Annotated in this window: 57 protein-coding genes, 2 tRNA genes and 1 pseudogene (2 of these 60 cut by a window edge); 26 read left to right on the forward strand and 34 right to left on the reverse strand. The window is 66.2% G+C overall.

The genetic code is table 11. The features are described from left to right. On the forward strand, positions 1–669 hold the 3' portion of the coding sequence (locus ACZ7NC_RS15530; RefSeq protein WP_471488458.1) for a cobalt-precorrin-6A reductase. 93 nt of this gene lie to the left of the window's left edge; only the last 669 of its 762 coding nucleotides appear in the window; its start codon lies beyond the left edge, outside the window; the stop codon is at positions 667–669. 54 nt (positions 670–723) lie between these two features. On the opposite strand, the gene cobF is transcribed toward ACZ7NC_RS15530, so the two are convergent. Together cobF and ACZ7NC_RS15540 are read right to left on the reverse strand one after the other, a co-directional pair. After that, positions 724–1,497, reverse strand: coding sequence for a precorrin-6A synthase (deacetylating) (gene cobF / locus ACZ7NC_RS15535; protein ID WP_471488460.1), 774 nt, complete (start codon positions 1,495–1,497; stop codon positions 724–726). A gap of 66 nt (positions 1,498–1,563) precedes the next feature. After that, positions 1,564–2,094 (reverse strand): DUF309 domain-containing protein, encoded by a 531-nt coding sequence (locus ACZ7NC_RS15540; RefSeq protein ID WP_471488462.1) that lies wholly within the window; start codon positions 2,092–2,094, stop codon positions 1,564–1,566. Between the two features lie 112 nt (positions 2,095–2,206). Here ACZ7NC_RS15540 and ACZ7NC_RS15545 point away from each other — a divergent pair. The 4 genes from ACZ7NC_RS15545 to ACZ7NC_RS15560 all read left to right on the forward strand — a co-directional run bounded on the left by ACZ7NC_RS15545 (position 2,207) and on the right by ACZ7NC_RS15560 (position 5,094). Beyond that, a tRNA-Pro gene (locus tag ACZ7NC_RS15545) sits at positions 2,207–2,280 on the forward strand. Positions 2,281–2,492: 212 nt separating this feature from the next. Beyond that, positions 2,493–3,155: an NUDIX domain-containing protein gene (locus ACZ7NC_RS15550; protein WP_471488464.1), complete on the forward strand. Its 663-nt coding sequence runs from the start codon at positions 2,493–2,495 to the stop codon at positions 3,153–3,155. A 102-nt stretch (positions 3,156–3,257) separates the two neighbouring features. After that, a complete protein-coding gene (locus tag ACZ7NC_RS15555) occupies positions 3,258–4,244 on the forward strand; it encodes an aldo/keto reductase (RefSeq protein WP_471488465.1) in 987 nt (328 codons plus the stop codon). 46 nt (positions 4,245–4,290) lie between these two features. Next, positions 4,291–5,094, forward strand: coding sequence for a DUF427 domain-containing protein (locus tag ACZ7NC_RS15560; RefSeq protein ID WP_471488467.1), 804 nt, complete (start codon positions 4,291–4,293; stop codon positions 5,092–5,094). Here ACZ7NC_RS15560 and ACZ7NC_RS15565 read toward each other — a convergent pair. Genes ACZ7NC_RS15565 through iolC form a run of 6 tightly spaced genes read right to left on the reverse strand, consistent with a single transcriptional unit; the run spans position 5,084 to position 12,120 of the window. Then, positions 5,084–5,869 carry a GntR family transcriptional regulator gene (locus tag ACZ7NC_RS15565; RefSeq protein ID WP_471488468.1) on the reverse strand — a complete coding sequence of 262 codons (786 nt, stop codon included), beginning with the start codon at positions 5,867–5,869 and terminating at the stop codon, positions 5,084–5,086. The genes ACZ7NC_RS15560 and ACZ7NC_RS15565 overlap by 11 nt on opposite strands. Positions 5,870–5,892: 23 nt before the next feature. After that, the gene (locus tag ACZ7NC_RS15570) at positions 5,893–7,386 is read right to left on the reverse strand and encodes a CoA-acylating methylmalonate-semialdehyde dehydrogenase (protein ID WP_471488469.1); all 1,494 of its coding nucleotides are present in this window, start codon (positions 7,384–7,386) and stop codon (positions 5,893–5,895) included. A 52-nt stretch (positions 7,387–7,438) separates the two neighbouring features. After that, positions 7,439–9,316, reverse strand: coding sequence for a 3D-(3,5/4)-trihydroxycyclohexane-1,2-dione acylhydrolase (decyclizing) (gene iolD, locus ACZ7NC_RS15575; protein ID WP_471488471.1), 1,878 nt, complete (start codon positions 9,314–9,316; stop codon positions 7,439–7,441). 8 nt (positions 9,317–9,324) lie between these two features. Then, positions 9,325–10,212, reverse strand: a complete 888-nt coding sequence (gene iolB, locus ACZ7NC_RS15580) for a 5-deoxy-glucuronate isomerase (protein WP_471488473.1) — start codon at positions 10,210–10,212, stop codon at positions 9,325–9,327. A 26-nt stretch (positions 10,213–10,238) separates the two neighbouring features. Beyond that, entirely contained in the window at positions 10,239–11,126 is an 888-nt protein-coding gene (locus tag ACZ7NC_RS15585; RefSeq protein ID WP_471488475.1) for a Cgl0159 family (beta/alpha)8-fold protein, read from the reverse strand. A gap of 34 nt (positions 11,127–11,160) precedes the next feature. Continuing rightward, positions 11,161–12,120 carry a 5-dehydro-2-deoxygluconokinase gene (iolC, locus tag ACZ7NC_RS15590; protein ID WP_471488477.1) on the reverse strand — a complete coding sequence of 320 codons (960 nt, stop codon included), beginning with the start codon at positions 12,118–12,120 and terminating at the stop codon, positions 11,161–11,163. 303 nt (positions 12,121–12,423) lie between these two features. Here iolC and ACZ7NC_RS15595 point away from each other — a divergent pair, with 303 nt between their 5' ends. From ACZ7NC_RS15595 to ACZ7NC_RS15615, 5 genes are read left to right on the forward strand one after another with little or no spacing between them, the layout of a single operon-like run. Further along, positions 12,424–13,440: a sugar ABC transporter substrate-binding protein gene (locus ACZ7NC_RS15595; RefSeq protein WP_471488479.1), complete on the forward strand. Its 1,017-nt coding sequence runs from the start codon at positions 12,424–12,426 to the stop codon at positions 13,438–13,440. Beyond that, positions 13,440–14,519 (forward strand): ABC transporter permease, encoded by a 1,080-nt coding sequence (locus ACZ7NC_RS15600; protein ID WP_471488481.1) that lies wholly within the window; start codon positions 13,440–13,442, stop codon positions 14,517–14,519. Before ACZ7NC_RS15595 ends, ACZ7NC_RS15600 begins: the two co-directional genes overlap by 1 nt. Before the next feature lie 5 nt (positions 14,520–14,524). Next, positions 14,525–15,433, forward strand: a complete 909-nt coding sequence (locus ACZ7NC_RS15605; protein WP_471488482.1) for an ATP-binding cassette domain-containing protein — start codon at positions 14,525–14,527, stop codon at positions 15,431–15,433. Between the two features lies 1 nt (position 15,434). Then, complete coding sequence (locus ACZ7NC_RS15610; RefSeq protein WP_471488484.1) at positions 15,435–16,337, forward strand: sugar phosphate isomerase/epimerase family protein; 903 nt, start codon at positions 15,435–15,437, stop codon at positions 16,335–16,337. Between the two features lie 25 nt (positions 16,338–16,362). Further along, positions 16,363–17,385 (forward strand): Gfo/Idh/MocA family protein, encoded by a 1,023-nt coding sequence (locus ACZ7NC_RS15615; RefSeq protein WP_471488486.1) that lies wholly within the window; start codon positions 16,363–16,365, stop codon positions 17,383–17,385. A gap of 98 nt (positions 17,386–17,483) precedes the next feature. Here the strand turns inward: ACZ7NC_RS15615 and ACZ7NC_RS15620 are convergent, their stop codons facing one another. From ACZ7NC_RS15620 to ACZ7NC_RS15635, 4 genes are read right to left on the reverse strand one after another with little or no spacing between them, the layout of a single operon-like run. Continuing rightward, complete coding sequence (locus ACZ7NC_RS15620; protein WP_471488488.1) at positions 17,484–18,506, reverse strand: Gfo/Idh/MocA family protein; 1,023 nt, start codon at positions 18,504–18,506, stop codon at positions 17,484–17,486. Continuing rightward, complete coding sequence (locus ACZ7NC_RS15625) at positions 18,503–19,507, reverse strand: Gfo/Idh/MocA family protein (protein ID WP_471488490.1); 1,005 nt, start codon at positions 19,505–19,507, stop codon at positions 18,503–18,505. Before ACZ7NC_RS15625 ends, ACZ7NC_RS15620 begins: the two co-directional genes overlap by 4 nt. A 46-nt stretch (positions 19,508–19,553) precedes the next feature. Continuing rightward, a complete protein-coding gene (locus tag ACZ7NC_RS15630; RefSeq protein ID WP_471488492.1) occupies positions 19,554–20,330 on the reverse strand; it encodes an SDR family oxidoreductase in 777 nt (258 codons plus the stop codon). 15 nt (positions 20,331–20,345) lie between these two features. After that, positions 20,346–21,512: a phytanoyl-CoA dioxygenase family protein gene (locus tag ACZ7NC_RS15635; protein WP_471488494.1), complete on the reverse strand. Its 1,167-nt coding sequence runs from the start codon at positions 21,510–21,512 to the stop codon at positions 20,346–20,348. A 106-nt stretch (positions 21,513–21,618) separates the two neighbouring features. Between ACZ7NC_RS15635 and ACZ7NC_RS15640 the strand changes: the two genes are divergently transcribed. Both ACZ7NC_RS15640 and ACZ7NC_RS15645 read left to right on the forward strand, forming a co-directional pair. Further along, positions 21,619–22,647: a LacI family DNA-binding transcriptional regulator gene (locus ACZ7NC_RS15640; protein ID WP_471488496.1), complete on the forward strand. Its 1,029-nt coding sequence runs from the start codon at positions 21,619–21,621 to the stop codon at positions 22,645–22,647. Between the two features lie 66 nt (positions 22,648–22,713). Next, positions 22,714–23,325, forward strand: coding sequence for a TMEM175 family protein (locus tag ACZ7NC_RS15645; RefSeq protein ID WP_471488498.1), 612 nt, complete (start codon positions 22,714–22,716; stop codon positions 23,323–23,325). Between the two features lie 9 nt (positions 23,326–23,334). Here ACZ7NC_RS15645 and ACZ7NC_RS15650 read toward each other — a convergent pair whose 3' ends face one another. Further along, positions 23,335–24,495 (reverse strand): Gfo/Idh/MocA family protein, encoded by a 1,161-nt coding sequence (locus ACZ7NC_RS15650; protein WP_471488500.1) that lies wholly within the window; start codon positions 24,493–24,495, stop codon positions 23,335–23,337. Positions 24,496–24,618: 123 nt separating this feature from the next. Between ACZ7NC_RS15650 and ACZ7NC_RS15655 the strand changes: the two genes are divergently transcribed. Next, a complete protein-coding gene (locus ACZ7NC_RS15655; RefSeq protein ID WP_471488674.1) occupies positions 24,619–25,623 on the forward strand; it encodes a LacI family DNA-binding transcriptional regulator in 1,005 nt (334 codons plus the stop codon). A 4-nt stretch (positions 25,624–25,627) separates the two neighbouring features. On the opposite strand, the gene ACZ7NC_RS15660 is transcribed toward ACZ7NC_RS15655, so the two are convergent. After that, positions 25,628–25,972: a cupin domain-containing protein gene (locus ACZ7NC_RS15660; RefSeq protein WP_471488502.1), complete on the reverse strand. Its 345-nt coding sequence runs from the start codon at positions 25,970–25,972 to the stop codon at positions 25,628–25,630. Between the two features lie 167 nt (positions 25,973–26,139). Between ACZ7NC_RS15660 and ACZ7NC_RS15665 the strand changes: the two genes are divergently transcribed. The 6 genes and pseudogenes from ACZ7NC_RS15665 to ACZ7NC_RS15690 all read left to right on the forward strand — a co-directional run bounded on the left by ACZ7NC_RS15665 (position 26,140) and on the right by ACZ7NC_RS15690 (position 30,438). After that, complete coding sequence (locus tag ACZ7NC_RS15665; RefSeq protein ID WP_471488504.1) at positions 26,140–26,790, forward strand: GntR family transcriptional regulator; 651 nt, start codon at positions 26,140–26,142, stop codon at positions 26,788–26,790. Between the two features lie 49 nt (positions 26,791–26,839). Further along, the gene (locus ACZ7NC_RS15670) at positions 26,840–27,589 is read left to right on the forward strand and encodes a PIG-L deacetylase family protein (protein ID WP_471488506.1); all 750 of its coding nucleotides are present in this window, start codon (positions 26,840–26,842) and stop codon (positions 27,587–27,589) included. Continuing rightward, positions 27,586–28,290, forward strand: coding sequence for a 4-carboxy-4-hydroxy-2-oxoadipate aldolase/oxaloacetate decarboxylase (locus tag ACZ7NC_RS15675; protein ID WP_471488508.1), 705 nt, complete (start codon positions 27,586–27,588; stop codon positions 28,288–28,290). Before ACZ7NC_RS15670 ends, ACZ7NC_RS15675 begins: the two co-directional genes overlap by 4 nt. Before the next feature lie 23 nt (positions 28,291–28,313). After that, on the forward strand, positions 28,314–29,390 hold the full coding sequence (locus ACZ7NC_RS15680; RefSeq protein ID WP_471488676.1) for a 4-oxalomesaconate tautomerase: 1,077 nt from the start codon (positions 28,314–28,316) through the stop codon (positions 29,388–29,390). After that, positions 29,387–29,716: pseudogene (locus ACZ7NC_RS15685) on the forward strand (VOC family protein); the annotation flags it as partial. The gene ACZ7NC_RS15680 and the pseudogene ACZ7NC_RS15685, both read left to right, overlap by 4 nt. Before the next feature lie 422 nt (positions 29,717–30,138). Beyond that, positions 30,139–30,438 carry a hypothetical protein gene (locus ACZ7NC_RS15690; RefSeq protein ID WP_471488510.1) on the forward strand — a complete coding sequence of 100 codons (300 nt, stop codon included), beginning with the start codon at positions 30,139–30,141 and terminating at the stop codon, positions 30,436–30,438. On the opposite strand, the gene ACZ7NC_RS15695 is transcribed toward ACZ7NC_RS15690, so the two are convergent. Further along, positions 30,431–31,372, reverse strand: coding sequence for an alpha/beta hydrolase (locus ACZ7NC_RS15695; RefSeq protein ID WP_471488512.1), 942 nt, complete (start codon positions 31,370–31,372; stop codon positions 30,431–30,433). The genes ACZ7NC_RS15690 and ACZ7NC_RS15695 overlap by 8 nt on opposite strands. A gap of 167 nt (positions 31,373–31,539) precedes the next feature. Between ACZ7NC_RS15695 and ACZ7NC_RS15700 the strand changes: the two genes are divergently transcribed. After that, positions 31,540–31,613: transfer RNA gene (locus ACZ7NC_RS15700), tRNA-Pro, on the forward strand. A 100-nt stretch (positions 31,614–31,713) separates the two neighbouring features. Here the strand turns inward: ACZ7NC_RS15700 and ACZ7NC_RS15705 are convergent. Beyond that, positions 31,714–32,949 (reverse strand): PP2C family protein-serine/threonine phosphatase, encoded by a 1,236-nt coding sequence (locus tag ACZ7NC_RS15705; RefSeq protein WP_471488514.1) that lies wholly within the window; start codon positions 32,947–32,949, stop codon positions 31,714–31,716. A 297-nt stretch (positions 32,950–33,246) separates the two neighbouring features. Between ACZ7NC_RS15705 and ACZ7NC_RS15710 the strand changes: the two genes are divergently transcribed. Then, positions 33,247–33,540 (forward strand): hypothetical protein, encoded by a 294-nt coding sequence (locus ACZ7NC_RS15710; RefSeq protein ID WP_405593134.1) that lies wholly within the window; start codon positions 33,247–33,249, stop codon positions 33,538–33,540. Positions 33,541–33,631: 91 nt separating this feature from the next. Here ACZ7NC_RS15710 and ACZ7NC_RS15715 read toward each other — a convergent pair whose 3' ends face one another. The 7 genes from ACZ7NC_RS15715 to ACZ7NC_RS15745 all read right to left on the reverse strand — a co-directional run bounded on the left by ACZ7NC_RS15715 (position 33,632) and on the right by ACZ7NC_RS15745 (position 40,308). Next, entirely contained in the window at positions 33,632–34,831 is a 1,200-nt protein-coding gene (locus ACZ7NC_RS15715) for a tyrosine-type recombinase/integrase (RefSeq protein WP_471488516.1), read from the reverse strand. 88 nt (positions 34,832–34,919) lie between these two features. After that, positions 34,920–35,126 (reverse strand): helix-turn-helix domain-containing protein, encoded by a 207-nt coding sequence (locus ACZ7NC_RS15720; protein WP_405593138.1) that lies wholly within the window; start codon positions 35,124–35,126, stop codon positions 34,920–34,922. A 1,514-nt stretch (positions 35,127–36,640) separates the two neighbouring features. Continuing rightward, positions 36,641–37,393 carry a ParA family protein gene (locus ACZ7NC_RS15725; protein WP_471488518.1) on the reverse strand — a complete coding sequence of 251 codons (753 nt, stop codon included), beginning with the start codon at positions 37,391–37,393 and terminating at the stop codon, positions 36,641–36,643. A 257-nt stretch (positions 37,394–37,650) separates the two neighbouring features. Beyond that, positions 37,651–38,394, reverse strand: coding sequence for a protein kinase (locus ACZ7NC_RS15730; protein ID WP_471488520.1), 744 nt, complete (start codon positions 38,392–38,394; stop codon positions 37,651–37,653). Between the two features lie 67 nt (positions 38,395–38,461). Continuing rightward, positions 38,462–39,352: a radical SAM/SPASM domain-containing protein gene (locus tag ACZ7NC_RS15735; RefSeq protein WP_471488521.1), complete on the reverse strand. Its 891-nt coding sequence runs from the start codon at positions 39,350–39,352 to the stop codon at positions 38,462–38,464. 348 nt (positions 39,353–39,700) lie between these two features. After that, entirely contained in the window at positions 39,701–39,913 is a 213-nt protein-coding gene (locus ACZ7NC_RS15740; protein ID WP_471488523.1) for a DUF7848 domain-containing protein, read from the reverse strand. A gap of 23 nt (positions 39,914–39,936) precedes the next feature. Next, positions 39,937–40,308 (reverse strand): hypothetical protein, encoded by a 372-nt coding sequence (locus tag ACZ7NC_RS15745; RefSeq protein ID WP_471488525.1) that lies wholly within the window; start codon positions 40,306–40,308, stop codon positions 39,937–39,939. A 212-nt stretch (positions 40,309–40,520) separates the two neighbouring features. Here ACZ7NC_RS15745 and ACZ7NC_RS15750 point away from each other — a divergent pair, with 212 nt between their 5' ends. The 5 genes from ACZ7NC_RS15750 to ACZ7NC_RS15770 all read left to right on the forward strand — a co-directional run bounded on the left by ACZ7NC_RS15750 (position 40,521) and on the right by ACZ7NC_RS15770 (position 43,321). Next, entirely contained in the window at positions 40,521–40,928 is a 408-nt protein-coding gene (locus tag ACZ7NC_RS15750; protein ID WP_471488527.1) for a hypothetical protein, read from the forward strand. Then, a complete protein-coding gene (locus tag ACZ7NC_RS15755) occupies positions 40,900–41,424 on the forward strand; it encodes a DUF6879 family protein (protein ID WP_471488529.1) in 525 nt (174 codons plus the stop codon). Before ACZ7NC_RS15750 ends, ACZ7NC_RS15755 begins: the two co-directional genes overlap by 29 nt. Before the next feature lie 7 nt (positions 41,425–41,431). Beyond that, positions 41,432–42,286: a helix-turn-helix domain-containing protein gene (locus tag ACZ7NC_RS15760; RefSeq protein WP_471488531.1), complete on the forward strand. Its 855-nt coding sequence runs from the start codon at positions 41,432–41,434 to the stop codon at positions 42,284–42,286. 12 nt (positions 42,287–42,298) lie between these two features. Continuing rightward, positions 42,299–42,484, forward strand: a complete 186-nt coding sequence (locus tag ACZ7NC_RS15765; RefSeq protein WP_471488533.1) for a DUF397 domain-containing protein — start codon at positions 42,299–42,301, stop codon at positions 42,482–42,484. Between the two features lie 450 nt (positions 42,485–42,934). Continuing rightward, a complete protein-coding gene (locus ACZ7NC_RS15770) occupies positions 42,935–43,321 on the forward strand; it encodes a hypothetical protein (protein WP_471488535.1) in 387 nt (128 codons plus the stop codon). A 276-nt stretch (positions 43,322–43,597) separates the two neighbouring features. Here the strand turns inward: ACZ7NC_RS15770 and ACZ7NC_RS15775 are convergent, their stop codons facing one another. The 11 genes from ACZ7NC_RS15775 to ACZ7NC_RS15825 form a co-directional block, all read right to left on the reverse strand. Then, entirely contained in the window at positions 43,598–44,011 is a 414-nt protein-coding gene (locus ACZ7NC_RS15775) for a DUF6197 family protein (RefSeq protein ID WP_471488537.1), read from the reverse strand. Positions 44,012–44,394: 383 nt separating this feature from the next. Next, positions 44,395–44,811, reverse strand: a complete 417-nt coding sequence (locus tag ACZ7NC_RS15780; protein WP_471488539.1) for a type II toxin-antitoxin system VapC family toxin — start codon at positions 44,809–44,811, stop codon at positions 44,395–44,397. Between the two features lie 224 nt (positions 44,812–45,035). After that, a complete protein-coding gene (locus ACZ7NC_RS15785; protein WP_471488678.1) occupies positions 45,036–46,541 on the reverse strand; it encodes a type IV secretory system conjugative DNA transfer family protein in 1,506 nt (501 codons plus the stop codon). Between the two features lie 8 nt (positions 46,542–46,549). After that, positions 46,550–47,479, reverse strand: a complete 930-nt coding sequence (locus ACZ7NC_RS15790) for a replication-relaxation family protein (protein ID WP_471488541.1) — start codon at positions 47,477–47,479, stop codon at positions 46,550–46,552. A 96-nt stretch (positions 47,480–47,575) separates the two neighbouring features. Beyond that, positions 47,576–48,307, reverse strand: coding sequence for a hypothetical protein (locus tag ACZ7NC_RS15795; RefSeq protein ID WP_471488543.1), 732 nt, complete (start codon positions 48,305–48,307; stop codon positions 47,576–47,578). A gap of 114 nt (positions 48,308–48,421) precedes the next feature. Further along, the gene (locus ACZ7NC_RS15800; RefSeq protein WP_471488545.1) at positions 48,422–50,596 is read right to left on the reverse strand and encodes a type IV secretory system conjugative DNA transfer family protein; all 2,175 of its coding nucleotides are present in this window, start codon (positions 50,594–50,596) and stop codon (positions 48,422–48,424) included. 130 nt (positions 50,597–50,726) lie between these two features. Next, entirely contained in the window at positions 50,727–51,362 is a 636-nt protein-coding gene (locus tag ACZ7NC_RS15805) for a hypothetical protein (RefSeq protein WP_471488547.1), read from the reverse strand. A gap of 145 nt (positions 51,363–51,507) precedes the next feature. Then, entirely contained in the window at positions 51,508–52,536 is a 1,029-nt protein-coding gene (locus tag ACZ7NC_RS15810; protein WP_471488549.1) for a single-stranded DNA-binding protein, read from the reverse strand. A 194-nt stretch (positions 52,537–52,730) separates the two neighbouring features. Further along, positions 52,731–53,078, reverse strand: coding sequence for a hypothetical protein (locus ACZ7NC_RS15815; RefSeq protein ID WP_471488551.1), 348 nt, complete (start codon positions 53,076–53,078; stop codon positions 52,731–52,733). Positions 53,079–53,243: 165 nt separating this feature from the next. Continuing rightward, positions 53,244–54,995: a hypothetical protein gene (locus ACZ7NC_RS15820; protein WP_471488553.1), complete on the reverse strand. Its 1,752-nt coding sequence runs from the start codon at positions 54,993–54,995 to the stop codon at positions 53,244–53,246. A gap of 40 nt (positions 54,996–55,035) precedes the next feature. Then, positions 55,036–55,230, reverse strand: partial view of a hypothetical protein gene (locus ACZ7NC_RS15825; protein ID WP_471488555.1) — the 3' portion only. 99 nt of this gene lie beyond the right edge of the window; the window shows 195 of its 294 coding nt (coding positions 100–294); its start codon lies off the right edge, out of view; the stop codon is at positions 55,036–55,038.

Consider the following 55,230-nt stretch of genomic DNA (forward strand, 5'->3'; position numbering starts at 1 on the left):
GGCGTTCGTGTCACCACCTCGCTCGCGGGGCGTGTGTCACGGCCGGGCGCGGTCGAGGGGGACGTGCGCATCGGGGGGTTCGGCGGTGCTGAGGGCCTGGCGGACTGGCTGCGCGCCGAGCAGGTCGACTTCCTCGTCGACGCCACGCATCCCTTCGCCGAGTCGATCACGGCGAACGCTGCCCGCGCCGCGCGGGCGACCGGCGTACCGGCGCTGGTCCTGCGCCGCCCCGGCTGGCGTCCCGGCCCCGGCGACCGCTGGCACGAGGTCGGCTCCCTCGACGAGGCCGCCGCCCTGCTGCCGAGCCTGGGTCGCCGTGTGCTCCTCACCACCGGCCGCCTGGGTCTCGCCGCCTTCGCCCATCTGACGGACCTGCGCTTCGTCGTACGTTCCGTCGACCCGCCCGAGCCGCCGATGCCCCCGCACACCGAAGTGCTGCTGGCTCGGGGCCCGTTCACGGTCGCCGACGAGACCTCGCTGCTGCGCGGCCACGACATCGAGGTCCTGGTGACCAAGGACAGCGGCGGCGACGCGACCTCGGCCAAACTCACGGCCGCCCGTCAACTCGCCCTCCCCGTAGTGGTCGTACGCCGACCACTGCTCCCGGAGGGCGTGGACGTGGTGCCGGATGTGGCGGGGGTGCTGGAGCGGCTCGGCCTGAGGCCATGATGACGCCGGCCGCCGGCGCGACTCGCTCCGCCCTGATCGGGCAGCTTGAGCCGTCTACTGTTCCTTGGGATTCCGGCGCAGCAGATATGTGTCCATGATCCAGCCCTTGCGCTCGCGCGCCTCGGCACGCAGCCGCTCGATACGGGGCGCGGCCTCGGCGATCGGGCCGGACGCGAGGATCTCGTCCGGGGTCCCGATGTACGCGCCCCAGTAGATGTCGATGTCCTGGTCGGCGTACTGCCGGAACGTCTGATGGGCGTCCAGCATCACGACCACGTCGTCCACGTCCGCCGGGAAGCCCTCGGCCAGCCGCCGCCCCGTGGTGATCTGCACCGGCCGGGCGACGCGGTTGAGCCCCGTGCGATGCCGGGCGACGAGCGCGGAGACGCTGCTGATGCCGGGGACGACGTCGTACTCGAAGTCCACCGCGCCCGCGTCCAGCACCTCCTCCAGGATCCCGAGCGTGCTGTCGTACAGCGCGGGATCACCCCACACCAGGAACGCGCCGGTCTCGTCCTCGCCCAGCTCCTCGGCGATCAGCCGCTCGTAGATCCCGGCGCGGGCACTGCGCCAGTCCCCGACGGCGGGGGAGTAGGCGGCACCGCCGGCCGACCGGTCCCGCTCGGGATCCCGGGCGGCCACGACCCGATACGTCCCCTCGGGTATATGCGCGTCCAACATGTCCCGGCGCAGCCCCGTGAGGTCCGCCTTCACCTCGCCCTTGTCGAGGATGAAGAACACGTCCGTACTCCGCAGCGCCCTGACCGCCTGAAGCGTCAGCTGCTCGGGGTCGCCCGCCCCGATCCCGATGACATGAATCTTTCGCACGCCCCGAGTCTGCCGCACGCCACTGACAACGCGGGCACCGCGTCCACGTCGGCCGCCGGAAGCCCTCTAATCCCGCCCCCGCAGCCGCGGCGCCCACCCCCGAGCGTCCACCGCCCCGGCACCGTCCGCCACGTCCTCCACGACCCCCGCGAGCTCCCGAGCCCACGCGACCAGCCCCGGGAGGTCCATCCCGTACGGCCGCTGCCCCCCACCACCGGCCGCCCACTGCTCAACGGCCCCGGCCCCGCGCCGCAGCAGCCTGGCCCCGCCGGTCACATTCCCCCGGGCCGAGTGCGTGAGACCCACCGCGAGCTGGGCCAGCCCGCGCCACAGGGCCCGCTCCTCCTCCGGCCCCGACTTCCACGCGTCCTCGAAGACCTCGTGCGCGTGGAAGGGCTTCCCCGCGTCCAGCAGTTCCTGCGCCTCCGTGACGCTCTGCTCCGGTGCGCGTACGACGCCCTCGGGCTGGCGGGCGACGCCGTCCGCGCCGTACGGAAGGGGTCGCCCGAGACCGTCCCGGGGCCGCGCGTTACGCGCCCGCCCCTCGTGATCCCGGTCCCGCGCGGTCGCCTGCCGTTCTGACGGTGTGCTTCCCATACCTCCGATTGTCCATCGGCCGTCCGCATACCGGAGGCTCGCTTCGGTGCGGTGGTCGACATGAGGTAAAGTGCTGTTCGCGCGATCACGCGGTTCTCCGCGCGATACGCACCGGGACGTGGCGCAGCTTGGTAGCGCACTTGACTGGGGGTCAAGGGGTCGCAGGTTCAAATCCTGTCGTCCCGACGGTTCGATGAACTGTCATCACACATCGGGGTCTCGATTCCATCTCCATGGGTCGAGGCCCTTGATCGTTTCCGGGCTCCTCGCCGCCGAGTGGCCGAAACGCGGACCTGGAGCGGCACACCCGTCGGCGCGACGCACACCGGGCCCGGATGGTAGAAGCGGGCCATGACCAACATGCCCATCCCCTCGCTCGTCCCCTCGGCCGGTGCCCGATGACCGCCGGCATCGACACCCCCGACCGCCGCGGCCGCACCGGACTCGACCAGGCCGGCCGGGACCTGACCGGCAATCCCCGCGTCAAGGTGCGGGACGTACAGCTCCTGTCCAGCCACTGGTACGTCGAGCGCGCCACCACCTTCGACTTCCAGCACGCCGACGGCACCTGGAGGACCCAGCAGCGCGAGACACACGACCGCGGCAACGGCGCCACCATGCTGCTGTACGACGCCGAACGCGAAACCGTCCTGCTCACCCGCCAGTTCCGCTTCCCGGTGTACGTCAACGGCCACCCCGACGGCATGCTGATCGAGACACCGGGCGGACTGCTCGACGACGATGACGAGCACCCGGAGATCGCCGTGCGGCGTGAGGTGGTGGAGGAGACCGGGCACACCATCGGCGCCGTCCAGCACGTCTTCGACGTCTATATGAGCCCGGGCTCGGTCACCGAACGCGTCAGCTTCTACGCCGCCGCCTACGGCCCCTCGACCCACACCCACGAGGGCGGCGGCCTGGACGAGGAGGGCGAGGACATCGAGATCCTCGAACTGCCCTTCCGCCGGGCCCTGGAGATGATCCGCACCGGGGAGATCAACGACGCCAAGACCATCATGCTGCTGCAGTGGGCGGCGCTGGAGGGCCCGTTCGCCAGGTGACCGCCAAGTGGCCGTCCACGCCCTTGACTTGAAGTGCGCTTCAAGATGAACACTCCCGTTCGTGCCCCGAAGACGGGCGCGCGAACGGGAGGGGACTCATCCATGAAGTACCGCACCATCGGCACCGCCCCGAACACCCGCCGCGAGGTCAGCGTCCTCGCGCTCGGCGCGATGCTGTTCGGCTCACGGACCGACGAGGAGACCTCCTTCGCCGTACTCGACCGCTATGTCGAGGCCGGCGGGACCTTCATCGACACGTCCGACAACTACGCCTTCTGGGTCGACGCAGGCCAGGGCGGGCAGAGCGAGGAACTGCTCGGCCGGTGGCGCCGCAGCCGCGGCGTCGGCGACGAGATCGTCATCGCCACCAAGCTCGGAGCCCGGCCGCTGGCCCCCGGCACCGGATACGTCGACAACGCCGAGGGCCTGTCGGCGAAGGTCATCCGCGAGTCGGCGGAGCGCAGCCGCGACCGGCTCGGCGTGGCCAAACTGGATCTGCTCTACGCCCACATCGAGGACCAGAAGGTCCCTCTCCAGGAGACCGTCGAGGGTTTCGCCGAACTGGTCGCCGAAGGCACGGTCGGCCTCCTCGGCGTCAGCAACCACGCCACCTGGCGTGTGGAGCGGGCACGCGCCCTCGCCGCCGCGGCGGGCCTCCCCGGCTACGAGGTGCTGCAGTACGCCCACAGCCACCTGCGGCCCCGCCTCGACATACCCGAGGGCCTGTTCCCCGACGGCAGCCTCGGCCACGCGGGCCCGGAGCTGCTGAGCTATCTGCGCGCCGAACCCGCCCTGACCCTGGTCGCCTACTCGCCGCTGCTGAAGGGCGCGTACACCCGCCCGGACGTGGCGCTGCCCGCCGACTTCGACCACCCCGGCACCCCTACCCGTCTGAAGGTGCTGCGCGAGGTCGCCCAGGAGACCGGCGCCACCGTCAACCAGGTCGTCCTGGCCTGGCAGATCGGCGCCGAGCTGCCCATCGTCCCGCTGGTCGGGGCGTCGTCCGTGGCCCAGCTGGAGGAGAGCCTGGCCGCCGTGGACCTGGAGCTGACCGCCGACCAGCGGGCCCGGCTCGACGCGGCCCACTGACCGCACCGGGAGTACGCTCCGAGGAGGAGCCGAAGGAGAGTGGGCCATGCCTCTGTTCCCCAACGAGCGGAACGTCCGGACGACCCCCGAAGGCCTCCTCTGGGAGCCCAGCGAGCGCTGGGTGCGCGGTCGTAAGGGCGATGTCACCGTCGTCGACAGCCGGCACCCCGTTCTGGTCTGGGAACCCGATCTTCCCGTCCCGTGCTACGCGTTCCCGCGCGAGGAGGTCCGCACGGACCTCCTCCGCCCGGCCAGGAATCCGACCCCGGGCAAGCACACCGGGTCGCAGATCTTCTACGACCTGGAGGCCGACGGCGAGCTGGTGGAGAACGCGGCATGGACCTTCCCCGCCGCCGATCTCGCCGGGCACATCGCCTTCGAGTGGTTCTGGCGCTGGGGGACCGGCCTCGACCACTGGTACGAGGAGGAGGAAGAGATCTTCATCCACCCGCGCGACCCGCACAAACGGGTGGACGCCATGCCCAGCAGCCGCCATGTCCAGGTCGAGATCGACGGCACGGTCGTCGCGGACACGCACCGTCCTGTGCTGCTGTTCGAGACCGGGCTGCCGACCCGGTACTACCTGCCCCGCGAGGACGTCCGGCTCGACCTGTTCGAGCCCACCGACCACCACACCGGGTGCCCGTACAAGGGCACGGCCCAGTACTGGACCTGGAGCGGCGAGGGCGAGGTCCCGCGGAACATCCTGTGGAGCTATGCCGAGCCGCTGCCCGCGGTGGGTCCGGTGAAGGACCTCCTGGCCTTCTACAACGAGGCCGTCGACATCACCGTGGACGGCCGGCGGCTCCAGCGGCCGGTCACTCCCTTCACCGCGACCCTCAAGGCCTGACCAGCAGCTGGAAGTCGAACGCGTACCGGGACGCACGGTAGATGTGCGTCCCGTACTCGACCGGTCGGCCTGTGTCGTCGTACGCCGTGCGCTGCATGGTCAGCAGCGCGGCGCCCTCCTTCTCGTCGAGGCGCTCGGCCTCCTCGGCGGTGGCGCTGCGGGCGCCGATGGTCTGCCGGGCGCTGTGCAGGGTGATGCCGACGGCCCGCATCATCCGGTACAGGCCGGTCGACTCCAGCCGGGCGGTGTCGAGGTCGAGCAGGGTCGCGGGCAGGTAGTTGCAGAGCACGGCCACGGGCTGGCCGTGGGTGCGGCGCAGCCGTTCCAGCACCGTGACCTCCGCACCCTCCGCGATACCGAGCGCGGCGGCGACGTCGGCGGCCGCCGGGACGCGCTCGTTGCGGACGACCTGCGTGGTCGGGCCCTGCCCGGCCGCCTCCAGGTCGTCGTAGAGGCTGCTGAGCTCCAGCGGGCGCTTCACCTGGCTGTGCACCACCTGGGTGCCCACCCCGCGCCGGCGCACCAGCAGCCCCTTGTCGACCAGTGACTGGATCGCCTGCCGGACGGTGGGCCGGGACAGGCCCAGCCGCACCGACAGGTCGACCTCGTTGCCGAGGAGGTTGCCCGGGGCGAGGGCCCCGTGCTCGATCGCCGCTTCCAGCTGCTGGGCGAGCTGGTAGTACAGCGGAACGGGACTGCCCCGGTCCAGGGCGAAGTCCACCGAGTCCAGCGCGGAGGCGGACGCGGCGCGTGCGGAGCCACGGGGCTTCGCCATGGGACGACCTCCCTGTCAGGGCGTCAGGAGTTGCTGGGGAAACCGAGGTTGATGCCGCCGTCGGACGGGTCCGGCCAGCGGGTGGTGATGACCTTGCCCTGGGTGTAGAAGGCGATGCCGTCGTTGCCGTAGATGTGCAGATCGCCGAAGAGCGAGTCCTTCCAGCCACCGAAGGAGTGGTAGCCGACGGGCACCGGGATCGGCACGTTCACGCCGACCATGCCCGCCTTCACCTCCAGCTGGAAGCGACGGGCGGCGCCGCCGTCACGGGTGAAGATCGCGGTGCCGTTGCCCCAACGGGAGCCGTTGATCAGCTTGATGGCCTCTTCGTACGTCTCCGCACGGACCACCGCCAGCACCGGGCCGAAGATCTCGTCCCGGTACGCGTCCGCCGTCAGCGGCACCCGGTCCAGCAGCGAGACACCGAGGAAGAAGCCGTCCTCATGGCCCTCGACGCTGTAGCCGGTGCCGTCGACGACGACCTCGGCGCCCTGCTCGGCGGCCGAAGCCACGTAGGACGCCACCTTGTCGCGGTGCTCGCGCGTGATCAGCGGGCCCATCTCGGAGGCCGGGTCGTTGCCGGGGCCGATGCGCAGGTTCTTCGCGCGCTCGGCGATCTTGCCGACGAGCTCGTCGCCGGTGTCACCGACGGCGACCACGACCGACACCGCCATGCAGCGCTCGCCCGCCGAGCCGTACGCGGCGTTGATCGCCTGGTCGGCGGCGAAGTCCAGGTCGGCGTCGGGCAGGACCAGCATGTGGTTCTTGGCGCCGCCGAGGGCCTGTACGCGCTTGCCGTGCTCAACTGCCTTGAGCTGGATGTACTTCGCGATCGGCGTCGAGCCGACGAAGGAGACCGCCTCGATGTCCGGGTGCTCAAGGAGCCGGTCCACGGCCACCTTGTCGCCCTGCACGACGTTCAGCACACCCTCCGGCAGCCCGGCCTCGGAGGCCAGCTCGGCCAGCCGGAAGGACGCCGACGGGTCCTTCTCGCTCGGCTTCAGCACGAAGGTGTTGCCGCACGCGATGGCCAGCGGGAACATCCACATCGGCACCATGGCCGGGAAGTTGAACGGCGTGATGCCGGCGACCACGCCCAGTGGCTGCCGGATCGAGGCCACGTCCACCCGGCTCGACACCTGCGTCGACAGCTCGCCCTTCAGCTGCACGGAGATCCCGCAGGCCAGCTCCACGATCTCCATGCCGCGCGCGACCTCGCCGAGCGCGTCGGAGTGCACCTTGCCGTGCTCGGCGGTGATCAGCTCGGCGATCTCGTCGCGGTGGGCGTCGAGCAGCTCGCGGTACTTGAACAGGATCGCGGTGCGCTTGGCCAGGGAGGACTGACCCCAGCTCTCGAACGCGGCCTTGGCGGAGGCGACGGCGGCGTCCACCTCGTCCACGGTCGCGAAGGCGACCTGCTTCTCCTGGGCGCCGGTGGCCGGGTTGTAGACGGGGGCGAAGCGGCCGGAGCCGCCCTCCACGGGCTTGCCGTCGATCCAGTGGGTGATGGTCTTCATGGTGCGCGAGGGCCTTTCGGGTGCGGGTCGGGTGCGGTTCGGTGCGGGGAGTTCAGAGGTGATGGCGACGGTCGGCGACGTGCTGGTCGTAGCGTTCGCGGGCCTCGACGGCCGCCTCGCGGGAGGCGACCTCGGCCACGGGCACGTCCCACCAGGCCGCGGCACCCGGCGAGTTCGGGTTCTTGACGTCCGTCTCCACGTACACGCAGGTCGGCCGGTCGGAGGCACGGGCCGTGGCCAGCGCCTCGCGCAGCTCGCGCACCGTCTTGGCGCGCAGCACGTCCATACCGAGGCTGGCCGCGTTGGCGGCGAGGTCGACCGGGAGCGGGGCGCCGGTGAAGGTGCCGTCGGCGGCCCGGAAGCGGTAGTCGGTGCCGAACCGCTCGCCGCCGGTCTCGGCCGACAGCCCGCCGATGGAGGCGTAGCCGTGGTTCTGGATCAGGACGATGTTGACCGGCAGGCCCTCCTGGACCGCGGTGACGATCTCCGTCGGCATCATCAGATAGGTGCCGTCGCCGACCAGCGACCACACGGCCGTGTCCGGGGCGGCCTGCTGGATGCCGATCCCGGCCGGGATCTCGTAGCCCATGCAGGAGTAGCCGTACTCCAGGTGGTACTGGCGCGGCGAACGGGACCGCCACAGCTTGTGCAGGTCGCCCGGGAGCGAACCGGCCGCGTTGATCACCACGTCGTCGTCGCCGACCACCGCGTCCAGCGCGCCCAGCACCTGGGTCTGCGTCGGTACGGCGCTCTCGTCGTCGGCGCGGTAGGCGGCCTCGACGACGGCGTCCCAACGCTCCTTGCCGGCGCGGTACTCGGCCTCGTAGGCCGCGTCCACGCGGTGGCCGGAAAGCGCCTCCGTCAGGGCCGTGAGCCCTGCCCGCGCGTCGCAGACCAGTGTCCGTGCGGCGAGCTTGTGCGCGTCGAAGCCGGTGATGTTGAGGTTGACGAAGCGCACGTCCGGGTTCTGGAAGAGCGTGCCGGAGGCGGTGGTGAAGTCGGTGTACCTCGTGCCCACGCCGATCACCAGGTCGGCCGCGCGGGCGATGTCGTCGCTGACCGACGTGCCGGTGTGGCCGATGCCGCCGAGGTCGGCGGGGTGGTCGTACCGCAGCGAGCCCTTGCCGGCCTGGGTGGAGGCGACCGGGATGCCGGTGGCCTCGACGAACGCCTTCAGCGCCTCCTCGGCCTCGCTGTGGTGGACGCCGCCGCCCGCGACGATCAGCGGGCGCCCGGCGGTCCGGATCGCCTCGACGGCCGCCGCCAGTTCGACCGGGTCGGGCGCGGGGCGCCGTACGTACCAGACGCGCTCGGCGAAGAACTCCTGAGGCCAGTCGTACGCCTCCGCCTGGACGTCCTGGGGGAGGGCCAGCGTGACCGCGCCGGTCTCGGCCGGGTCGGCGAGCACGCGCATGGCGTTCAGCGCGGACGGGATCAGGGCCTCGGGGCGGGTGATCCGGTCGAAGTAGCGGGACACCGGCCGCAGGGTGTCATTGACCGACACGTCCGCCTCGGTCGGGTGCTCCAGCTGCTGGAGCAGCGGGTCGGGGGCGTGCGAGGCGAAGTAGTCGCCGGGGAGCAGCAGGACCGGCAGACGGTTGATCGTCGCCAGGGCGGCACCGGTGACGAGATTCGTCGCGCCGGGGCCGATGGACGTCGTCACCGCCTGCGCCGAGAGGCGGTTGAGCTGACGGGCGTACCCGACGGCCGCGTGCACCATCGACTGCTCGTTGCGGCCCTGGTGGTACGGCATGACGTCCTCGCCCGCCTGGAGCAGCGCCTGGCCGATGCCGGCCACATTGCCGTGGCCGAAGATGCCCCAGGTCCCGGCGACCAGCCGGTGCCGTACGCCGTCGCGCTCGGTGTACTGGACGGACAGGAACCGCACGAGCGCCTGGGCGACGGTCAGACGGACGGTGGAACGGCTCATCGGGGACCTCACTGGGACTCAGCGGTGTAGAGGGGCAGACGGGGGTCGACGGGCTGGTCCGGCCAGGTGGAGCGGATCCAGGCGTGGTCGGGGTGGTCGCAGATCAGCCAGGCCCGCTCGGCCTCGGGGCCCGCCATGACGTTGAGGTAGTACATGTGGTGGCCGGGGACGGCCATGGACGGCCCGTGCCAGCCGTCGGGGATCAGCACGACGTCGCCGCCGCGCACCTCGGCCAGGACGTCGGTGCCCCGGCCGTGACCCGACGGGGAGACACGCTGGTAGCCGAGGCCGGGGGTGCCCTCGTGGTCGGCGAACTCGAAGTAGTAGATCTCCTCCAGCACCGACTCCTCGCCGGGCCGGTGCTCGTCGTGCTTGTGCGGCGGGAAGGACGACCAGTTGCCGCCCGGCGTGATGACCTCGACCGCGATGAGCTTGTCGCACTCGAAGACGCCCGCCGCGCCGAAGTTGTTGACCTGACGGCTGCTGTTGCCGGTGCCACGCAACTCCACCGGCACCGACGACGCAGGTCCGTAGCGGGCGGGCAGCCGCCGCGAGCAGCGCGCGCCGGTCAGCGCGAACCGTCCGCCGCCGGCGGACGAGATGGTCGTACGGGCGTCGCGCGGCACGTAGGCGAAGTCGCTGACCGCGCTGAACACGCTGTCCCGGCCGGTGAGACGGAAGGTGTCGTGGCCGAAGTCGTCGGTCGCCTCGACCGAGCAGCCGCCGTTCAGCGACAGCACGATCCATTCGCTGTCACCGGTGTCGAAGGTGTGCGAGCCACCGGGCGGCAGCTCCAGGACCTTCAGGCTGGAGTGGCCCCAGCCGGCCTTCTCGGGCGTGACGTCCACGACGTACGGGCCGCCGAGCGCCTTTCCCGCGGGAAGGTGATACGTCATCGTGTTCCTCCGCGTCACAGTGCGTGTCACAACAGGCCGACGGCCGTGTCCACCGCCGTCTCCACACTGCCCTCGGCCGGGTAGAGCAGCGAGCGGCCGACGACCATGCCCTGAACGGTGGGGAGCTTGAGCGCCTTGCCCCAGCGCTCGTACGCTCCCGCTTGTTCTTCGGCGGAGCCCCCGACCTCGCCGCCCAGCAGGACGACGGGCAGTGTGGACGTCTCCAGGACCTCGGCCATGTCGTCGGGGTCGTCGGTGACGGGCAGTTTCAGCCAGGTGTAGGCCGAGGTGCCGCCGAGGCCCGAGGCGATGGCGATCGACCTGGTGACGGCCTCGGCGGACAGGTCGTTGCGTACCTTGCCGTCGATCCGCCGGGAAAGGAACGGCTCGACGAACAGCGGCAGCCGGAGCGCGGCCATGGCGTCGATGGCGCGGGCCGTGGACTCCAGGGTGGTCAGCGATCCCGGGTCGTCGTAGTCGATACGGACGAGCAGCTTGCCCGCGTCGAAGCGCAGCCGGGCGATGTCCTCGGCGCGGTGGCCGGTGAAGCGGTCGTCCATCTCGAAGGCCGCGCCGGCCAGGCCCCCGCGGTTCATGGAGCCCATGACAACCTTGTCGTCGAGGACGCCGAGCAGCAGCAGGTCCTCCAGTATGTCGGCGGTGGCCAGCACCCCGTCGACGCCGGGCCGGGACAGCGCGATGCAGAGACGTTCCAGCAGGTCTGCCCGGTCGGCCATGGCCAGGCGCCGGCCACCGACACCGAGCGCGCCGCGGGCCGGGTGGTCGGCGGCCACGATCATCAGGCGACCGCTGTCGCCGATCAGCGGGCGGCGCACCCGGCGCGCGGCGGCCTCCGCGATCGCCTCGGGGTGCCGGGCTCTGACCGCGGTGAGGTCGGGGATGCTGATGCTCAAGGAAAGCTCCGTTCAGGGGTGGCTCGGTCGGCCGTCATGACGCCTGCGCGAGGAGGCCCTCGACCTCGGACTCGATGGGCATCGCGGAGGAACAGGCGAGGCGGGAGGCGACGAGGGCCCCGGCGGCGTTGGCGTACCGCATGGTTTCGGCCAGATCCCAGCCGGACAGCAGCCCGTGGACCAGTGAGCCGCCGAAGGCATCGCCCGCGCCGAGCCCGTTGACCACCTCGACCGGCACCGGCGGCACCTCGGCCTCGGTGCCGTCGCGGTGCACCGCCAGCACGCCCTTGGGGCCCTGCTTGACGACGGCCAGCTCCACACCTGCCGCCAGCAGCGCCTCGGCGCAGGCGCGGGGTTTGCGTACGCCGGTGGCGACCTCGCACTCGTCGAGGTTGCCGACCGCGACGGTGGCGTGCCGGAGCGCCTCGGCGTAGTACGGGCGGGCCTCGTCCGGATCGCGCCAGAACATTGGGCGCCAGTCGAGGTCGAAGACCGTGGTGCCCGCCTTGTCGCGCGACTTCAGGGCGGCGAGGGTGGCGGAGCGGCTCGGCTCCTCGCTCAGACCGGTGCCGGTGATCCAGAAGACGCGGGCCGAGCGGATCGCGTCCTGATCCAGTTCGTCGGAATGTATCTCCAGGTCAGGCGCCTTAGGCTGCCGGTAGAAATACAGCGGGAAGTCGTCGGGCGGGAAGATCTCGCAGAACGTCACCGGCGTCGGGTACGCCGCGACGGGCGTGACCCAGCGGTCGTCGACGCCGAAGTCCCTGAGCGCTTGGTGCAGGTAGGCGCCGAACGGATCGTCGCCGGTGCGGGTGATCACCGCGGTGGTGCGGCCGAGCCGGGCGGCGGCCACCGCGACGTTCGCGGCCGAACCGCCGAGGAACTTGCCGAACGTCTCCACCCGCGTCAAAGGGAGGCCGGACTGCAGGGGATAGAGGTCGACTCCTATTCTTCCCATCGTGATCAAGTCGAAGGACTTGGCTGACTCGGCCATGCGCGACGCTCCTAGAGCTGAACAGGGGTTCGGGTCCCACGGGGCCTGCCGCCTCCCAGGTGTAGGACGTGGAGGCCGACGCTGTCAATAGTTTGTACTTACATTCGGACCTGAGTGTGAAATGATGTCTTAACAAAGTATTGACAGCGGGCGCATCTAGGGATTGGATCCCGTCCCAGCGAACCCGCCGTGTTCCACGGCACACGACCCGGACTTCTCCCACTGGTCCGGGCCCATGGATCCCAGTGATCCCGACCCTTTCCCCCGTCGCACACCCCGTCGCACAGTGAGGTGCAAGGAAAGATGGACCGCTCTTACTCCCGCTCCCGCAGGCTGGCCCCCGTGGTCGCCGTCGCCGCAGCCGCCGCTCTGACCCTCGCGGGCTGCTCCAGCAGCTCCGGTGGCAAGCAGGCCGAGGAGAGCGCGGAGGGCGCCTCCGCGGGCAAGGCCAACACTCCCCGCATGACGGTCGCCCTGGTGACCCACCAGTCACCCGGCGACACGTTCTGGGACATCGTCCGCAAGGGCGCCGAGGCGGCCGCCGCCAAGGACAACATCAAGCTGATCTACTCAGCCGACCCGAACGCGGGCAACCAGGCCAACCTGGTGCAGAACGCGATCGACCAGAAGGTCGACGGCATCGCTATCACCCTCGCCAAGCCGGACGCGATGAAGGACGTCGTCGGCAAGGCGACGAAGGCGAACATCCCGGTCGTCGGCCTCAACTCCGGTGTGAGCGAGTGGCAGAAGCTCGGCCTGATGGAGTTCTTCGGCCAGGACGAGACGGTGGCCGGCGAGGCGCTCGGCAAGAGGCTGAACGAGGCCGGCGCCAAGAAGGCCGTCTGTGTCATCCAGGAACAGGGCAACATCGGCCTCACCCAGCGCTGTGACGGCGTGAAGAAGACGTTCGAGGGCACGACCGAGACCCTCAACGTCAACGGCACGGACATGCCGTCCGTGAAGTCCACGATCACCGCCAAGCTCAAGACGGACAGCGACATCGACTACGTCGTCGCCCTCGGCGCCCCGTTCGCGCTGACGGCCGCGCAGTCCGTGGACGAGGCGGGCAGCAAGGCGAAGGTCGCCACCTTCGACCTGAACAAGCAGCTGACCGGAGCGATCAGCAAGGGCGACATCGAGTTCGCCGTCGACCAGCAGCCCTACCTCCAGGGCTACCTGGCGATCGACTCCCTGTGGCTCTACAAGAACAACGGCAACTACATGGGCGGCGGCGAGGCCCCGGTGCTGACCGGTCCGGCCTTCGTCGACAAGACGAACGTCGAGAAGATCGACGCGTTCGCCGCGAAGGGCACTCGGTGATGAGCATGACCCAACAGGCTGAGCCGGCGGTGACCACACCGCCGGCCTCCGGCCCCGGCAAGGAATCCGACGGGCGGACCCGGGAGCGGCCGCTGGCGCTGCGCCTCCTCGCCCGTCCCGAGGTAGGTGTCTTCCTCGGTGCCGTCGCGGTGCTGGTCTTCTTCCTCATCACGGCTCCGGCCGTGCGTGACGGCAGCTCGATGGCGAACATCCTGTACCAGTCGTCGACGATCGGGATCATGGCGCTGCCGGTCGCGCTGCTGATGATCGGCGGCGAGTTCGACCTGTCCGCCGGTGTCGCCGTGATCACCTCGGCCCTGACCGCGAGCATGGTGAGCTACCAGCTGACCATGAACGTCTGGGTCGGCGTGGTCGTCGCCCTGATCGTGTCCCTCGCGGTCGGTCTGTTCAACGGCTGGCTGCTGGTCAGGACCGGGCTGCCGAGCTTCCTGGTCACCCTGGGCACGTTCCTGATCCTCCAGGGCGTGAACCTGGCGGTCACCAAGCTGGTCACCGGCAACGTCGCCACGGACAACATCAGCGACATGGACGGCTTCGAGCAGGCCAAGGCCCTCTTCGCCTCCTCCTTCGACGTCGGTGGCGTCCAGGTCAAGATCACCGTGGTGTGGTGGCTGGTCTTCGCGGCGCTGGCCACGTGGGTGCTGTTGCGCACCAAGTACGGCAACTGGATCTTCGCGGTCGGCGGCAACCAGGGCAGCGCCCGCGCCGTGGGTGTGCCGGTGACGTTCACGAAGATCTCGCTGTTCATGCTGGTCGGCTTCGGCGCCTGGTTCGTCGGCATGCACCAGCTGTTCTCGTTCAACACCGTGCAGTCCGGTGAAGGCGTGGGCCAGGAGCTCATCTACATCGCCGCGGCGGTGATCGGCGGCTGTCTGCTGACCGGCGGTGCCGGTTCCGCGATCGGCCCGGTCTTCGGTGCCTTCATGTTCGGCATGGTCCAGCAGGGCATCGTCTACGCCGGCTGGAATCCCGACTGGTTCAAGGCCTTCCTCGGCGTGATGCTCCTCGGCGCCGTCCTCATCAATCTGTGGGTCCAGCGCACGGCGACCCGGAGGTGACCCGAATGACCAGCAAAGAAACCGGCACCCACGGTGCCATCCTCCAGGACGAGGCCCCCGACCAGGACGCCCCGATCGTCGAACTACGCAACGCGGGCAAGTCCTACGGCAACATCCGCGCCCTGCACGGCGTCGACCTCAAGGTCTTCCCCAGCCAGGTCACCTGTGTCCTCGGTGACAACGGCGCCGGCAAGTCGACCCTCATCAAGATCATCTCGGGGCTGCACCAGCACACCGAGGGCGAGTTCCTCGTCGACGACGCCCCGGTGCGCTTCTCCACCCCGCGTGAGGCCCTCGACAAGGGCATCGCCACCGTCTACCAGGACCTCGCGGTCGTCCCGCTGATGCCGGTGTGGCGCAACTTCTTCCTCGGCTCCGAGATGACCAAGGGCCCCTGGCCCATCCGCCGTCTCGACATCGAGCGGATGAAGAAGACCGCCGACGAAGAACTGCGCAACATGGGCATCGTCCTGGACGACCTGGAACAGCCCATCGGCACCCTGTCCGGCGGCCAGCGCCAGTGCGTGGCGATCGCCCGCGCCGTCTACTTCGGCGCCCGCGTCCTCATCCTCGACGAGCCGACCGCCGCCCTCGGCGTCAAGCAGTCCGGCGTGGTGCTGAAGTACATCGCCGCCGCCCGCGACCGCGGCCTCGGCGTCATCTTCATCACCCACAACCCCCACCACGCCTACATGGTCGGCGACCACTTCAGCGTCCTGCGCCTGGGCACCATGGAACTGAACGCCTCCCGCGCCGACGTCAGCCTCGAAGAGCTCACCAACCACATGGCCGGCGGCACCGAACTCGCCGCCCTCAAGCACGAGTTGTCCCAGGTACGCGGTGTCGACGTAGAGGAACTTCCCGAAGCGGCAGACCTCACCGCACCCGTGGCCTCCTCGGAAGGGAAGTCCTGACATGGCCCCTGCGCTCGACCGCATCCGGGTCGGCTCGGCCCCCGACTCCTGGGGCGTATGGTTCCCCGACGACCCCGTACAGGTGCCCTGGGAACGCTTCCTCGATGAGGTCGCCGAGGCCGGCTACGACTGGATCGAGCTGGGCCCGTACGGCTATCTGCCGACCGACCCGGCGCGTCTGACCGACGAGATCAACAAGCGGAACCTCAAGGTCTCGGCAGGCACGATCTTCACCGGCCTGCACCGCGGCCCCTCCGTCTGGGAGTCGACCTGGCAGCACGTCAGCGAGGTCGCCGCGCTCACCCAGGCCATGGGGGCGAAGCACCTGGTCGTCATCCCGTCCTTCTGGCGGGACGACAAGACCGCCGAGATCCTGGAGCCGCCGGAGCTCACCGCCGAGCAGTGGGCCCACCTCACCAAGGGCATGGAGCGGCTCGGGCACGAGGTGAAGGAGACCTTCGGTCTGGACATCGTCGTGCACCCGCACGCCGACACCCACATCGACACCGAGGCCCACGTCGAGCGTTTCCTCGACTCGACCGACTCCGACCTGGTCAACCTCTGCCTGGACACCGGGCACTACGCCTACTGCGGCGGCGACAGCGTCAAGCTGATCGAGACCTACGGCGAGCGCATCGGCTATCTGCACCTCAAGCAGGTGGACCCGGAGATCCTCGCGGACGTGGTGAAGAACGAGATCCCGTTCGGCCCCGCCGTCCAGCGCGGCGTGATGTGTGAGCCCCCGGCCGGCGTACCGGAGTTGGGGCCGGTCCTGCAGGCGGCGCAGAAGCTGAACGTGGACCTCTTCGCCATCGTCGAGCAGGACATGTACCCCTGCGAGCCGGACAAGCCCATGCCCATCGCGGTCCGTACCCGCAAGTTCCTGAGGTCCTGCGGCGCCTGACGACCCGAAAGGACGGCCGATCACCATGACTCAGCGTCCGCTCACGCTCGGAGTCGCAGTCATCGGTACCGGAAAGATGGGTGCGGACCATGTGCGCCGCATCCAGCAGGTCACCAGCGGGGCACGGGTGACCGCCGTCGTGGACGTCGACGCGGAACGCGCCAAATCGGTCGCGGCCCGCGTCGGCGACTGCACCGCCCACACCGACCCGGCCGCCGCGATGGCGTCGGCCGACGTGGACGCGGTGATCATCGCCTCACCGGGTCCCGCCCACGAGGCGGCGCTCCTCGCGGCCTTCGAGCACGACCTGCCGGTCCTGTGCGAGAAACCGCTCACCCCCGACGCGGCCTCCGCCCTGCGGATCCTCCAGGCCGAGCAGAAGCTCGGCCGGCGCCGGGTCCAGGTGGGCTTCATGCGGCGCTACGACGCCGAGTACATGAAGCTCAAGTCCCTTCTGGAGACCGGCCAGTTGGGCCGTCTCCTGATGCTGCACAACCGGCACCGCAATGTCGCCAGCCCGCCCGGCTGGACGTCCGAGATGCTCATCAACGACTCGGTGACACACGAGATGGACGTGACCCGCTGGCTGCTCGGCCACGAGATCACAGCCGTCACCGTGCTCGCCCCGACCCCGTCCGGGAACGCGCCGGACGGCATCAGCGACCCGCAGTTCGTCGTCTTCGAGACCGACGGCGGCGCGATCGTCGACGTCGAGATCTTCGTCAACTGCGGCTTCGGCTACCAGGTCCAGGCCGAGGTGGTCTGCGAACGCGGCACCGCCCGCGTCGGCGACGGCCACGCCATGGTCACCAACGCGGCCGGCCGCTGGGGCGGCATCATCGCCCAGGACTACATCGAACGCTTCGCCGACGCCTACGACCGCGAGGTCCAGGCCTGGGTGGACGCGACCCGGCGCGGCGAGGTCACCGGCCCCAGCGCGTGGGACGGGTACGCCGTGGCCGCGGTGTGCGAGGCGGCCGTGCGGGCGCTGGAGGAGGGCGGCCGGATCGAGGTGGATCTGGTGGAGCGGCCCGCGCTGTACATCTGACGGCGAACCGAGGGGTTGTACGTCCGACTGCGAACCGAAGAGGGGCCGGGAGAGCTTCCCCTGGCCCCTCTTCGTGCTCCGCCTCGGCGCGAGAGCGTTCAGCCCGCGAGAGCCGTACGCGGTCGTGGCTCGAACCCCGCCGCCCGATAGGACTCGTCGATCAGCGACATCGTCGCCAGCGCGTCCTCCGCGTCCAGCGGGAGCGGGCTGTCGCGGCGGATGTGCGCGGCGAACGCCTCCAGTTGGTAGGTGTACGACGAGCGCGTGCCCAGCCGCTCCGTCCGCTCGCCGTCCGCCGTGCGCACCACGACCCGGTCGTCCAGGTGCGGCAGCACGAAGTTGGGCGCCAGCGCCTCGCCCCGCGAGCCGACGATCCGGCAGCTCATCTCCACCTCGTCGTACGCCATGTGGCAGCGCGCCGACGCGGTCGCCCCGCCCGGGAACTCCAGCTCGGCGTCCAGCCACTCGTCGACGCCGGGCGCGCCCGAGCGCTCCCCGCCCCGTGCCGAGACGAGCCGTGGCGCACCGCCCGCCCAGGGCGCCAGCATGCGCACCGCGTGCAGGCTGTAGCAGCCGAGGTCCATCACGGCGCCGCCCGCGAGGGGCAGCGACCAGCGCGGGTCCAGGGCGCCCGGCGCGGGAATCGCCACCAGTGTCTCGACCCGCTGGAGCTCGCCCAGTTCACCGCTTTCGAGGATCTCGTGCAGGCGCCGGGTGACCGGGTGGAAGAGGTAGTGGAAGGCCTCCATGAAGACCGTCCCGGCCTTCGCCGTCGCCTGCAGCACCTCGGCCGCCTCCTCGGCGTTGCTCGCCGACGGCTTCTCCGTCAGGACGTGCTTGCCGGCCGCGAGGGCGGCGAGGTTCCACGGCCCGTGCAGACCGTTGGCGAGCGGGTTGTAGACGACCTCGACCTCCGGGTCGGCGAGCAGGTCGGCGTAGGAGTCCACCACCCGCTCCACGTCGTGCTCGTCGGCGAACGCCTCGGCGCGGGACCGGTCGCGCGCGGCCACCGCCACGAGGCGGTGGCCGGTCGTCCGGGCCGGGCCGACGAGGGAGAGCTCGGTGATGCGTGCCGCGCCCAGCACGCCGATGCGCAGCGGTTCCCGGCCCGAGTCGCTCATGCCTGCCGGACCTCCTCGATCGTCACCGGACGGTGCTCGTGCAGCGACAGGGTGCACGCGTCGGCGATCCAGCCCGCCTCCAGGGCGTCCTCGATCGTGCACGGCGAAGGCCGGGTGCCGGCCACGACCTCGGTGAACGCGGTGAGTTCGGCGCGGTAGGCCGCGGTGAAGCGGTCCATGAAGAAGTCGTGCGGGGTGCCCGCCGGGAAGGTCACGCCGGGCTCGACCGAACGCAGCGGCAGCTTGTCCTCCAGTCCGACGGCGATGGAGTCCGTGAAGCCGTGGATCTCCATGCGCACGTCGTGACCCCGGGCGTTGTGGCGGGAGTTGGAGACCACCGCGATCGTGCCGTCGTCCAGGGTGAGGATCGCGCCCGTGGTGTCGGCGTCGCCCGCCTCCTTGATGTAGTCGGCGCCCTTGTTGCCGCCGACGGCGTACACCTCCCTCACCTCGCGGCCGGTCACCCAGCGGATGATGTCGAAGTCGTGCACCGAGCAGTCCCGGAAGATGCCACCGGAGGCGGCGATGTACGCGGCGGGCGGCGGCGCCGGGTCCAGCGTGGTCGAGCGGACCGTGTGCAGCTTGCCGAGCTCGCCGCTCCGCACGGCGGCCCGGGCGGCGACGAAACCGGCGTCGAAGCGGCGGTTGTAGCCGATCTGGATCGGCACGTCCGTGCCCTGGACGGCCTTCAGCACCTTGACGCCGTCGGCCATGGTCTTGGCGACGGGCTTCTCGCAGAAGACCGGGATGCCGGCCTCGACCCCGGCCAGGATCAGCGCGGGGTGGGCGTCGGTCGCGGCGGCGACGACGATGCCGTCCACGCCGGCGGACAGCAGGGCCTCCGGCGAGTCCACGACCTCGGCGCCGAACCGCTCGGCGGCGGCCTTGGCGGCGTCCGCGAACGGGTCGGTGACGACGAGGGAGTCGACCGCGTCGAGTCCGGAGAGGGTCTCGGCGTGGAAGGCGCCGATGCGGCCGAGGCCGAGGATTCCGATACGCATGGGGATTGGTGCTCCTTGAAAGCGGTGGTACGGGGAGATGGGGAGGTCAGTCGAGGCCGCCGAGGACGTTCTGGTCCCAGTCGATCACCGACCCGGTGACCACTCCGGACCGCTCCGACAGCAGGAACACCACGAAGTCGGCGATCTCGTCGGGCTGGCCGAGCTTGCCCATCGGCAGGTTCGCGGCGGCCTGCTCGCGCCAGTCGTCGGTGGCACCGTGGAAGGCCTTCTGCGTTGCGTCCTCGCCCTCGGTCGCCGTCCAGCCGATGTTCAGGCCGTTGATGCGGACCCGGTCCCAGCGGTGGGCGTGTGCGGCGTTGCGGGTCAGCCCGATGAGGCCGGCCTTGGCGGATACGTACGGCGCGAGGAACGGCTGTCCGCCGTGCGCCGAGGACGTGATGATGTTGACGATCGTGCCGGGCGCCTTGCGGGCGACCATGTCCGAGACGGCGGCCTGCATGGCGAAGAACGGCGCCTTGAGGTTGATCGCGATGTGCTGGTCGAACAGCTCGGGCGTGGTGTCGAGCAGCGTGCCGCGGGACGTGAGCCCCGCCGAGTTGACCAGGCAGTCGATCCGCCCGTAGGCGTCGACGACCTCCGCGACCGAGGCCTTCGCCTGCTCGGCGTCCGCCAGGTCGGCCTGGACGAACATGGCCTTGACCCCGTCGGCGGCCAGTTCGGCGACCAGGGCCTCACCGGGTTCCGGGCGGCGCCCGGTGACGGCCACGACCGCTCCCTCGCGGACGGCCGCCCGCGCGATGGCGGCGCCGACGCCCTGGCTGCCGCCGTTGACGAGGACGACCTTGTCGTCGAGAAGTCCCATGGGTTCGGGGTCCTTTCAGCTCTGGCGCCGCTCGGCGCCGGCCCGCAGCTCGTCCCGCAGCGTCTCGGGAGTCCATGTCTCGCGCAGGGCGCGCCGTACGACGTCCGCCTGGGACGGCGGGGCGAGCCCGTCGACCGGCGGATCGCTGTCGAGGTTCGTGGGGAAGGGATAGCCCTCGGCGCTCGCGGCGATCACGTTCTCCAGCCACGCCTCGTCCACGCCCTCGCCGAGGCGCTTGAGGAGCACGGGGTAGACGGCGTTCGCGACCGCCTCCCGGTCCACCGTCTCCATCGCCCGCCCGAACGCCGAGGACACCTGGAGCAGATTCGCCATGCGCCGGATGTCCGCGGAGCGGTTGGTGCCGGCGGCGTGGAACAGCGCCGGGTTGAAGAAGGCCGCGTCGCCCTTGGCGAGCGGGAGCTGGACGTGGTGCGCCTCGAAGTACTCCTGGAACTCGGGCAGCCGCCAGGCCAGATAGCCGGGCTCGTAGCCCTGCGAGTACGGCAGATACATCGTCGGCCCCGACTCCACCGGCATGTCGCAGTGCGCGACGGCGCCCTGGAGGGTGAGCACGGGGGAGAGGACGTGGACATGGGCCGGGTAGGCGGCCGCGACCTCGTTGGGGAGGAAGCCCAGGTGGTAGTCGCGGTGCACGCTCTGCGCCGCGCCGCCCGGGTTGACCACGTTGACCTGCGAGGTCACCTGGTAGCCGGGCCCGAGCCAGGCGGCCGCGACGAGGGCCAGGATGTCGTTGGCGTAGTAGTCGGCGAACGCCTCGGGGTCGTAGAGGGCCGCCTTCTCCAGCGCGTTCCACACCCGGTCGTTGGCGCCCGGCTTGGCGAAGTGGTCCCCGGCGGTCGCGCCCGAGGAGCGCTGCTCGGCGATCAGGGCGTCGAACACCCCGCTGAGCCGGTCGACGACCCCCGGATCGGCGAAGGCGCCGTGGAGGACCACGATGCCCGGCCCGTCGGCGAGGGCACGGACCAGTTCGGCCCGCACCGCACGCTGGTCCTCGGCCCCGCGCAGCCGGTCGCTGTCGTAGACCAGGACGTTGCGCTCCACGGCGGAGGCGTACGGGTAGTCGGCGAGGTCGGTGGTCCGCTCGACCAGCGCACGGAAGTCCGCGAGGTCGCAGTCGCGCTCGGACAGCCAGGCCCGGCGGTGTACGGAGGTGAAGGACATCGGTGTCCTCTCGGTGACAGGGGCGACTCAGCGCTGCCATTCTTGTCATGACAATCCCGTCGAACAACCAGCAGGCGACCATCAAAAACCCCTCAGGAGCCGAGGCATGGGCCACCCCTTCCCGATCCGGGAGATCGCACGTCAGGCGGGCCTGAGCGAGGCCACCGTCGACCGGGTCCTGAACGGCCGGGGAGGGGTGCGCGAGAGCACCGCGCGGGAGGTCCAGCAGGCGATAGCCGACCTGGACCGGCAGCGCACCCAGGTCCGGCTGGTGGGCCGTACCTTCATGATCGACATGGTGGTGCAGGCGCCCGAGCGGTTCACCACGGCCGTGCGCGCCGCCCTGGAGGCCGAGCTGCCGTCCCTGCACCCGGCCGTCGTGCGCTCGCGGTTCCACTTCCGCGAGACCGGGCCGGTGGCGGAGCTGACGCGGACGCTGGACCGCATCGCCCGGCGCGGCTCGCAGGGCGTGATCCTCAAGGCCCCGGACATCCCCGAGGTCACCGCGGCCGTCGCCCGGCTCGCGGAGGCCGGAATTCCGGTGGTGACCCTGGTGACGGACCTGCCCTCCACCGCCCGCCTCGCCTACGTCGGCATAGACAACCGGGCCGCGGGCGCGACCGCCGCCTACCTGATGGGCCAGTGGCTCGGCGACCGCCCCGGCAATGTGCTCACCAGCCTCAGCAGCGGCTTCTTCCGTAACGAGGAGGAGCGCGAGATGGGCTTCCGCAGCGCCATGCGGGCCCTCCACCCCGACCGCACCCTGGTCGAGATCGCGGAGGGACAGGGCCTGGACGCCACGCAGTACGACCTCGTGCGGGCCGCGCTGGAACGCGACCCGGAGATCCGCGTCGTCTACTCGATCGGCGGCGGCAACATCGCCACCCTGCGCGCCTTCGAGGACCTCGGCCGCGAATGCGCGGTCTTCATCGCGCACGACCTCGACCAGGACAACACCCGGCTGCTGCGCGAGCATCGCCTGTCCGCCGTCCTCCACCACGACCTGCGCCAGGACATGCGCGAGGCCTGCCACATCGTGATGCGGGCGCACGGCGCGCTGCCGCCCGCGGGGCCGACACTGCCGTCGGCGATCCAGGTGGTGACCCCGTACAACATGCCCACGCCCATCGGGTGACGATCGGCGGCGTGCGTCTGGCGTGTACACCGGCTCGACGCGCCCCGGGTCCCTACCGTCGTGCGCATGTTGAAATCGGTGCCGGACGGTGGGCCCGAGCGGCTGGTGGCGCTCGCCGACGGCGTGTTCGCCATCGCGCTCACGCTGCTCGTCCTGGACTTCTACGTGCCGCGGGGACTGGGCTCGGAAAAGTACGACGACGCCCTGCACGAACTCATCCCGAACCTCGGGGGCTACGCTCTCAGCGTGCTGGTGCTCGGCGCCTTCTGGCGTGAACACCGCCGGATCTTCGGCTTCGTCCGGCAGATCGACGGGCAAGTGATCACGCTGGCCATCCTGGGGTTGAGCATCGCGGCCCTCGTGCCCTTCCCCACCAAGCTCCTCTCCGAGTACGGCGGAGAGGCCGAGTCGGTCGCCATCTACGCTGCGGCGGTCGCCGCCCTCGGCGGCGCCCACCTCGCGCTGCTCCTCGTCCTGATCCGGCGCCCGTGGCTGCGCGGCGAGGCCAAGCCGCCCGGGGGCTTCCGGCTCTTCGCGCTCGACCTCGCGGTGACGGTGGCGGTGTTCCTCATCAGCATCCCGCTCGCCATGGCCGTTGGCTCCGCGGCCATGTGGTTCTGGCTGGTCATGGCCCCGATCAAGGTGGCCGTCGGCCGGCGGGCCGAGCGGGCGCGCTGATGCCGGCCGTCACCCTCCCGCGGTCACGTCCACCCACGCGCCGCTCTCCGCCGACCGCGCCATCGCGTCCAGTACGGCGGCGCTGTGCACCGCGTCCTGAAGGGTGGCCCCGTGCGGGACACCCTCGGCGACCGAGCGCAGAAAGCGGTACGCCTCGATGACCTTCAGGTCGTCGTAGCCCATGGCGTTCGCCGCGCCCGGCTGGAAGGCGCCGAACTCGCCGTCGCCCGGGCCGACGAACACCGTGCTGACCGGCTGGTCCTGGTAGGCCGTGCCGCGGCTGATGCCGAGCTCGCCCATGCGGCGGAAGTCCCAGAACACCGCGCCCTTGGTGCCGTGCACCTCGAAGCCGTAGTTGTTCTGCTCGCCGACCGAGACCCGGCAGGCCTCCAGCACTCCGCGGGCGCCGGAGGCGAAGCGCAGCAGGCAGTTGACGTAGTCCTCGTTCTCGACCGGGCCGAGCTCGCCGGTGGCGAGGCTGTGCCCGGCGGTGGCGCCGGTGGGGCGGGCCCGCTCCGGTACGAAGATCGCGGTGTCGGCGGTCAGCCGGTCGATGTCGCCGAGCAGGAAGCGGGCCAGGTCGGCGCCGTGCGAGGCGAGGTCGCCGAGCACTCCGCTGCCGCCGCGCTCACGCTCGTAACGCCAGGTCAGGGCGGACTGCGGGTGGGCCGCGTAGTCGCTGAACAACCGGATGCGCATGTGCGTGACCGTGCCGATCTCGCCGGCGGCGATCAGCTCGCGGGCGGCCTCGACGGCGGGCGTGTTGCGGTAGTTGAAGCCGACCGCGCTCTGCACACCGGCCTTGGCCGCCGCGTCCGCGACCGCTCGGGCGTCCTCGGCGGTGAGGCCCACCGGCTTCTCGATCCAGAGGTGCTTGCCTGCCTCGGCCATGGCGACGCCGATCTCGCGGTGCAGGAAGTTCGGGGCGGTGATGCTGACGGCCCGCACACGCGGGTCGGCGGCCACCTCGCGCCAGTCCCGGGTCGTCGAGGCGAACCCGAACTGTGCGGCGGCCTCCTCGGCCCGGCCGGGCACCTCCTCGGCGACGGTCACGAGGTGCGGGCGCAGGGGCAGTTGCGGGTAGTGGTGCGGGACGCGGGCGTAAGCCTGGGTGTGCACCCGCCCCATCCAGCCGAATCCGACGACGGCGACGCCGAGCGTGTCCACCATTGCAGCCCCTCTTTGGACCGGTCCATTTTCTCTCCAGGCCACCTTGGGTTCCGCCCGTGACCGGTGTCAACCCCTCCGTCCCCCTTTGACAAGCGCAAGATGCCTGTGGAACGGTCCATGTCCATGAGACCGCCGACGATCCGTGACGTGGCCGACCGGGCCGGCGTCTCCAAGTCGCTGGTCTCGCTCGTGCTGCGCGGCTCGGAGCAGGTGCGCCCGGAGAAGCGGGAAGCCGTACTGCGGGCGGTACGCGAACTCGGCTACCGTCCGAACGCCGCCGCGCGCAGCCTCAGCGAGCAGCGCACCCGCACGGTCGGCGTCCTCCTCAACGACCTGCGCAACCCCTGGTTCGTCGACATGCTGGAGGGCCTGAACTCCCTCCTGCACGACAACGGCCTGCACATGCTCCTGGCCGACGCCCGCCTCAACCGCCGTACCGGCCAGGACCCCACCGGCCCCTTCCTGGACCTGCGGGTCGACGGCCTGGTCGTGGTCGGCACACTGCCCGACCCGGCCGCACTCGGGGTGGTGGCCGAACGGCTGCCGGTCGTGGTCGCGGGCGCGCGCGAGCCGAGCCTGCCCGGCGTGCACATCGTCGCCAACGACGACGAGCGGGGCGCCCGTCTGGTCACCGAGCACCTCATCGGCCTCGGGCACCGGCGCATCGCGCACATCGCGGGGTACGGCGCGGTCGGCGAGCTGCGCCGGCGCAGCTTCGAGGCGACGATGCGGGCGCACGGTCTCGCGGACGGGGCGGTCGTCGAGTCGAGCGACATGACCGAGGAGGGCGGCTACCGCACCACGGTCCGGCTGCTGAGCCGCGCGGACCGGCCGACGGCCGTCTTCGCCGTGAACGACATCGCCGCGATCGGGGCGTTGTCGGCGGCCGAGGAGTCGGGGCTACGGGTCCCGCGCGACCTCTCCGTCGTCGGCTACGACAACACGAGCATCGCCCGCCTGCGCCACGTCTGGCTCACCACCGTCGACAACGCCAGCCACGAGGTGGGCCGGCGCGCGGCCCGCTGCCTGCTCGACCGGTTCGAGGGCAGTGGGGGAGCGGGCGAGGTCCATCTCGCGGCGCCGACGCTGGAGATCCGGGGCTCGACGGCAGCCCCGGTTGCGGGTTGAACGCTCACAGGTTGATCGCGTACGCCTTGCGCAGCGTCTCGTGCACCGTCCATGTCGTACGGTCGCCCTCGCGCAGTACGGCCATGTCGCCGGGCCCGACCTTCAGTGTCGGACCGTCCTCGAACTCGATGGTCGCCGTTCCGCTGATCACGACGAACAGCTCGTCGGCCTCCGTGTCGGTGACCACGCCGGGCGTGATCTGCCAGATGCCCCGCATCTGACGCCCGTCCGCCGACTCCCACACCACCTTCCCGGTCACCTCGGGCGTCCCGGCCACGATCTGCTCGGGGGCGAGGGGTTCGGGTTCGAGCTCGGCGTCGGGGATGTGGAGTACGAAGCTGTGCGTCATGCGGCGACCCTAGCGGCGGTGCGCGGGGCTGGGCCGTGGACAGGGTGTGGGGTTTCGCCGGGTGCGAGCGGACACTCCGTCGCTGCCATCCCATACGGCGGACAAAATTGTTGACAATTCTGTTTGGCTAGATTTACGTTCGACAGGCACTCACTCAGGGAGGGCACATGCCGAACGAAGCCCGTCCGAGCACCGGAGAGCAGGCCAAGCAGCATGCGCTCGCGCAGCTGCGGCAGGCGATCCTGCACGGCGAGATGGCACCGGCCCAGCGGCTGGTGGAGAACGAACTCGCCGAGCAGTTCGGTGTGACACGGGCCAGCATCCGCGCGGCGCTCATCGATCTGGAGGCTCAGGGACTGGTCGAGCGGATCCGCAACCGTGGCTCACGGGTGCGGGTGGTGACCGTGGAGGAAGCGGTCGCCATCACCGAGTGCCGCATGGTCCTGGAAGGGCTCTGCGCGGCCAAGGCGGCCGTCGCCGCCAGCGACGCGCAGCTGACTCAACTCACGGACCTGGGCGCGGCGATGACCAAGGCCGTGGCCGACGGTGAACCGGTGACGTACTCGGAGCTGAACCAGGAACTGCACGCCAGGATCCGGGAGTTCTCCGGCCAGCGGACGGCCGTGGAACTGCTGGAGCGGCTCAACGCGCAACTGGTGCGCCACCGCTTCCAGCTGGCGCTCAGGCCCGGTCGTCCGCAGCACTCCCTGAACGAGCACCTGGCCATGATCGAGGCGATCCGGGCCAGGGATCCGCAGGCGGCCGAGTCGGCCGTCCGCGCCCACCTCACCAGCGTGATCGAGGCGCTGCGCGACTGATCGCTGCCGCGCGGGGCGGGCGCCCACCTGTCACCAAGGAGATCAGAGAATGACTCAGGCCAACGCGCCCGCCGGTCCACGCTCCACACTCGTCATCACCGCGCACGCCGGGGACTTCGTGTGGCGTGCGGGTGGCGCCATCGCCTTGGCCGCCGCGCGCGGCGAGAAGGTCACCATCGCCTGCCTGACCTTCGGCGAGCGCGGCGAGTCCGCCAAGGCGTGGCGCGAGGGAAGGAAACTGGAGGAGATCAAGGCGATACGCCGGGACGAGGCCGAGCGCGCCGCCGCGACCCTCGGCGCCGAGGTCCGCTTCTTCGACGCGGGTGACTACCCGCTGAACGCCACCCCCGAGCTGACCGACCGACTCGTCGCCGTCTACCGGGAAGCCCAACCCGACGTCGTGCTCACCCACCCGACCGAGGACCCGTACAACGGCGACCACCCCGCCGCCAACCGCATGGCCCTGGAGGCCCGGATCCTCGCGCAGGCCATCGGTTACCCGGGCGAGGGCGAGATCATCGGCGCCCCGCCGGTCTTCTACTTCGAGCCGCACCAGCCCGAGATGAGCGGTTTCAGGCCAGAGGTCCTGCTCGACATCACGGACGTCTGGGAGACCAAGCGGGGGGCCATGGAGTGCCTCGGCGCCCAGCGGCACCTGTGGGACTACTACACCGACCTCGCCGTCCGCCGTGGTGTCCAGCTCAAGCGCAACGCCGGGCCCAACCTGGGCCTGGCCCACAACACCATGGCCGAGGCGTACATGCGCCCCTACCCACAGATCGCGAAGGAGCTGGCATGAGCGGCGTGATCGTCACCAACCCGCCGAAGGCGGAGCTGAAGGACGTCGACGCGCTGGCCGGCTTCGGCGTGGCGACGGTGAGCGAGGCGATGGGCCGAACCGGGCTGCTGGGACCGGGGATTCGTCCCGTCCAGCAGGGCGTACGAGTCGCCGGTACGGCCGTCACCGTGCTGAGCTGGCCAGGCGACAACCTCATGATCCACGCGGCGGTCGAGCAGTGCGGCGAGGGCGACCTCCTGGTCGTCACCACCACCTCGCCCTGCACGGACGGTCTGTTCGGCGAGCTGTTCGCAACCGCCCTCCAGCAGCGCGGTGTGCGTGGTGTCGTGCTCAACACGGGCGTCCGCGACACCCAGGAGCTGCGGGACATGGGCTTCGCCGCCTGGTCCCGGGCGGTGTCCTCGCAGGGCACGGTCAAGGCCACCGGAGGTTCGGTCAATGTGCCGATCGCCATCGACGGCCAGGTGATCCACCCAGGCGACGTGATCCTGGCCGACGACGACGGCGTCGTGGTCGTACCCCGCGAGCGTGCCCGCGAGACGGTCGAGCGCTCCGAGGCCCGCGAGGCCAAGGAGGCCGCCACCCGCGCCGCCTTCCTCGAAGGGCAACTCGGCCTGGACCGCTACGGGTTGCGCGAGAAGCTGAAGGAACTCGGTGTCGTGTACCGCACGCACGAGGAGCACCAAGGAGCACGGCCGTGAGCGCGGAGGTGCCCTGTCTGCTGATGCGCGGCGGCACCTCCAAGGGGGCCTACTTCCTGGCCGCGGACCTGCCCGACGACCCCACGGCCCGCGACGAGCTGCTGCTGCGTGTCATGGGCAGCCCGGACGAGCGCCAGATCGACGGTCTGGGCGGCGCGCACCCCCTCACCAGCAAGGTGGCTGTCGTCGCGCCGTCGGCCGATCCACGGGCCGACGTGGACTACCTCTTCCTCCAAGTCGCCGTCGACCGGCCGGAAGTGAGCAGCCGTCAGAACTGCGGGAACATCCTCGCCGGGATCGGCCCGTTCGCCGTGGAGCGCGGGCTCGTCCCGGCGGGGGAGGCGGAGACCTCCGTACGGATCCGCATGGTCAACTCCGGCGACTTCGCCACGGCGACCTTCCCGACTCCCGGCGGCCGGGTGGAGTACACGGGCGACGCCGAGATCTCCGGCGTGCCGGGCAGGGCTGCCCCCGTGGTGATCGAATTCCCGCCCGGTGCGGGGAGGTTGCTGCCCACCGGCAATGTCCGCGACACGCTCGACGGCATCCCGGTGACCTGTGTGGACAACGGCATGCCGACGGTCCTCGTCCATGCCACCGCGCTGGACGTCACCGGCTACGAGCCGCCCAAGGCCCTGGAGGAGGACCTCGCGCTCGCCGATCGGCTCCGGGAACTCCGGCTGGCGGCAGGCGAGTTGATGGGCCTGGGTGACGTTTCGGACACCACCGTCCCGAAGCTCAGCCTCCTCGCCCCGCCCCGCCACGGCGGCGCGATCACCACCCGCACCTTCATCCCGGTCCGCTGCCACACGTCGATCGGAGTGCTCGGCGCGGCGAGCGTCGCCGCCGGCCTGCGGATCGAGGGCGGCGTCGGCGCGGAACTCGCTCGGCTCCCCGCCGCGGGCGACCGTATCCGCATCGAACACCCCACAGGATTCCTGGACATCGAGAGCAGCCTCGGCACCGACACCGCCGGCCTGCCCACCGCCCGCCGTACGGCCGTCGTCCGTACCGCCCGCAAGATCTTCGACGGCACCGTCTTCCCCAGGTCCGCCGAGGCGGCCCCACTGACCGCACGCACCCCCGGAGGTCCCCGATGACCCCGCCGCTCGGCGACATCGCCCACATCGGCCACGCCCAGCTGTTCACCCCGGACCTGGACGCCAGCGTCGCCTTCTTCACCGACTATCTAGGGCTCACCGTCAACGGTCAGCAGGGCGACACCGTCTACCTGCGGACCTTCGACGACTACGAGCACCACAGCCTGGTGCTCACCGCCCGCGAACAGCCCGGCCTCGGCCGGCTCGCCCTGCGCGCCTCCAGCGAGGCGGCCCTGCACCGCCGTATCGAGGCGGCCGGCGGCACCGGCAAGTGGGTCGAGGACGAACCCGGCATCGGCAGGCTGTACCTCACCACCGACCCCGACAGGGCATGGGACGCTTCGGCGCCGTCTTCGGGCCGTGGCTCGGCGGCCAGTTGCTCGCCGCGAACAAGGGCGACTGGGGCTTCACCGCCTTCGCCGTCGCGGGCCTGTCGTCCATGGTCTTCATCGGGATCGCCGCGCTGCGCGGCTCACCGGGACCGGCCCGGACCGGCGGCGAGAAGGAGCTGATCGGCGCGCACTGACCTGCGGTCACCGAACGCCAGGGGTGAGGACATGCGCCGCCCGCCGCAGCAGAAGCGGCCGGCGGCGCCCGTCATATCTAATGGTCCGTCATATGTACTGATGAGCCGAACTGGGATATTCGACGCTCTCGCGTATTGTTGCGTCATATGCCCGCTGTGACGCGTGGCGGCTCTCGGTGCGCCGGGGGCAGGTGAGTTGACTGTTGAAGGGGGACGGGGGACGTGGTGGCGCTTCTTGCGGTGGTGGCGGTCGTCGGGTACATGGCTACGGCGGGCTTGCCGTGGTGGGTGGTCGCGGCCGTGGCGCTGCTGACGGCGGGATTCGCGGCGGGGGTGTCCGGGGGCCCGGTCCGAGGGGCCAGATGCACCGGCACGCCCGCCCCGGCCGATCAGCTCACGATCTCCTCGCCCGAGGACTGCCCGATGCCCCCGCCCATCTCGGTGAAAGCGGGTGCCCCAGGCCCGGACGACTGGGGCGTGAAGTCGTCGACCGACAGGGCGGAGAGCCGCGCTCTCAGCTGAAGCGCTGTTCCGCGGCCTCGCGCAGACGCCGCGCGATGACCGCGTAGACGGCCCGCGCCTTGTCGTCGTCGCTCCCGTCGTACCCGTGATCGGCGCCGCGCACGTCATGGTGCTCGACCAGCGCCCCCGCCGCGCGCAGCCGCTCGGCATACCGCTCGCCCTCGGTCCGGAGCAGGTCGTACTCCGCGGTGATCACCAGGGCCGGCGCGATGCCCTTCAGGTCCGCGGTGTCCGAGGGGTGCGCGGGCGATACGAGCGGGTCGTCGCGCCGCCGTACATCGGGGACGTACGACGTGTCGAAGACGTCGGCCATCCAGGGGCGCAGCATCGGCCTGGCGATGGCGGCGCGCTTGTCGCGGGCGCTCGTCGCCAGGTCGAGCGGCGGATAGTGCAGCACCTGCAGCGCGATCGGGGGCCCGCCTCCGTCGAGCGCCTGCCGTGCGACGGCCGCCGCGAGCCCGCCACCGGCGCTCTGCCCGCCCACGGTGAGCCGCTCACCGTCCCAGCCCTCCTCGGTACCGTGTTCCGCGACCCAACGGACGATCTCGTACGCCTGCCGGGGCGGCGCCGGGAAGGGGTGCTGCGGGGCGACCACGTAGTCCACGTTGATCACGACCACCCCCGCCTCGGCGGCGAGGAACCGACACAGCGGGTCGTCCGGCTCGGTCAGCCTCATGACGTAGCCGCCACCGTGGAAGTTGACGTGTACGGGCGGTACGGCGTCGCCCTTCTCGGGGAGATACACCGTCGCCCGTGCGGGCGCGACGGACGTGGGGATCGTCAACTCCCGTACCTTGCGCGGGAATTCGGGGAACCGGGCATGCGATGCCGCGGCGGAACCCCGGCCGCCGGAACGGCGATCCGCCATGGCGGTCGCCCGTTGCATCGCCTTGGCGGCGAACGCGGCCACCGCGGGCCGGGCCAGGAAGGACATGCGGCTCCGTTCGGTCGCGGCCTCGTTGGGCCTGCCCGTTACGAATCTCTTGAGTTAGGCAATTATAGATGGCAGCAATTATGGGTCAAGCCTTCGGGCCGGTGGCGCAAGACGCGCATGAGGTAGGGTTGACCCGCATGATCACGCGTCCACCGCGTGGCACGCATCGGGACGTGGCGCAGCTTGGTAGCGCACTTGACTGGGGGTCAAGGGGTCGCAGGTTCAAATCCTGTCGTCCCGACAGTTTGATGAACTGTCATCGCAGGTCAGGGCCTTGTTTTACTTCGGTGAGACGAGGCCCTTGATCGTTTTCGGGGCTCATGTCTCACAATTTCTCACGGTCACAGGCGGACAACAACGAGGGCGATGTCGTCCTGGCTGCCGCCGGTGACGCCCAGGTGGATCAGCAGTGCGTCGGCGAGTTCTTCCACCGGGAGGGTGCTGCACTGGGCGAGGGCATCGGTCAGCCGGGCCAGGCCAGTATCGATGTCTTCGCCGCGCCGCTCGATGAGCCCGTCGGTGTAGAGCACGAGGGTGTCCCCGCGGGCGTAGGACAGTCCGGCCTGAGGGCGGGGGACGTGATCGGGTCGAGCGCCCAGCGGCGGGTCGGTGGCCTGGTCCAGCAACTGCCAACTGCCGTCTGGATGAAGCAGTACCGGCGGAGGGTGACCGGCGTTGCTGTAGATGATCAGTCGACTGCGCGGATCGATGAGCACTTTGGCCACGGTGGTGGCCAGTGCGCCGTCGACCGCCCTGGCGTACAGGCCCAGTACCTCCAGGGCCTGTGCGGGGCTGGGAACGGCCCGGATGGCTGCGCTCAGGGCGCTGCGCAGCATGCCCATGACAGCGGCGGCCTCAAGGCCGTGGCCGACAACGTCCCCAACGGCGAGGGCGTAGCGGTCGGGCGGAAGATCGACCACGTCGTACCAGTCGCCGCACACGTTGAGTGATCCGAGGGCAGGCAAGTAGCGCACAGCGATATCCCGGTGCCTGTCCAAGTCGGGCGAGCGAAGCATGACTTCCTGCAGGGTGACGGCGATTTCACGTTCGCGGGCATGCGCCTGGCGCAGCTGCTCGTTCAGTTGTTCCAAATCGTGCGACCGGGCGTACACCAGGGCCGCGATCTCTGTTGCCTGCGTGCTCAGCGGCGGGGTGAGCTCACGGATGACGGGGGAGTGCATGAACTCGGTGACGTCGTCGGCCCGCGCGATGATCCACTTGACCGTGCCATCCGACCCCAGGACAGGGGTGGACATTCCGCACCACCACCGCTCCTCGAGTTCACCTGGGCGGTCGGCAATGGGAATGTCGAATCGCTTCGGTGCCACCACATCGGGCTCGCGGGAGTCCAGCACGCGCTGGAGTGAGGCGCCGAAGTCACGCGCCGCGGCAGGCGCAGCAGGAGTGTCCGGGAACGCCGCCAGGATGTACTGCCCGGCCAGTTCTTCGCGGGTCCTGCCGGTGACCTGGAGGTAGGCCCGGTTGGCGTAGTGGATCACCAGGTCGGCGTCCAGCACCAAGTACGGGTTCGGTGCGGCGTCGAACAGCTCCTCGAAATCGATCTCCGCTGTCGTCACGCGCGTGCCCTGCCGATCTTTACGAGCGCGACCGCTTTCATCTCCCAACCTACGAGCTATCCGCCGGGGGTGCGCACCGGACGACTACCGATACGAGATCCTCAGCCGAGCAACTCGCTGTGCCCGGCCCCAGGTCGAGACAACGGTGTCGGACACTCCGCTGTTGGCCATCCAGGACACATCACCAACCGCGGCGTGCCGCTAGAACATATCGGATCTTTTCGTATTAATCTCTGGTCATCGCACGAAGTCGATCTCTCACCGATCGCACCCCCCTTCGTTCCACCGGAGATGAACATGCACAAGCTTCGCAAGGCTGCCGTCGTGGTTGTCGCGCTCGGAAGTGCCGGACTGCTGAGCACCGGCACCGCCGCGGCCCACGGCAACGACGATCACGGCGGCAAGGGCGGAGGTCACTACAGCGTCCTGCAGAGCTCCAACTGCAAGTCGCACGACCTGAACCTCAACATCCTCGGCCAGGTCGGTATCCTCAACGGCCTGCTGGGCAACGCGCTCAACGGCGAGGGCGACGCGGGTGCGCAGAAGACCCACCAGGGCTCGACCATGGGCTGCAACAACAGCGCCTTCTAAGGCGTGCTTTAACAGCTGCTGCGGTATCGGGTTGGCCGTTCGGAATGATCACGGGCGGCCAACCAAATAAGGAAGTCGATGGCGATGCGCCCTAGCCCAGCAGCTCGCTCAGCTTCTCCGAGCCGGCCTTGAGACTCTGCGGGTCAGGGTGGACGTACACCCGCTTGGTGAAGGACAGGTCGCTGTGCCCGGCCCAGGCCGAGACGACGGTGTCAGGGACCCCGTTGTTGGCCATCCAGGACAGGCAGGCGTGGCGCGCGTCGTACAGACGGACCCGGCGGACGCCTGCTGCCTCCATCAGCTTCTGCGCCTCCCGACGAAGCTTGTCCGTCTTAAACGGTCTCCCCAGTTCATCGACGACCACATAGCCTGAGTCCTCGTAGGCCTCCCCTGCTTGCTCCTTCTCCTTGTCCTGAAGGGCACGCAACCCCACGAGCGCGCTGTGAACGGGCTTGGGCAGCGGCAAGGTCCGCTTGCCGTTGAGAGTCTTGGGCTTTTTCTCAACGACCTTGTTTCGTAGCCCCAGCTCCTGGCTTCGGTCGTAGACGATGGTTCGGGTATTGCCTACGGCAATGGTCCCTGAGCCTTGGAGGTCGACATCCTCTTTCCAGCGGGCACCGCATACTTCTGCGGGACGCTCGGCGATAAGGGTGAGGAGCATGGGGCCAAACAGCCGATTTTCCTTGCTCGCCTCGATGAAGGCCTTCACCTCGGCCTCGTCCCAGGGACGGCGCTCGGGTGTGTTTTGGGCTGCACGGGTGCGAGCCTCCCGGGATATTTGGACGTGCTCAGCGACGTTGCGGACCACCCATCCCCGGCGCACAGCCAGATTCAACGCCGAGCGAAAACGACCAAGCGTCAGCTGAACTGAGCGGGCACCCAAACCGGTGCCCGGCTTCCCTCCTCGCCGGCGTCCGCTGGTGACAAGCCAGTCGACGAACTCCTCGACATCCTCCTCGGTCAGCTGCTGCACCCGCTTGTACCCGAGGTGGTTGCGAACCGGGCGGACCGCATTGTCGTAATTAGAGGTCGTCGCCTCCTCAACATCCCGCGTTGCTGCCCGAAGCCAGATGTCCAACAGCTCGTTGACAGTCAGCTTGGTCGGGGCGACGTACTCGCCTGTTTTGGACTGGTGACGGATGCGGGCAAGCTCGTTGCGGGCTTCCGTCTTGGTATCAAAGGTCTTAGTAACCTGCCGACGCTTCCCGTCGGCTTTGCGAGGTCCATCCGTCACGAAGCGATACCGCACCGTGCCGTCCGCCAGCGTGATCTTCTTGATTGGGTCACCCACCGTGTCACCTGCTTGTCGGTTAACCCCCCAAGGCGGTGCTCAGAGTGTGAGCCTGACGCGGGACAAATACAACAGGCTCCCAAACCCCTTAGAGAGCTTCGAGGTACCGGATCAAGGAAGCCGTCAGTACCCGGTAGCGGCTGCCAAACGCCACAACCCGAAACGGCACCTCTTTCCGCTTGATCAACTCGTACAGATGCGACTTGGAGATCCCCAAGGCCAAAGCGGCCTGACACACATCAACCGTGGCTGCCCACGAGCGAATCTCATCAAGAGTGGGTTGCAAGGTGATCACTCCTCGGCGCCCGAGCCGCCGAGAGCGGCGATGGCGAACATTCCCAACAGACCGTTGGTGGAGATATGAGGATGCTCGGCTGCACAAGAAGAGGGTCAGCCTACTACCTCTATTTTATCTGGCCAGCCACCAAAACCCAAGGAATATCGAGCGAAAGGGGACACAAGGGGCAAGATTTTTGCGCCCTCGCCCTTCCGCCTCTTTTTACCGGGGCTCGACATATCACCGACAGAAGGCGAGAACGCCATCGTACGCTCCGCCGGGCAGGCCCCAATCCATCAGTCCCCTACTCGGGTACCGAGTCCGGCTCGGCTCTCGCGAAGCGACCAATCCGGTGATCGCACCGCGATCCGTTCTACCGCGTTAGCGGCTTATCGCCACCCGACGGAAGGAAGGTCTGGAAGGAATGCCGTCGGTGGCCACTGTGGCCCCCTTGGGGGGTGGACTCGGAACCATCACACACCCGAAGGGATCTGGGTCGTAGACCTTGTGTGGTGGTGGAGAGGACGGGGGGAGTCAGCCGCGCCACCGACCGCAGGAAGGTTGGTTTCCCCTCGCGGTGCGGCTGACTCCCCCCGTCCGATGACCACCCCGAACCCGCTGGTCAGCGGGCCATTCCTTCCAGCTACAACCGTCCGCAGGACGCTTCCACTCACCCTTATCTCGTGTACCGCCTGTCATACCGGCCTGAGGTGGTACGACACCCGACCTGCTCAAAACCGAGTACCGAAGATGAACGATCAAGATCGTGACTCACTACGAACCAGGCTCGTAGGCACGCACGCCGTTTTTGGCACGACGAGTAAACCCCCTAAGGTCCCCCTTGGCGGCTCCCCTATTTCCCGTTCTCTTGGCTCTCTCGTTCCCTTCGCTTCTCCTATCGACCTTCGGTCGATGAGGTAACTCAGATTGACTGGTAGTGAACCAGCGTCCTAGAAAGATCCAGTAAGTACTGGATCGATCGTGTTTGCTTTGGTCAGTCGGTCACTTCGATCACGGCAGGCTAGTCCGTCTTTATTCGCAAACCCCGCTAAGAGCGGGGGAGACGGCGGCTGCCTGGTCTGCTCTTTGATATAAGCAAATCGACAAGGGCCTTGCCTAGTTCCGTACGGGTCGTACGTCCCGTACGGAACGACCCGTACTAGGGGTACGGGGTACTAGGGGTACCGGTAGTACGGGGTAAGAAATGTCGAAGGGAAACTACTTTGGCGATTGGCGTCTTTGAAGGAGAAGCTTGTCGATTGCCTCGCGAACAAAAGCAGACATGCTACCCGCACCGCCCTGCCTTCTCTCGTCTAAGGAAAGCTGCTGCAGAGACTCGTACTGGTCTCGCCAGATATCAAACGGATGGCGCTGCTTCATTACGCGTTTGATAGGAGGTACCCCCAGTACGGGGCGTACTGGGGGTACCTCCCGTACGGGGGGTACGGGTAGTACGGGCTCGCTCTTCCTCTGGCGAAAGAACGCCGATTCCTCCAGGTCGTTTGTTATCGCATCAATGTTGAGAGTCTTGTTCATACTTCGAAAACCTCGCCGATCAACTTGTTGTAAGCGAGTGCTGCTGTCGAGCGGGGATTGAACGAAAAGGCATCCTGCCGGTTGAAATGCGCGTCGCGCAGATCCGTATTACGAGGGATCACCGTATTGAACACGGAACCGGTGTAGGTCTGGCGCAAAATCTGAAGCGACGTTTTGCTGTTGACGGTCGGATCACTCATGGTAAATAGGAAGCCGGCGAGCTCAAGCCGAGAGTTGAAGTACTCCTTTACCTCCTTGATCGTCTTGCTGATTTGAACAATCGAATCAAGCTCGAAGTAGCCGGGTGACACAACCACGATCACTTTATCGGAAGCCGTGAAAGCATTGATGGTGAGCCATGAGAGGGTAGGTGGGCAATCAATGAAGATGTAGTCGTAGTTGTCCTTGAGTGCATCAAGCTCTTTCTTAAGCCGTTCCTCTCTGTGATCTATCGCCGTTGTAAGCTCAACGTCTGTATTGGACAGCAAGATGTGAGAGGGAACAATTTCCAGATTGGGTACGCTCGTTGCGTGCGTTGGCAACGGGCTGCGCTCAAGGATCGTCGTAAAGACGGTCTGCTGTTTGGTTATGTGGGGATAGTTGTGAAGCAGTACCTTACTGCTGTTTGCCTGGGAATCGATATCTACAAGCAGAACACGCTTGCCCTTACGAGCTAATCCTGCTGCGAGAGATATTGTCGATGATGTCTTGCCGACACCGCCTTTCTGTGATGCGATGGAAATAACCATATTAAGTTAAATGGATCGAAAGCCTTAGAGCAGGTTGTTTCAATGCATTTCTTATTCTGTATCAGAATAGCGAAAAATGAATTGTCCTGTCAATAAGGAAATAAGGGGGAGAGATGTGCCGATGTGGATCACAGCTGCAAAAAGCCCCGCCCATGCGGCCACGGCGGCGGATACACGGGCGGGACGGTTTCTAGTCTAGTTCACCAAAGGACCTAGGTGCGAAAGGTCATTAAACGCAGCTGAGTTCGCGCCGCGCTTTAGGCCACCGTTACGCCACGGTTCACGGCCCAAGACTGAGCGGCTTCGGCCATGGCCCCGAGCCAGGACGCTTCAGGCTTGCGGGCAGCGAACGCCCGATACATACGCACGAAGGCAGCGGCGAACGCGTCGACCGCCCTTGGGTCCGCACTCGTCCATGACGGACTGCGGGACGCCCACGACTCGGCAGACTCTGGGCTGTGCCCGGCGGCGACGAGCTGAACGACGAACATAGCCGGATCGATGAACGCCGCTCCCCGAGTCGGCCAGGCCCAATCCACGGCCCACATATCCCGGACGCCGATCAGGAAGTTGCTCGGGTTGACGTCGGTGTGAAGCAGTGCGTCACCCTTGAACAGCTCGGCTTCGTGCTCGTCCCGAGCGAACCGGTCCCATCGGGTCTCGGACCAGTCCCGAGCCACCTCGGGCAGATCCAATTCCCCTAGGCGGCCCACCAGTTCGGCGACCTTGGGCAGATCCGGGGAGTTTGGCGCGAAGTCCGACAGGCGCCCGTTGACAGCTTCGAAGCCCAGGGCAACCCAGTGCTCGTCTTCCGTGTACCAGCGTAGAACGGGGGAGAGGGGGCGGACGAATGGATTGATCAGCATCTCGCGGGTGATGGAGTCCAGCCGGCCGCCAGGCCGGTTGCGGACGGCCTTGATGAAGAACGCCCCCTTCTCGCTGTCGACCAAGGCCGTGACGTCGGAGCTGAATCCGCGCGCGGTTCGCTCGATGCTGGTCACGTCGCCCACGTACGGACGGATCAGGGCCCGAATCTCTGATGCGGGAAGGGGGGTGCTCATAGGTCCCTCAGTTCTTCGGAGTGCACTCGCTCCCCGGAGTTCCCGGCGAGCACTCGTCGTCAGTGTCCGGCGTGCAGGCCTTCCCGTTGTCGAGCGAGCCGGGGCTCCGCAGCGCGCTGCGGATAGAGACATTGGCCCCGACCATGGCGGGACCGCTGAGGATATCGGCCAGCGGGGTTTCCTTGACGTTGCCGACGCTCAGCCACCCGGAGAAGACGCAGGGGGAGACGTCGCCCGTGGGGTTGATTGCTGCCCTGCCAGACCCGCACCGGCCGCACAGGTTGCTCGTGGACGGCGCCTCACCGTTGCCGCTGCGACCGAAGGGCCGGACGTGGTCCACGCGGACGTGCGTCACTCCCAGGGCCTCAAGCTCTTGCCGAGCTTCGCTGACCCGCTGAGCTTCGCTGCCCGCGATGACGCCGACGCGCACCGGGATGCCGCGCTGCACGGCTGCAACGATGTTCGCTCGCGTCCGGGCATGGCTGAGACGACCGGTCATCGCGTTGTACTGTGCCGGATCGTCGGAGTAATACGACGTAGCGAGGGTGAGCCCGTCCCGCTGGAAGAGTTCCCAGCACTCGGCCGAGACGTGTACCAAGTTGCTGTACACCTCGACGTTCAAGCCGAGGTTCAGCGCACGATCGACCAGGTTGGTGAAGTCGGGGTGCATGGTCGGCTCTCCGCCGATGTACTGGATACGGCGTACGCCGCAACCGGCGGCCTGTTCCAAAACGCTGGTCCAGTCTTCGCGGCTCATGGTGCCGTGGGAGCCGTCCGGCCCCGATGCGTTGTAGCACTGCATGCACTGAAGCTGACACTTTCGCGTCAGGTCCAGCCACAGAAGCTCGGGCACGGCAAGCTGTGTTTCTGCCGCCGCCGCTTGTACGAGGGTTGTCACAGTCGTACACCTCTCGCTGAGTGAACGGATTTGACCCGCGGCCTTGACCACGGGGTGGTGCGCTCGCCCCGGCGGGCGCTCGGGCTGTCCTGGACCGTGTTCCACCGGGGCGAGCAGGCCCGGCCCATCCGTCACGGGGGAACGCCGGACGGACGGGGAACTATGAGGCGGGACGTGCGTCCCACTGCTGTTGGTACTGGTGGATGTACTGACGGACGAAGTCACAGCAGGCCTCGCAGGCGAAGGCCGGGGCCGTCTCACCGCCGTGCTCAACCGGGCCTATCCAGACCACCATCTGATCGCCTCGGCGACAGAGGAGGCACCAGCCGGGGACTAACGGCCTGCGCCTCATAACTTTGGCTCCACAAGCACGTAGTCGGTGACGCTGCTCTTGAAGCGGTTGTGCCCTGTACCGGCGCGATGTACGGCCATCCACAGGTTCGCTGCCTTCTCGGTGCCCAAGTCGCCCGAGGACGCGCCGCACTCCTCTTCATCGCCTGACACGCAGACCGCAGCCCAGGTCACTTCCCCGATGGGGTCCCGGTTGATCGTGTAGTCCACGAAGCGGAAGACCGACCTGACAGTCATTGGGCCTGCGCCTCGCTCTTCGCCACGTAGACCCGCAACAGGGCAAAGGTGATGGTCGCCAGCTCGCCCATGAACGCAAAGGCGTCATAGGCAGACGTGGCCGGCGCAGGGCGGTTGGACAGCTCAAGCTTCTTGTACGCCTGGCGGTACACCTCCATCACCTCGTCGTCCTGGTCGGCCCCCAGGTCCACGGCAAGTAGCTCTCTCAGGTGACTGATGAGGTCATTGGTCCTCGCGTCGATATCCGCTCGGGTTGACCTGCTCAGCTCCATGAGCTGAACGACGGTGATGGTGTCCCTGAACCAGTCAACTTCGAGAGACGAACCGTCGATGCCGGTCGTGGGGCTTCCTTCGGTCACGCTCGTCACCACGCTTCTCCCTCCGCTGTCCATGACCCCAACCAATGAAGACCGCAAACGGCCTCGGTTGCTTAGGTCCGAACACGAACGTAGAGCGGCTGTCACCCAAGTCCCAAGAAGATTGCGCCAGTTTGCAGCAGGTCGTTTGACGGTCTCGAACGCGTCACCGACCATCAACGTGTCGCGCAAATCGGTGCAAGGCAGCGGACGGGAGAGCAACCATGAAGCTACGGTTCCTTGGGAAGAACTCCACTCCTGGAGACAGCCCCACCCTGTACGCCAGCGATCAGGACAGCTACGTCGTCCAAGGCTGGAAGATCTATGCCCAGGACTTGCTCATGCAGCTGGACGTACCGGAGGGTCAGACAGCCGTTGAGGTGCCGACCGAACTCTTCGAGCACCTGACCAAGGACGGTCTCACGTCCGGCGAGATCAAGAAGTTCGAGGCCCCGATCACGCTTGTCACGGAGCAAGGCACGTGCATCGTGCAGGGTCTGATGATGCGTGACGCGGAGGCCCTGAGCCAGATGTGCTTGCCCGACTATGAAGATTGCATCGAGGTCCCCAAGTCCTCGATCATGGCCCTGCTGGAGGAAAACAGTGGACCTGATCACCCCCGCACAGCGTGACGAGCTGTTCAACAGCTTCGAGCGTGACGCGTTCCACCTGGAGCTGCGGGACGACTACGGGTCACCCGTCGAGGACACTCCGTACGCCCGCTGGCAGCGGGGTGAGGCAGATGACTACGCCTGGCTCGACCCATGGATGAGGCTCATGAAGCGGGTCACGGGCGAAGGGAAGACGGTGCGGCGTGTCCGGGTGATCAGTGAACCTCACTCCGAGTACGTCACGTGGGAGCACTCGCTGACCGGTCTCAACCTTGAGGCCGGCGAGGACATCAGGTGGCTACCGCGGCACCAGCTGCCCGAGGACATCGGGTTCCCAGTAGGAGGGAACGACTGGTGGCTCTACGACGATCGGCTCCTCGCGGTGGGCCATTTCGACCCCGAGGGCCGGGTACTGGGATCAGAAGTGGTTGAGAAGCCCGGCGTTGTAGCCGAGTGCGTCCGCCTGCGCGACCTTCTCTGGTCCATCGCCATCCCACACGCCGAGTACAAGCCCTGATCCATCAGTGAGCAACCAAGCACAAGAAGCACGAGAGGCACTGGGTGCCCGGCTTCGCGGGTTCCGTAAGGACGCGGGATTCGCGAGCGGCCGGGCATTCGCCCTTGCCACCAGGTGGGCCGAATCCAAGGTCTCTCGCATTGAGAACGGGAAGCAGAACGCCAGTGAGGAGGACATCCACACTTGGTGCACCGCTACGAACAAACAGGACCAGATCGATGATCTGATCGCGACTGTGCGCCACATCGACGAGCTGTGGCTCGAATGGCGGCGGCAGTTCCAGGGTGGAGCAGAGAAGCGGCAGAGCAAGGCCATACCCGTCTACGCCAAGACCAAGGTTTTCCGCATCTGGCACCCGACGCTCGTGTGGGGAACGCTCCAAACCTCAGAGTACGCCGCGGCAACCTTCAGACAGGTTGTGGACTTCTTCGACATTCCCGACGATACGGAAGCAGCAACGGCCAAAAGGCTTGAGCGGCAGCAATACCTCTATCAGGGCAATCGAATATTCAACGTACTCCTTGCCGAGCAGGCCCTCTACACGAACTTCGGCGGTCCGGAGGTAATGAAGGGGCAGCTCGATCGGCTGTTGGCCGTGATGAGGCTGGCGCGACTGAGCCTGGGCATCATCCCCAGGTCTGCGCCCGTACATATCTGGCCTGGCAACTCCTTCTCGATGTTCGATGACAAACTCGTCCTCGTTGAAACGTACTCCGCGGAGTTCTCCGTCACACAACCCCGCGAAATCGAGCTGTACGCCAAGGCGTTCGCCCTCTTGCAGCAGTCGGCGGTGTACGGAACGGCCGTCCGAGACCTCATCTTCACTGCAATCCAACACTTCGACCGGATGCCAACCGACTAGGAGATCACAACCTTGAAGATCCAACCGAACTGGCGGACCAGCTCGTACACGTCAAACGACAACTGCGTCGAGGTGGCAGACAACGACCCCACTATGGTGCGCGTCCGGGACACCAAGCATCGAGAGTGTGGACGCATGGACCTCCGGCCGGCCAGCTGGGCGCGCTTCGTGGCGTTCACGAAGCGGCTGCCGCTGTAGCAAACCTCGCTCTGCATCAACCGGCTTGTCGGCCTGAGACTCTGGCCGGTGGCCTGTAGCGCGCGCTGGGAGTCGGGTCGGCCGTAGGACGTGCGCGCCGTACAGGCGGCACGCCAAACCCGTCAAAGCCCGAGACACGGTCGGCCATGTTCCATTAGCATGTCTCCGGCATCATTTTGCCTAAACTGCGTAAAGCGGACACGGGGGACAAAATGGACCAAAGTGTTTTAATGGTCGTTGCTTCCATCATCGTGGCTCTCGGGGGAGCGGCAGTAGCCCTGAGAATCTCTTTCAATAGGAGAAACGAGACGCGGGGAGACGGCAATACTGCAAGGTCTGTGAGGGTGCGCGGCCGGGGAAACATCACGGCAGGCCGCGATATATCCGGAAGCGGGAACAGCTCCGAACCTCGGTCGGCAGAGTCCAGTCAGCAAAACGAGACCGACTGACATGGAGCCAGTCCAGGTCAACGTTTCCGGTGCCGGGAACGTCACCGCAGGTAGAGACATCTTCCTCCATGGTGACGTCTACACCATCGAGAGTGCAGAGAAGGCTCTAAGTAAAGCCGACAAGAGTGACATCGTTGAAGCTGTAGTGGCAGGGGTACGCAACGGCTACATCGCGCCCGCCGTCGCGACGCAGATTGCAGGTGGAGCCCCCGCCAGCCGCCGGGCGGGATCCTGGGGCGTACTCGTATGGCCCGGCATGATCGTTGCATTCATGCTAGTGGCCGCACTGTCTCAAGTGAACGTGGACTGGTTGGAGACCAGGAACTATTTGATCACCGGTGGTCTGGTATGGCTGGCATGGGTGTCAGTGAAACGGGGCTGGTGGTAGCTCCCTCCAAGGGGCAACCAGGGGTCCGCACTGCGGGCAGGGTTCTTACGCTCTTGGCGCGCTGCGCGTACTTGTGCCATGCCTATAACCGCGGCGAGCACCCGGCAGGTTCCTCGGCCTGAGGCTTTGGCCGGTGGCCTGCATCGTGGTGGGAGCGGGAAGGCCGTACGCTCGCCAGCGGATCGGGCAGCAGTACAGCTGCCCTTTAGTGTCCGATTCGGTCTTCCCGCGTCGGGCCCCACCACGAGGGAGGTGGGTAAAGCCTCAGGGCCACGCTCATGTTCGGATCGGTTGGTTCCACGCCGGCCAGTCCTGTGCAGCCTGGCGCAAAGCGCGGGCAACGTCCTCGGCTGTGGTATCCCGGTCGTCGTTCCAACTTGAGACGTCCCAGATGGCGCAGTTACGCCGTACCCAGCGAAGGAAGTAGTTCTGGGCCTGAAGGCAATGGGCGTACTGCTCATCGAAGTTGGGGGTCGAGAGGGCAAACTCCATAACTGTGCCCCAGACGGCCCGGTCGATGGCACCTGCGGCAGAAACCGGAGCAGACCTGCCGGCCTCCTCTACGGGCTGGATCCAGGGAGAGTCAGCAGCCAGATCCCCGGGACGCGGCCAGGCAAACGAGCCGAACTTGTTGTGTCCATTGCGATCGATGATCGCAGCTGCCTTGCGCAGCACCTCGTCAGGGGCCATCGAGTGCCTCCCATGCGAGAAGGGTAGGACCACGATACGCCTTATGGGACAAAAGAGAAGGGGAGGAGAAGACGGCACGACCCATATGCAGCGCGCAACGCCATCGAGGCTACAAAAATGCAGACGCCTCAACTACGGGACTCTATATGACGTTGCAGGTCTCTGATAGCTTCAAAACTCCGCCGTGGAACATTTCTTCTGCGACATGGGGCCTGTGGAGAGACCTCAGCTATGGGATACCCCTTCCTCTTCCTTTGACGTCATGATGCCGCGGTTTGCCTGCGCGTCAAGGACTTCGCAAGCCGGCTCCGCCGGCCCTTGACCCGAGAGGCAAGCCCGCAAGAGACCGTCAATTAAGGGAGGGAAGGGAAAGTGGTCAGAACCTAAGTGATGATGTGGTACCCAAGGCGAGCGAACGCCTTGTCAAGGCCGAAGATTTCCAAAGTCCCATACTCGTCGCACGATGCCATGACGACACAGTCAGTGTGACTAACAGATCCGGAAACCTCTGCAAACAACTTCAATGACGCCAGCAGCGACGAGGAGCTGATGTTGTTGAGGATCGTGAAGTGATCGGATAGTTCTTCGGCTACACGTACAGCCGCTTCATGGCCCATTATGCGACCTAGGATATTAAGCAGCTCCAGGTAGACCGCCACTGGAATGAGCATGGTGCCGCGACGATCGCGAAGGCGCTCTGCGGCTGCTACAGCTATATCGTGATTGCTGTCTAGTGGATGAAACAGGGAGACGAGCCCGCTTGTATCCGCAATGATGATGTGTGGGCTACTTTCCTCCATACAGGTAGTCGTCGATTCGGGAAGACAGATCGGTAGGCCCTGTGACCTTCAGCTCTTTGCCAAGCTTGGCGAGACGCAAGAGTGCATCCCCGAGGGTCTCCCTCGGCATAGTGCGAACAACTTGAGCGCTGGCGCGCAGTTCACGTCTGAGCTGTTCGGAGTGTTCAATATTTATAGGTGCATGCAGCATACATCTTGCTTATAGCATATTTGATGCAGGGGAGTCAACGTCTGCCTTTCCTTCTGGAATAGGCAAAGACGGTCCCGGCAGACGAAGAGACCGATTTTCTCCGTGCTCTTGGCCTACGGCCGGTCGAGCTTGAGGATGCAGCGGCCTGCGTGGTGGTCACGAGAGGGGCCTCGACGCTGGGCGGCTCGAAGTAGCGGTCAAGGTAGTACTGCTCGATCTCGGCGAGGGCTCCGGGTGGCTCGGTGAGCTTGGGCAGTGTGGGAGTCGTGACCTTGCGTACCTCGTCACTCGGGAGTCGGATGAATGCCTGGCCGACCCGGAGTTGCTGGATGGACTGGACTTGTCGCTCCCACTGTTCCTGGAGGGCGTAGTACGTCGGATGCGTGCGCTCCTCGGCGGCGTGGTCGGTGACGATGTGCTTGACGGCGTCAGGATCGACGGTGCCGAAGAGGCGGGCCGAGTGCTCGGCGTCGGGTCTTCCGGCTTTGAGGATGACCTCCATTCCGACGTTCTGAAGGGCTCCCTTGAGCCGGTCTGATGCCTGGCTCCAGTTCTGGTGCGCCATGACGCAGAACAGGTTGTACTTGCGGGTCTCCGAGAGCATGCGGGTGAGACTCTCCTCGCTCTGGGCCATGAACTGTGAGAACTCGTCCAGGATCAGAAAGTGCGGGGCACGGCCAGGTCCTGCGGCCCGGACGTTGGCCCGGCTGAGTGCCGCGGTCTCCATGCCCACGGTGAGCAGGCACCCAAAGAGCCGGCGGGCATCCGGTGAGGCGACTGCCAGGTTGACGATGAGGGACGTGCCCGAGTCGATGATGGTCCGGAAGTCCAGGACGTTTCGCTCATTGCCCAGGGCGTAGCGGAGGATGGGGGAGAGGGTCAGAAGATCTGCCCGGTTGAGTGTCGACTCCTTCATCCGGGGCGCGTCCCTGCCCCACTGATCCATGCGCAGCTTGAAAAAGCGGATCACCTGCGGATCGGCAACGCGGGTCAAGAGCTCGTCGCGGAGCGCCTTGTCCGTCAGCAGATCCGAAAGACGGGTGAGCGGGAATCCTGCCTCGCGCAGTGCCACGACCGAGTGCTTGAGGATGTTCTCAAACGTCGGTGCGCCATGGGCCAGCTCGGGCCAGGCGCGGCGGGCTGCCTCGGCAACGTGCTCGGCCATCGCATGGTCGTCGTAGGGCTGGGCGAGGAAGTTAAACGGCAGGTACCGCCCCTCAACGGCCGCCGCCGGTACGTCCAGATACATGAGCCGGGCTCGCTGCTCCGGGGTGGCAAGCTGGCCGGCCTGGACGAGATGGGCCAGGACCAATTGGGCCAGGTCGCCGTGCGGATCGATGAGGGTGACGGGCTGGCCTGCCATATAAAGGGAGAGAAAGAGCGAAGCGAGGAAGTAGCTCTTGCCCGATCCCGTCTTGCCCAAGACGTGCATGTGGACGCGGGCCTCATTGAGCGGCAGGTAGAGCGTTCGGGGGAAAAGCCAGCTGCGGTACGTACCAAGCGGGATGCGCGGGACTCGTTGGGCAGGAAAGAGTCTCATGGCGCTGGTTAGCCGGTCTGCCCCTCCTCTGGCAGGTCGAGCAGGCTCACGGCGTGGCCCTGGCCGGCTGGGTACCAACAAGGGCTGAAGAACAGCTCGAAGGGATCAGCCGCAACCGGGGACGCCTCGGTGAAGAGGAAAATGTCAGCCAGCTCCGCCTTGCCGATGTCCTCAAGCTCCTCACCTGTCCAGGCGCTGAGCCGTTCACGCCGCGCCGTACTTGGGGCTGCAACGGCCACGGTGAGGTTGTCGGCCTCGAAGGCCCGGCGATACGGGCCCTCGGCCCAGGCCGTGAGGGCCGCGATCTTGCGGCGCCAGTGCTTCTGGCCCTCCGTGGCCCGGTCAAGCTCCAACGCGACGGCCACCGCGGGCTCGTCCTGGGCCTTCAACTCAAACCACGCGTCAGGAATGACGGCGACGCGAGGAGCATCAGGGCGACCAGCCGGTTGCACTCGGACACCGCTTCGCTTGAGCTGGCGCTCATTGAGCAGGCGTGGCATCGAAACCCGGAACCTGCGACACAGGCTCTCGGCGGCAACCAGAACGTCCACGGCTGCAAGGGTGTGCTCCATGAACGGGTTGTCCCGCGCCTTGGCCCGCTCCTCAGACGGTCGGTAGTACGAGCTGGCAAGCAGGTCGCCCCGACCCGAGACAAAGCGCCGGCCCCGGTCCGCCAGGGTGAAGACGTGCGGGGCTGAGCCAATGCGAGGTGTGGGTAGCTCGCGGAGTCTGAGGAGGTAGCCGGCCTCGGCCAGGCTACGAAGGCGGCGCTGCACGTAGCGGTTACTGTCATGCTGGTTGGGATAGAGGAGACGTCCCACCTGGGCGGCGGTCATGTACTGAAAGCGGTTGATAGCGCGGAGAATCTCCTCGTCCACGGCACCGATACGAAGCGGGCCGACCGACGAGACAGCGGAAACATGAAGTGAGTCGTTCATTGAGCCACTTTGCCAAACGGGCGTGAGAACTCGAATGTCAAGCCGTAAGACTCCCGTAAGAGAACGAATTTTGACTCGCAGCCCGCGCGGACCGTGTCAGGGGATAGGTGGCGTCAGACAATAGCGCGCGTAGTAAGAGTACGCCTGAGGAGGTGCGGCGAGCTCGTTCTGTGAGATGAACTCCATCATCTTCTCAAAGAGCCCGTTGCTGTATTCAGCCCAAGCGACATACCGTCCCACGGGCGTCGACTTCCAGTCCATATAAGCCACGTCTATGTTCGTACGCACTGTCTCCACTGTAAGATCAGCAAAGAAATTGTTGGGTGGATTCAGCTCCTGCTGCTTCTCCGGTGTTAGGGCGGTCCACGCTTGCTCGCACGCAAACTCCTTTATGTAGTCCTCGGCGTCTTTCTTGAGACTCTCGCTAAGAGTTATCCACTCCGCGTCGTCGGGCGTTATATGGGGTGGTCGGGAGCCATCAGCCAGGGTGGCGGCGGTCTGGGGTATTGCTACTTGGCTTTCTGACTGCCTGATAGCAGTTTCCAACCTAATTCGAGCGGCCTCAGCTGCTTCCCGCGCGGCGATCTCTTCGCTCGATAGATTGCCTGGCACAGCGTCCAACTTGGTCGACACCTCATCCAGTTTTTCCCTAAGCACAGAAATCTCGCTGCTGTTTGGAGAGTCAGGCACAGTCGCGATCAGCTGATCCGCTTGCCCGCGGAGCGATTTCAAGGAGTTCAGGAGACTCTCACCACCGCCACATGCACTGCCGATAACGATGAACGAGAGTATCGCTAGAAAGAGGGTGAAAAGCCGGTACCTGGTCATAGCGCACAACCCCTGGCTAGGACTTAATCAGCCACTATCCGACATGATGCCCAACGGAATACTGCGCGACTTGCTTCTCTCTCTATTTTACGCTGCCACATGGAAGTCGGCACCTCAGCCAGAGGGCTTTCTGGGGGACCTCCTGCCGATCGGCGGCTCTGGATCCGCGTCGGCAGGCTTTGTTGGTGGTGAGCTGTGTGGCCCGAAGAGGCGCATACGCCTGTCCCGGATCTCCGCCTCAACAGCCTCACGCGGGGTCCCAAACGCCTTGATGCTGCGAACTTTCAGGGCGCTAGTAGCCTTCTGCTCAATACGCTGGCGTTTCTCCCGTCGGTCAGATTCCCTGATCTGCTCGGCGATCCGCTTAAAATCGGCGTCGCCGAGCGAAGGGAATTCGGTCCCATGCCCGACAATCACTGGCTTCCTCCCCTTCCCGGAGGCGAACTGGGATAGAAGATCGTTCGCCACGTTCGCCACCTCCTCCAGTGATGGAGGCGGCGGATGGAGGTTCTTGCCTGGAGGGGAGAGCCGGACGCGAGAAACCTGTACCGGATCGGTACGCAGTCGGACGTACGCAAAGTAGTTAGGGAGTCCCTTGATGGCGTTCGATAGCTCGTCCTGGGCGTCATGGATAAGTTGGGCGGGCCGTGCATTTCGGCCATGGATGGGCACATAGATTGGTCGTTCGGTGAGTAGACTGCAAAGGGTGTAGATTCCTTTCACAAAATTTGGGCCGCGGCTTGCTTTCTCAATAAGTTCCGTGTCGATTATTACCTGACTCAAAAGAACCTGGAGTGAAAGTTGGAGACGAGCAGAAGTAAGTTGCAGCTCAACACCGTCGTTCGCGCTCTCTTCGGAGCCCGCCCAATCAACATAAAGGTAGGGGCTGATATGTTGGACGATGACGGCTAGCCGATTAACAAAATCACCGTACTGATGCGTGACTGGAACTTTCCCCATCATTACATCGACAAGTAGGTCGTTTATAAGCCTCATCACCTCCTGGAATTCCTTGACCGTTACCTGGTAGGGGGTCCAAATCATGCCATCACGATGTACAGGGCTGGCACGTCCAAAACCTTCATCGGCATCGATGAACTTCTGCAGGGGGACGAGGATTCGCCGAGTCAGAGTTTGAACTTCATCGGATTCATGCGCACCCGCAAGGAGCTGCTTTACGGGGGAGAGTGAAATGTTACGAGCTGGCTCCTCGGCGGGACGTGGCTCAACCTTGACGTCTCTTGCGAAGGCATCAGCTTCTTCGCCCGTTGCCGGATGGAAGCAAATAAGCGTCCCTGCTTGAAACTCCGCGTCCTCGTTTCCTGCTCCTCTGACGTCTCCTCTGGACTGGTGAGCAACGGTTAGGCTGACTTCGTACTTCCGGATGTCTGTAAAGAGCTTTGCTGTGGTCGGCGTCGCGTAACGGCCGTACTCATCCAAGTACAGATGAACGCGGTTACGCCTCTCTTTAGATGAGCCGGCGCGCTGAAAAATAAGCCTGGCGATCAGAGACACGAACAAGTTACCCAAAAACTTGCTCTCAAGCTCTGAACCATGACCACCTATCGGAAGGCTCACCAGGAGGGCCTGTCCCGGTGTATCCATTACCCACTTGAGCGGTACTGTGGTCTTGGATTGGCCGACGATGTTAGACATCGTCTCTGAACCCAGGAAGCGGTTAAGCCTGTTACGAAGGGCAGCGTTGCGGCTCGCCTTATCTCTGGCACTGAGATTGTTGTATTCCGCCCATGAAGCGATGAGTGCCCTGCTGGTAAGGTTTCGAGTCAGTCTCTCGCGTGTGGCCTTGTCGCCGATTAGGTCGAGTGTCTCCGCAAGGGTGGTGCCCTCATTGGCGAGAAGCGTGCGGATGATGAGATCCAGGTCGTGATCGAGTTGTGGTCGGAATTCGGCCTCACCCTCGAACATCCGCTTAAAGAGCAGGAGAATCTCAGGTGCCACGATATCTATCGTCTCTTGCGAGCGATTAGGCAGTTCCAGGAGGTTCAAACCAAAGGGCAGATTGCGCCAAACCTCCAAGAAGTGCACTCGGTCTTTGGTCGCAGCAGGCGTCTTGAGTACGATGCCTTCGATTAGGTCACCATGCGCGTCGATGACGATGCAGGATGTGCCCGCCTTGATGTCGGCAAGGATCATGTTCTCAAGGAGTGTTGACTTGCCAGTGCCGGTCGCTCCGAGGATGGTCACATGCTGCGTACGGATAGCGTCCGGTAGGTAGACGGGGCTACCGGCCTCGTCTGTGCCGAGGAGGAAGTCGTCACGAGGGCCCACAGCAGGCCCTTCCTTCTGTCGTGGCCTGAATCAAAGGGGGCGTGAAACGCCTGTACTCCCAGGGTAGTCCGAAGAGCTTGGATTGGCTCAACTGTGAGGGGACAGGTACCCGTTCAGCAAAGAGAAGGGGTCAGCGTGCTGCCGCCGCGGAACGCTCAATCGAGCGAGTGACATCAGCGTCCCGCTCAGCGTTCTGAGCCTTACTATCGGGGAAATTTCGCTCTAGGGCATCAAGCGCCGGCTGGAGTGGTATCCACTGCTGCGACTTGTCGTAGGCAAGTCCTGTGCGCTCCGTCAAGGATTGGACAAGTTCCGCACCCTTATACCCCACCCAAATTCCGTTGCCACCACGCTCCGTACTGTGAGTCCCCCACGTCTTCACCTCTTGCAGCGCCCAATCGATGGTTCTTCCTTGCTCCATCGCGCTGAGACGAGGATACGCAAGCAGGGTATAGGCAGCTGTCGCCGCAGCCAGATCAGCGTAACCTTCCGGGTACGCGTCCGGATGGCTTAAGGAAGGCTCTGCCACACCCGCCTCCCGCTGCTTCAACCAAGCGTTATGTGCGCCCACTCCGAGATCGTGCATGTCTTCAAGCAAAATTCCTTCTGGGGTCTTGTTCGCGCTGTCGGCAGCTCGCAAGTCGGGTGAGCCTTTTTCTTGCGTAACATGCTGAAGTTCGCCAGCCACGTAGGGCAGCAGGTTCTTTGCACCCTCGGAGGACAATACGGACTCAACAGGCAGCCGCTCGATCTGCTGGAATTCCACCTCTTTGCTGTCTGGTTGTTGTCCTTCTCCTCCTTCTGACATATATAGCTGTTTTTCTCATATTTGACATATGGGTGTCAAGATGCAAAAAAGGGACGACGGGGTTACGTCGTGCCAAATTGGATCGCCAAGCACAATGGCTTGCTCAGTGTCGCGTTACCGCAACTGAGTAGATCTCCTGCGCTGTCTTGGTCGTGCCGTCTCTGCCCTGGTATTCCCGTTCGTGGAGGTAGCCCACGACCTCGATCTCGTTTCCCTTGACCAGCTCGCCGGCCTCGGTGCGGGTCTTGAGTGCTGCGGCGTGTTCACCGAAGGCCACGATGTTGTGCCACTTGGTCGTGCCGTCATCGAGATGGACGGCCAGAGGGAACTTGCCAACGAGCTTGCCGCCCGCGGTTTCCCGCATAGTGGGGGTCCGTCCCAGCCGACCAACCAGCTTGACTCGCTGACGCTCGGCCTCCTTCGTCTCCGCCGCGGGCGTCTCGCTCTCGGTAGTGGCCTGGTCCCGCGCCCTTGCGCGGACAGCAGCTCGGTCGAGTGGGTGCTCATCCTGAGGCTGAAGCCTGAGGCCGGCCTTTGTGTCCGCACGCACCTTGGGCGCGGACTGGAGATGACCGTTGGACGTTGGATTGGGCTCTGAGGCGACAACACCCTGCACCATCGGGCGAACATCAGGGAAGGCGCCAAGTGCCCGGGATGGTTGGGGCTTCTCCGGAGGTTTGGCAGCTTGCGCCGTGACAGGCGGCTCGTCGTCCTGGGCCGGGGCCTGGACTGCCTCATGGCGCGTGATGATCTGCTCGGTGTCTTCCAGATCCTGTGGGAGTCCATCGATTGCAGCAGGGCCGGCATCGACCTGGTAGCCAAACGTCAGGCCGCCATCGGGATGCAGGGCCATCGAGGAATGCTCATGGTCTGAGTCCTTGCGCAGGAAGACGATGCCCTCGCCCTCGACGCGGGGCACCATGTCGCCGAACAGCTCGATGCGAGCGCCCTTGGTGGTGATCCGGGAGACGCCTCGCTCGGGGAAAGTGTCGAGGCTTAGGAAGGTGCCGTTGCTTCGCACCTGGAAGTGCTGTCCCTCGCCGTAAGCGGGATCGGTCACCGGGCACGCCTCGGTGCCGAGTGCCTTCGCGACGGCTTGTGTATCAAATGTAGATCTTGCTCGTTCTGCCATATGAGAACGGATTATACGAGGCAAGACACAGGAAAGATGTTAGCTAGCTTACCGAAAATGGAAACAAAGCCAGAAATGCCTTGACGTTTGATTGCATGGGGATACAGTCCGACGCGACGAGAATCAAATAGGATTCTTGATCTCACCTGCAATGAATGAGAACTGTCGATCACTGAGCGCTGAATCGGATATTTTCAGCCTCTGCTTGAATCCTGCTCTGCTTCCGGAGATGGGGATACGGAGGAACCATTTTCAGGGAAGGCCTGGCGGTGAAAACTCGCAACCTCGGATTCGGCCAGCTGTATTTGCTGATCCAGTAGCGAAATGAAACGGCTTGCTTGCCTTTTCTTTTCGTCAGGAGGGAGCTGGTGGTACTCTGGGCCAATATTAGCTGGAGTGGCCAACAAGTCGCCGGAGGGGGCGGCACTATCAATGAAGTACGCGTTCCTCATGCCGCCAGGAAGTTCAGCTGTCAGCAAGTCGCGCACCTCTTCAGAAGTACCATGCTTGAAGTCATGCTGAGCCCATTCAGTCTCAGTCATTGGCTTCTCCTTCCGTGCTTTTCTGGCTCTAGGCAAAACCCACCTGTTTAATCGCTCAGTTGGCATAAATTTGATTGATAGTACTCCATTTTTCGTTGAATGTCAATAGTTTGTTTTGATGGTCAAGGGACACTTTCGTTGGCCGCGCAATGGCATCTTTTCCGCTCATGACACGTACTCAAGGTTGCGCCTCTTGATGATCCGCATATACCTAGTCATGCGCACTATGAACACCATAAGCAGAGCTACCGTCAACATAATGGCCACTAGGCTCAAGATCACCCACCATACATTGAGGTGATTCCAGTGCCAGGCCCCCCCAAAGAAGGACAAGGTCCACGTCGGTTTGTTGATCCAGCTGTTTGCATACAGCAGAACGCTGGCAAAGAGCACAGTTATCACGCCGATGAGCCCGCCTCGTGCGCTCATCGAGGCCCTCAGGACACTTTCGCGATCTGCAGTAAAACCCAGCCACGATATAAGCACCGCCAGAAGCGTCAGTAGGAAACCTGGAAGAGCAACGGTGGGTTCCTTGAGTGCGGGATGACCTGGGCTCAATATCGTGAAACCGGCAACGAAAATCGTCATCAGCGAGCTGGCCAGTGCTGCCATACCCAAGACACCTGGTGGAACCTCTGTGTATCGAACCACGCTCAGAAGTCTTTTCGTGGGTGGCTCAGTGGCCAGGCCTCGCACGTACAGGTGGCTATAAGGAACACCAGTAGGCTCCTCAATCCTGACATCAATTTGCGAGCTCGGTGGGAAGATCCGTGCATCAATCGGCCGGTATTCGGACGAACGGCCTCCTTGTTGGTGTCGGTACAACAAAGCGTGTTCCGTGACATATTGGTCAGCGGGCCCATTGATCCTGAGGTGGTACGCACGGGCAAGAAAAGGCAACCATAGGAAAGCGTAGATCGTCTGGGGGCCCGCGCCAAACATCAGGCGCGCAAGAGAGTACCACCGACTCTCTACATCTCCTGAGTGCATCCGCGGCGACCTGCCTATTCTCCAAACCAAGGGAAGCGTCCTCGTATACTGCACTATGCAGCGAGAATAGGCTTTAGTCTCCACCAGTATAAGGTAATGCTTGGCAAGCAAGTGACACAGCCGCGTCAGTCTATTATGTTGCGGTTCACTGAACGTTGCCGGAGCGCGGCTCGCAGCCGACTTCATTTCAAGCAAGATCTTGTCTGCCTGTGCGACATCAAATACCGCAACCTGCCAAACAAGACGAAGAAGACCTTGGAGATACTGCTGCTCGAATGTACCCGGGGCAGGCCGGCCCCCGGCTAGATAGGCATCGCTGAACAGGGATTGGACTACCAATGCAAGTACTGCTTTGGTTTGCCCCTGGCTGACTCGAGAAATTGGCTTTCCTTCACGGTCTTCTAGTCGCAGCCTGGGGACAAAGGACCCTTTCTGTACCCAAACTGCCGGTATTAGCAAGGTCTTGCCATGTACTACTCCTGGAGCATTGATGGTAAGCATTGTTTGTATCTCGGCGCTTTGATGCTTAACTTCTGCGTCTACTACAACTCGTTCGATGTATTTGACAGGCGCTGTAACTATTCCTGCAACGAGGGGAATTATTTCCTCGCTGTGTTGTGGATCTGCCGCACTTTCGTCCCGGAGGAAGTCGCGGAGTGCGAGCGCAGCAGAGAGTCGCGCTGAAGGGGTGATCTCCACGGGATCAAGCGCGGGAGAGGCAAGGTCGGGATGAATCAATCGATGTCTTTTCCTAGCGGCATATATGAAACCGGTGATCGCTGCAGGAGCTCCGAGAAGGGCCGCTTCCCAGCGCAGCGACTTTATGCCGTTGAGACCGAGGAGGTTGTCGATGCAGGCGAACGCGACCATGAACAGAAAGAGTGCGGCACACACCCATTTCACTACGAGCCACGTGGTCGGCTTCATGATTGCATCACCTCGCCGCGCATGCTCGGCGACTAAGCGCTCAGGTGTTAGGCCCTGTCTTGGTTTCCGTCTCATCCTGCTGAAAGGGTTTCACTGTAGCCGCGACGGCACTCTGGGCTGTGTTCGTGGCAGCTCGGACTCCAAAGTAAGCCGTAGATATCGCTGTTATCGCAGTGAAGGCGCTGGTAAGAATGGCGACCGCCTGAGAGTCGTCGTCTACATTCAACGCAACAAG

It is taken from the genome of Streptomyces sp. NPDC111802 (assembly GCF_055634335.1).

Excerpts from the sequence above, each read along its gene's own strand:
- ACZ7NC_RS15550 (WP_471488464.1), top strand. The coding sequence starts at position 2,493 with ATGACCGCCGGCATCGACACCCCCGACCGCCGCGGCCGCACCGGACTC.
- ACZ7NC_RS15640 (WP_471488496.1), top strand. The coding sequence starts at position 21,619 with ATGGGCCACCCCTTCCCGATCCGGGAGATCGCACGTCAGGCGGGCCTG.
- ACZ7NC_RS15670 (WP_471488506.1), top strand. The coding sequence starts at position 26,840 with ATGACTCAGGCCAACGCGCCCGCCGGTCCACGCTCCACACTCGTCATC.
- ACZ7NC_RS15605 (WP_471488482.1), top strand. The coding sequence starts at position 14,525 with ATGACCAGCAAAGAAACCGGCACCCACGGTGCCATCCTCCAGGACGAG.
- ACZ7NC_RS15570 (WP_471488469.1), bottom strand. The coding sequence starts at position 7,386 with ATGAAGACCATCACCCACTGGATCGACGGCAAGCCCGTGGAGGGCGGC.
- iolD (WP_471488471.1), bottom strand. The coding sequence starts at position 9,316 with ATGAGCCGTTCCACCGTCCGTCTGACCGTCGCCCAGGCGCTCGTGCGG.
- ACZ7NC_RS15540 (WP_471488462.1), bottom strand. The coding sequence starts at position 2,094 with ATGGGAAGCACACCGTCAGAACGGCAGGCGACCGCGCGGGACCGGGAT.
- ACZ7NC_RS15695 (WP_471488512.1), bottom strand. The coding sequence starts at position 31,372 with ATGTCCTTCCTGGCCCGGCCCGCGGTGGCCGCGTTCGCCGCCAAGGCG.
- iolB (WP_471488473.1), bottom strand. The coding sequence starts at position 10,212 with ATGACGTATCACCTTCCCGCGGGAAAGGCGCTCGGCGGCCCGTACGTC.
- ACZ7NC_RS15750 (WP_471488527.1), top strand. The coding sequence starts at position 40,521 with ATGAAGCTACGGTTCCTTGGGAAGAACTCCACTCCTGGAGACAGCCCC.
- ACZ7NC_RS15675 (WP_471488508.1), top strand. The coding sequence starts at position 27,586 with ATGAGCGGCGTGATCGTCACCAACCCGCCGAAGGCGGAGCTGAAGGAC.
- ACZ7NC_RS15680 (WP_471488676.1), top strand. The coding sequence starts at position 28,314 with ATGCGCGGCGGCACCTCCAAGGGGGCCTACTTCCTGGCCGCGGACCTG.
- ACZ7NC_RS15635 (WP_471488494.1), bottom strand. The coding sequence starts at position 21,512 with ATGTCCTTCACCTCCGTACACCGCCGGGCCTGGCTGTCCGAGCGCGAC.
- ACZ7NC_RS15610 (WP_471488484.1), top strand. The coding sequence starts at position 15,435 with ATGGCCCCTGCGCTCGACCGCATCCGGGTCGGCTCGGCCCCCGACTCC.
- ACZ7NC_RS15775 (WP_471488537.1), bottom strand. The coding sequence starts at position 44,011 with ATGGCCCCTGACGAGGTGCTGCGCAAGGCAGCTGCGATCATCGATCGC.
- ACZ7NC_RS15600 (WP_471488481.1), top strand. The coding sequence starts at position 13,440 with ATGAGCATGACCCAACAGGCTGAGCCGGCGGTGACCACACCGCCGGCC.
- ACZ7NC_RS15620 (WP_471488488.1), bottom strand. The coding sequence starts at position 18,506 with ATGAGCGACTCGGGCCGGGAACCGCTGCGCATCGGCGTGCTGGGCGCG.
- ACZ7NC_RS15615 (WP_471488486.1), top strand. The coding sequence starts at position 16,363 with ATGACTCAGCGTCCGCTCACGCTCGGAGTCGCAGTCATCGGTACCGGA.
- ACZ7NC_RS15595 (WP_471488479.1), top strand. The coding sequence starts at position 12,424 with ATGGACCGCTCTTACTCCCGCTCCCGCAGGCTGGCCCCCGTGGTCGCC.
- iolC (WP_471488477.1), bottom strand. The coding sequence starts at position 12,120 with ATGGCCGAGTCAGCCAAGTCCTTCGACTTGATCACGATGGGAAGAATA.
- ACZ7NC_RS15630 (WP_471488492.1), bottom strand. The coding sequence starts at position 20,330 with ATGGGACTTCTCGACGACAAGGTCGTCCTCGTCAACGGCGGCAGCCAG.
- ACZ7NC_RS15725 (WP_471488518.1), bottom strand. The coding sequence starts at position 37,393 with ATGGTTATTTCCATCGCATCACAGAAAGGCGGTGTCGGCAAGACATCA.
- ACZ7NC_RS15665 (WP_471488504.1), top strand. The coding sequence starts at position 26,140 with ATGCCGAACGAAGCCCGTCCGAGCACCGGAGAGCAGGCCAAGCAGCAT.
- ACZ7NC_RS15560 (WP_471488467.1), top strand. The coding sequence starts at position 4,291 with ATGCCTCTGTTCCCCAACGAGCGGAACGTCCGGACGACCCCCGAAGGC.
- ACZ7NC_RS15555 (WP_471488465.1), top strand. The coding sequence starts at position 3,258 with ATGAAGTACCGCACCATCGGCACCGCCCCGAACACCCGCCGCGAGGTC.
- ACZ7NC_RS15565 (WP_471488468.1), bottom strand. The coding sequence starts at position 5,869 with ATGGCGAAGCCCCGTGGCTCCGCACGCGCCGCGTCCGCCTCCGCGCTG.
- ACZ7NC_RS15655 (WP_471488674.1), top strand. The coding sequence starts at position 24,619 with ATGAGACCGCCGACGATCCGTGACGTGGCCGACCGGGCCGGCGTCTCC.
- ACZ7NC_RS15790 (WP_471488541.1), bottom strand. The coding sequence starts at position 47,479 with ATGAACGACTCACTTCATGTTTCCGCTGTCTCGTCGGTCGGCCCGCTT.
- ACZ7NC_RS15820 (WP_471488553.1), bottom strand. The coding sequence starts at position 54,995 with ATGAAGCCGACCACGTGGCTCGTAGTGAAATGGGTGTGTGCCGCACTC.
- ACZ7NC_RS15795 (WP_471488543.1), bottom strand. The coding sequence starts at position 48,307 with ATGACCAGGTACCGGCTTTTCACCCTCTTTCTAGCGATACTCTCGTTC.
- ACZ7NC_RS15645 (WP_471488498.1), top strand. The coding sequence starts at position 22,714 with ATGTTGAAATCGGTGCCGGACGGTGGGCCCGAGCGGCTGGTGGCGCTC.
- ACZ7NC_RS15785 (WP_471488678.1), bottom strand. The coding sequence starts at position 46,541 with ATGAGACTCTTTCCTGCCCAACGAGTCCCGCGCATCCCGCTTGGTACG.
- ACZ7NC_RS15815 (WP_471488551.1), bottom strand. The coding sequence starts at position 53,078 with ATGACTGAGACTGAATGGGCTCAGCATGACTTCAAGCATGGTACTTCT.
- ACZ7NC_RS15770 (WP_471488535.1), top strand. The coding sequence starts at position 42,935 with ATGGAGCCAGTCCAGGTCAACGTTTCCGGTGCCGGGAACGTCACCGCA.
- ACZ7NC_RS15710 (WP_405593134.1), top strand. The coding sequence starts at position 33,247 with ATGCACAAGCTTCGCAAGGCTGCCGTCGTGGTTGTCGCGCTCGGAAGT.
- ACZ7NC_RS15810 (WP_471488549.1), bottom strand. The coding sequence starts at position 52,536 with ATGGCAGAACGAGCAAGATCTACATTTGATACACAAGCCGTCGCGAAG.
- ACZ7NC_RS15780 (WP_471488539.1), bottom strand. The coding sequence starts at position 44,811 with ATGGAGGAAAGTAGCCCACACATCATCATTGCGGATACAAGCGGGCTC.
- ACZ7NC_RS15625 (WP_471488490.1), bottom strand. The coding sequence starts at position 19,507 with ATGCGTATCGGAATCCTCGGCCTCGGCCGCATCGGCGCCTTCCACGCC.
- ACZ7NC_RS15660 (WP_471488502.1), bottom strand. The coding sequence starts at position 25,972 with ATGACGCACAGCTTCGTACTCCACATCCCCGACGCCGAGCTCGAACCC.
- ACZ7NC_RS15650 (WP_471488500.1), bottom strand. The coding sequence starts at position 24,495 with ATGGTGGACACGCTCGGCGTCGCCGTCGTCGGATTCGGCTGGATGGGG.